At 61.9% G+C, this 57671-nt stretch carries 53 protein-coding genes (2 of these 53 cut by a window edge); 38 read left to right on the plus strand and 15 right to left on the minus strand.

The features are described 5' to 3' along the window. The 3 genes from pbpC to C6558_RS10565 all read right to left on the minus strand — a co-directional run. On the minus strand, nt 1–1025 hold the 5' portion of the coding sequence (gene pbpC, locus C6558_RS10555; RefSeq protein WP_057218119.1) for a penicillin-binding protein 1C. It extends 1057 nt beyond the left edge of the window; only the first 1025 of its 2082 coding nucleotides appear in the window; its start codon is at nt 1023–1025; its stop codon lies off the left edge, out of view. An 8-nt stretch (nt 1026–1033) separates the two neighbouring features. Further along, the gene (locus tag C6558_RS10560; protein WP_107027264.1) at nt 1034–6484 is read right to left on the minus strand and encodes an alpha-2-macroglobulin family protein; all 5451 of its coding nucleotides are present in this window, start codon (nt 6482–6484) and stop codon (nt 1034–1036) included. Nucleotides 6485–6640: 156 nt separating this feature from the next. Further along, a complete protein-coding gene (locus C6558_RS10565; protein ID WP_025428611.1) occupies nt 6641–7306 on the minus strand; it encodes a GntR family transcriptional regulator in 666 nt (221 codons plus the stop codon). 282 nt (nt 7307–7588) lie between these two features. Between C6558_RS10565 and C6558_RS10570 the strand changes: the two genes are divergently transcribed. Continuing rightward, entirely contained in the window at nt 7589–8620 is a 1032-nt protein-coding gene (locus C6558_RS10570) for a proline racemase family protein (protein WP_057218117.1), read from the plus strand. A 13-nt stretch (nt 8621–8633) separates the two neighbouring features. On the opposite strand, the gene C6558_RS10575 is transcribed toward C6558_RS10570, so the two are convergent. Beyond that, nucleotides 8634–9254: a helix-turn-helix domain-containing protein gene (locus C6558_RS10575; RefSeq protein ID WP_082555520.1), complete on the minus strand. Its 621-nt coding sequence runs from the start codon at nt 9252–9254 to the stop codon at nt 8634–8636. A gap of 230 nt (nt 9255–9484) precedes the next feature. Here C6558_RS10575 and C6558_RS10580 point away from each other — a divergent pair, with 230 nt between their 5' ends. The 15 genes from C6558_RS10580 to C6558_RS10650 all read left to right on the plus strand — a co-directional run bounded on the left by C6558_RS10580 (nt 9485) and on the right by C6558_RS10650 (nt 27722). Further along, nucleotides 9485–11062 carry an ABC transporter substrate-binding protein gene (locus C6558_RS10580; protein WP_025428614.1) on the plus strand — a complete coding sequence of 526 codons (1578 nt, stop codon included), beginning with the start codon at nt 9485–9487 and terminating at the stop codon, nt 11060–11062. Nucleotides 11063–11127: 65 nt separating this feature from the next. Further along, the gene (locus C6558_RS10585) at nt 11128–12069 is read left to right on the plus strand and encodes an ABC transporter permease (RefSeq protein WP_025428615.1); all 942 of its coding nucleotides are present in this window, start codon (nt 11128–11130) and stop codon (nt 12067–12069) included. Beyond that, nucleotides 12066–12935, plus strand: a complete 870-nt coding sequence (locus C6558_RS10590) for an ABC transporter permease (RefSeq protein ID WP_107027220.1) — start codon at nt 12066–12068, stop codon at nt 12933–12935. Before C6558_RS10585 ends, C6558_RS10590 begins: the two co-directional genes overlap by 4 nt. A 1-nt stretch (nt 12936) precedes the next feature. Further along, entirely contained in the window at nt 12937–13950 is a 1014-nt protein-coding gene (locus tag C6558_RS10595; protein ID WP_025428617.1) for an ABC transporter ATP-binding protein, read from the plus strand. Further along, entirely contained in the window at nt 13947–14960 is a 1014-nt protein-coding gene (locus C6558_RS10600) for an ABC transporter ATP-binding protein (RefSeq protein WP_082523801.1), read from the plus strand. The genes C6558_RS10595 and C6558_RS10600 overlap by 4 nt, the downstream gene beginning before the upstream one ends. 28 nt (nt 14961–14988) lie before the next feature. Next, on the plus strand, nt 14989–16791 hold the full coding sequence (locus C6558_RS10605) for an aminopeptidase P family protein (protein WP_025428619.1): 1803 nt from the start codon (nt 14989–14991) through the stop codon (nt 16789–16791). Between the two features lie 226 nt (nt 16792–17017). After that, nucleotides 17018–17749: a DeoR family transcriptional regulator gene (locus C6558_RS10610; RefSeq protein ID WP_038577837.1), complete on the plus strand. Its 732-nt coding sequence runs from the start codon at nt 17018–17020 to the stop codon at nt 17747–17749. A 178-nt stretch (nt 17750–17927) separates the two neighbouring features. Beyond that, nucleotides 17928–18941, plus strand: coding sequence for a deoxyribose-phosphate aldolase (deoC, locus tag C6558_RS10615; RefSeq protein ID WP_025428620.1), 1014 nt, complete (start codon nt 17928–17930; stop codon nt 18939–18941). Nucleotides 18942–18946: 5 nt separating this feature from the next. Continuing rightward, entirely contained in the window at nt 18947–21331 is a 2385-nt protein-coding gene (locus tag C6558_RS10620; RefSeq protein ID WP_107027221.1) for an aldehyde dehydrogenase family protein, read from the plus strand. A gap of 154 nt (nt 21332–21485) precedes the next feature. Then, complete coding sequence (locus tag C6558_RS10625; RefSeq protein WP_025428622.1) at nt 21486–21941, plus strand: RbsD/FucU family protein; 456 nt, start codon at nt 21486–21488, stop codon at nt 21939–21941. A gap of 121 nt (nt 21942–22062) precedes the next feature. Next, a complete protein-coding gene (rbsK, locus tag C6558_RS10630; RefSeq protein WP_025428623.1) occupies nt 22063–22995 on the plus strand; it encodes a ribokinase in 933 nt (310 codons plus the stop codon). Beyond that, nucleotides 22992–23870 carry a carbohydrate ABC transporter permease gene (locus C6558_RS10635; RefSeq protein ID WP_057218111.1) on the plus strand — a complete coding sequence of 293 codons (879 nt, stop codon included), beginning with the start codon at nt 22992–22994 and terminating at the stop codon, nt 23868–23870. Before rbsK ends, C6558_RS10635 begins: the two co-directional genes overlap by 4 nt. After that, on the plus strand, nt 23867–24895 hold the full coding sequence (locus tag C6558_RS10640) for a carbohydrate ABC transporter permease (RefSeq protein ID WP_025428625.1): 1029 nt from the start codon (nt 23867–23869) through the stop codon (nt 24893–24895). Before C6558_RS10635 ends, C6558_RS10640 begins: the two co-directional genes overlap by 4 nt. Before the next feature lie 41 nt (nt 24896–24936). Then, a complete protein-coding gene (locus C6558_RS10645; protein WP_025428626.1) occupies nt 24937–26391 on the plus strand; it encodes an ABC transporter substrate-binding protein in 1455 nt (484 codons plus the stop codon). 239 nt (nt 26392–26630) lie between these two features. After that, nucleotides 26631–27722 (plus strand): ABC transporter ATP-binding protein, encoded by a 1092-nt coding sequence (locus C6558_RS10650; RefSeq protein WP_025428627.1) that lies wholly within the window; start codon nt 26631–26633, stop codon nt 27720–27722. A gap of 46 nt (nt 27723–27768) precedes the next feature. Here C6558_RS10650 and C6558_RS10655 read toward each other — a convergent pair whose 3' ends face one another. Genes C6558_RS10655 through C6558_RS10675 form a run of 5 tightly spaced genes read right to left on the minus strand, consistent with a single transcriptional unit; the run spans nt 27769 to nt 31861 of the window. Further along, nucleotides 27769–28275 carry a GAF domain-containing protein gene (locus C6558_RS10655; protein WP_025428628.1) on the minus strand — a complete coding sequence of 169 codons (507 nt, stop codon included), beginning with the start codon at nt 28273–28275 and terminating at the stop codon, nt 27769–27771. Between the two features lie 21 nt (nt 28276–28296). After that, nucleotides 28297–29037, minus strand: a complete 741-nt coding sequence (locus C6558_RS10660; protein ID WP_025428629.1) for an ABC transporter ATP-binding protein — start codon at nt 29035–29037, stop codon at nt 28297–28299. Then, entirely contained in the window at nt 29034–29867 is an 834-nt protein-coding gene (locus C6558_RS10665) for an ABC transporter ATP-binding protein (RefSeq protein ID WP_025428630.1), read from the minus strand. Before C6558_RS10665 ends, C6558_RS10660 begins: the two co-directional genes overlap by 4 nt. Next, nucleotides 29867–30772 (minus strand): ABC transporter permease, encoded by a 906-nt coding sequence (locus C6558_RS10670; protein WP_025428631.1) that lies wholly within the window; start codon nt 30770–30772, stop codon nt 29867–29869. Before C6558_RS10670 ends, C6558_RS10665 begins: the two co-directional genes overlap by 1 nt. Nucleotides 30773–30784: 12 nt before the next feature. Then, entirely contained in the window at nt 30785–31861 is a 1077-nt protein-coding gene (locus C6558_RS10675; protein ID WP_025428632.1) for an ABC transporter permease, read from the minus strand. A gap of 120 nt (nt 31862–31981) precedes the next feature. Between C6558_RS10675 and C6558_RS10680 the strand changes: the two genes are divergently transcribed. The 3 genes from C6558_RS10680 (at nt 31982) to C6558_RS10690 (ending at nt 34843) form a co-directional block, all read left to right on the plus strand. Next, on the plus strand, nt 31982–32668 hold the full coding sequence (locus tag C6558_RS10680; RefSeq protein ID WP_245449149.1) for a helix-turn-helix domain-containing protein: 687 nt from the start codon (nt 31982–31984) through the stop codon (nt 32666–32668). A gap of 10 nt (nt 32669–32678) precedes the next feature. Next, the gene (locus tag C6558_RS10685; RefSeq protein WP_107027222.1) at nt 32679–34268 is read left to right on the plus strand and encodes an ABC transporter substrate-binding protein; all 1590 of its coding nucleotides are present in this window, start codon (nt 32679–32681) and stop codon (nt 34266–34268) included. Nucleotides 34269–34414: 146 nt separating this feature from the next. Next, nucleotides 34415–34843 (plus strand): OsmC family protein, encoded by a 429-nt coding sequence (locus C6558_RS10690; RefSeq protein ID WP_025428635.1) that lies wholly within the window; start codon nt 34415–34417, stop codon nt 34841–34843. 44 nt (nt 34844–34887) lie between these two features. On the opposite strand, the gene C6558_RS10695 is transcribed toward C6558_RS10690, so the two are convergent. Next, entirely contained in the window at nt 34888–35409 is a 522-nt protein-coding gene (locus C6558_RS10695) for a hypothetical protein (protein WP_038578194.1), read from the minus strand. A gap of 41 nt (nt 35410–35450) precedes the next feature. Continuing rightward, the gene (locus C6558_RS10700; RefSeq protein WP_025428636.1) at nt 35451–35876 is read right to left on the minus strand and encodes an Lrp/AsnC family transcriptional regulator; all 426 of its coding nucleotides are present in this window, start codon (nt 35874–35876) and stop codon (nt 35451–35453) included. Between the two features lie 124 nt (nt 35877–36000). On the opposite strand from C6558_RS10700, the gene C6558_RS10705 reads away from it, so the two are divergent. From C6558_RS10705 to C6558_RS10740, 8 genes are all read left to right on the plus strand, one after another. After that, the gene (locus tag C6558_RS10705) at nt 36001–37053 is read left to right on the plus strand and encodes an ornithine cyclodeaminase (protein ID WP_277996393.1); all 1053 of its coding nucleotides are present in this window, start codon (nt 36001–36003) and stop codon (nt 37051–37053) included. A gap of 1 nt (nt 37054) precedes the next feature. Then, nucleotides 37055–38026, plus strand: a complete 972-nt coding sequence (gene ctlX, locus C6558_RS10710; protein ID WP_025428638.1) for a citrulline utilization hydrolase CtlX — start codon at nt 37055–37057, stop codon at nt 38024–38026. A gap of 31 nt (nt 38027–38057) precedes the next feature. Next, nucleotides 38058–38861, plus strand: coding sequence for a dimethylarginine dimethylaminohydrolase family protein (locus tag C6558_RS10715; protein WP_025428639.1), 804 nt, complete (start codon nt 38058–38060; stop codon nt 38859–38861). 30 nt (nt 38862–38891) lie between these two features. Next, nucleotides 38892–39692, plus strand: a complete 801-nt coding sequence (locus C6558_RS10720) for a transporter substrate-binding domain-containing protein (RefSeq protein ID WP_025428640.1) — start codon at nt 38892–38894, stop codon at nt 39690–39692. 124 nt (nt 39693–39816) lie between these two features. Then, the gene (locus tag C6558_RS10725; RefSeq protein WP_025428641.1) at nt 39817–40530 is read left to right on the plus strand and encodes an ABC transporter permease; all 714 of its coding nucleotides are present in this window, start codon (nt 39817–39819) and stop codon (nt 40528–40530) included. After that, entirely contained in the window at nt 40530–41231 is a 702-nt protein-coding gene (locus C6558_RS10730; protein WP_025428642.1) for an ABC transporter permease, read from the plus strand. Before C6558_RS10725 ends, C6558_RS10730 begins: the two co-directional genes overlap by 1 nt. A 37-nt stretch (nt 41232–41268) precedes the next feature. After that, on the plus strand, nt 41269–42033 hold the full coding sequence (locus C6558_RS10735; protein ID WP_025428643.1) for an ABC transporter ATP-binding protein: 765 nt from the start codon (nt 41269–41271) through the stop codon (nt 42031–42033). Nucleotides 42034–42043: 10 nt separating this feature from the next. Then, nucleotides 42044–43195 carry a M20 aminoacylase family protein gene (locus tag C6558_RS10740; RefSeq protein WP_107027223.1) on the plus strand — a complete coding sequence of 384 codons (1152 nt, stop codon included), beginning with the start codon at nt 42044–42046 and terminating at the stop codon, nt 43193–43195. Nucleotides 43196–43225: 30 nt separating this feature from the next. Here C6558_RS10740 and C6558_RS10745 read toward each other — a convergent pair whose 3' ends face one another. Both C6558_RS10745 and C6558_RS10750 read right to left on the minus strand, forming a co-directional pair. Then, nucleotides 43226–44602: an FAD-containing oxidoreductase gene (locus C6558_RS10745; RefSeq protein ID WP_107027224.1), complete on the minus strand. Its 1377-nt coding sequence runs from the start codon at nt 44600–44602 to the stop codon at nt 43226–43228. Then, the gene (locus C6558_RS10750; RefSeq protein ID WP_025428646.1) at nt 44599–45066 is read right to left on the minus strand and encodes a membrane protein; all 468 of its coding nucleotides are present in this window, start codon (nt 45064–45066) and stop codon (nt 44599–44601) included. The genes C6558_RS10745 and C6558_RS10750 overlap by 4 nt, the downstream gene beginning before the upstream one ends. Before the next feature lie 335 nt (nt 45067–45401). Between C6558_RS10750 and C6558_RS10755 the strand changes: the two genes are divergently transcribed. The 9 genes from C6558_RS10755 (at nt 45402) to C6558_RS10795 (ending at nt 54929) form a co-directional block, all read left to right on the plus strand. Further along, nucleotides 45402–46313, plus strand: a complete 912-nt coding sequence (locus C6558_RS10755; RefSeq protein ID WP_025428647.1) for an ABC transporter substrate-binding protein — start codon at nt 45402–45404, stop codon at nt 46311–46313. A gap of 115 nt (nt 46314–46428) precedes the next feature. Further along, nucleotides 46429–47595: an ABC transporter permease gene (locus C6558_RS10760; RefSeq protein ID WP_025428648.1), complete on the plus strand. Its 1167-nt coding sequence runs from the start codon at nt 46429–46431 to the stop codon at nt 47593–47595. Continuing rightward, complete coding sequence (locus C6558_RS10765) at nt 47592–48530, plus strand: ABC transporter ATP-binding protein (RefSeq protein WP_025428649.1); 939 nt, start codon at nt 47592–47594, stop codon at nt 48528–48530. Before C6558_RS10760 ends, C6558_RS10765 begins: the two co-directional genes overlap by 4 nt. Further along, complete coding sequence (locus C6558_RS10770; RefSeq protein WP_025428650.1) at nt 48530–49267, plus strand: ABC transporter permease; 738 nt, start codon at nt 48530–48532, stop codon at nt 49265–49267. Before C6558_RS10765 ends, C6558_RS10770 begins: the two co-directional genes overlap by 1 nt. Nucleotides 49268–49532: 265 nt before the next feature. Continuing rightward, nucleotides 49533–50690: a Gfo/Idh/MocA family protein gene (locus C6558_RS10775; RefSeq protein ID WP_025428651.1), complete on the plus strand. Its 1158-nt coding sequence runs from the start codon at nt 49533–49535 to the stop codon at nt 50688–50690. A gap of 13 nt (nt 50691–50703) precedes the next feature. After that, nucleotides 50704–51588, plus strand: a complete 885-nt coding sequence (locus C6558_RS10780) for a carbohydrate ABC transporter permease (RefSeq protein ID WP_025428652.1) — start codon at nt 50704–50706, stop codon at nt 51586–51588. Next, nucleotides 51585–52442 (plus strand): carbohydrate ABC transporter permease, encoded by an 858-nt coding sequence (locus tag C6558_RS10785; protein WP_025428653.1) that lies wholly within the window; start codon nt 51585–51587, stop codon nt 52440–52442. The genes C6558_RS10780 and C6558_RS10785 overlap by 4 nt, the downstream gene beginning before the upstream one ends. Before the next feature lie 35 nt (nt 52443–52477). Further along, nucleotides 52478–53707: an ABC transporter substrate-binding protein gene (locus C6558_RS10790; RefSeq protein WP_025428654.1), complete on the plus strand. Its 1230-nt coding sequence runs from the start codon at nt 52478–52480 to the stop codon at nt 53705–53707. A gap of 88 nt (nt 53708–53795) precedes the next feature. Continuing rightward, nucleotides 53796–54929: an ABC transporter ATP-binding protein gene (locus C6558_RS10795; protein ID WP_107027225.1), complete on the plus strand. Its 1134-nt coding sequence runs from the start codon at nt 53796–53798 to the stop codon at nt 54927–54929. A 151-nt stretch (nt 54930–55080) separates the two neighbouring features. Here the strand turns inward: C6558_RS10795 and C6558_RS10800 are convergent, their stop codons facing one another. Next, entirely contained in the window at nt 55081–56556 is a 1476-nt protein-coding gene (locus C6558_RS10800; protein WP_057220673.1) for a M81 family metallopeptidase, read from the minus strand. A gap of 20 nt (nt 56557–56576) precedes the next feature. Then, the gene (locus C6558_RS10805) at nt 56577–57068 is read right to left on the minus strand and encodes a hypothetical protein (protein WP_107027226.1); all 492 of its coding nucleotides are present in this window, start codon (nt 57066–57068) and stop codon (nt 56577–56579) included. A 113-nt stretch (nt 57069–57181) separates the two neighbouring features. On the opposite strand from C6558_RS10805, the gene C6558_RS10810 reads away from it, so the two are divergent. Continuing rightward, the gene (locus tag C6558_RS10810) at nt 57182–57571 is read left to right on the plus strand and encodes a RidA family protein (protein WP_025428658.1); all 390 of its coding nucleotides are present in this window, start codon (nt 57182–57184) and stop codon (nt 57569–57571) included. Between the two features lie 25 nt (nt 57572–57596). Further along, nucleotides 57597–57671: the 5' end (the start) of a MurR/RpiR family transcriptional regulator gene (locus C6558_RS10815; RefSeq protein ID WP_025428659.1), read on the plus strand. Its footprint extends 789 nt past the window's final position; the window shows 75 of its 864 coding nt (coding positions 1–75); its start codon is at nt 57597–57599; its stop codon lies beyond the right edge, outside the window.

Below are 57671 nucleotides of genomic sequence, written 5' to 3' on the forward strand. Positions count from 1 at the left end.
GAGCGGGTGATCCGCGTCATATCGATCCAGCCCGAGCGGCTCGCGTCGAAATAATCGGCCGAGCCGACTTCGCCGATGATCTCGCCCGTGCGTGCGTCGGCCATGATCATGGCGACGGACACTCTCGGTCCCAGTTTGGCCGCACCCTCGCGCGCAACCGCTTCGAGGCCGCGCTGGACATTGCGGCGCAGCGTCGTGTGATGCTGCACGGCCGTCGGTTGCTTGCGAAGCGCCGTCTCGGCCAGATGGGCGGCATAGGCCGGCAACTGAAGGCGGCGGTTCGGAATGGCCGTCATCGCGGCCCGTTCAGCTTCGCCTTCGCCGATCACGTCGGCAACCGCCATCCGGGTCAGGACGCGCTTGCGGGCAGCTTCGGCTGCGGCGTGGTTGCGGTCCGGCCGACGCTTTTCCGGCAATTGCGGCAGCGCCACCAGCAGCGCGGCTTCGCCTACAGATAGTCGCTTCGGTTCCTTGCCGAACCAGGCCAGGCTTGCGGCGCGCACCCCCTCAAGATTGCCGCCATAGGGCGCATGGCTGAGATAAAGGTCGAGAATCTGGTCCTTGGACAGCCGACGCTCGATCTGGATCGCGCGCGCAATCTGAAGCAGCTTGGCCGCAATGCTTCGTTGTTCGCGCGGTTCGATCAGCCGCGCCACCTGCATCGAAAGGGTGGAGGCGCCGGAAACGATGCGGCCGTTGGTGACGAACTGCAGCGCGGCGCGGCCGAGCGCCAGGAAGTCGATGCCGGCGTGCTCGCGAAACCGCTGGTCCTCATAGGCAACCAGCATCCGCAGAAACTGCGGGTCGACGTCACCGACAGTCGTGTTCAGCCGCCAGAGACCGTCAGGTGTTGCAAAGGCCCTGAGCAATTGGCCGTCGACGTCGAGAACCTCGCGAGACACGATGCCAGCCGCTCCCAGTGGCGGCGGAAATGCCTGGTCAGCCTTGTCGAGCGCAAAGGCAGACAGCCCCGTCAGCAACAGGCCGACGGGGATCGCGATCAGCAATTTTTGCCTTATCGACATTATCGGGCCTATTGGGCTGCCAGAACCTCCATACGCCCTGTCGCGGTGCGCGCCGAGAACTGCGGCCGGTACATGTCTTCGACGCTTGCGGCAGGATGATCGTAGACACCGGGGTTCACCGCGCGGACGACATAGGCGAGCGTCAGCTCGCGGCTATCGCCGGTAGCGCGGTCGAAGGCGGCGACGAAGCGATCGTTGCGGAACTCGGTATGCGTCGCGGTAATCTCGCCGAGCCATTCGAAGTTCGTCAGCTGGGCGCTGTCGACCAGGCTCGGGTTATCGATCTGGAAACCGGCCGGCAAAAGGTCCGAAACAAGCACGCGGGACGGCCAATCGTTGGTTTCGGTGACCTTCAGCACCACGACATAGCGCTCGTTCTGCCTGGCCTGGCTGACATTAGCTTCGGCACCATCGAGTGTGTAATAAGTGCGCTCGATGGCAAAGCCGTCACCGCCGGCCGACAGTGGCTGAGCCGGGGCGGCAACCGTGGTGACCACGGCGGAGACGGCGTCCGCCCCCTCGTTCTTGATCACCACCGGATGAGACAGAAGCGCATCGCCGGGCATCCGCGCGGCGTAGCCGCCGGTCTTCGACGCGCCATTGACGTCAAGCAGCATGTCCTCGTCGCCGCCCTGAACGGCACGGGCGGCAAGCAGCATCCAGGCCTGTTCCTGCGTGCTGGTATATTTCTTCTGCTCCCATTGCCGTGCCACGATCTTCGACAGTTCCGGAATGATCGGCGGAACCGGACGGCTTTCGGCGGCCAGAGCCAGGACGGCCGCGTCGTCGCGCAGCGAAGAACCGTAGTCGGAACGCGACAGGCCGACATTGACGAGGCCGGTCGACATGTTGGCCGAGGACGCAAAGATTTCCTTTGACCGCTGGGCATCGCCGTAGAGCGCCAGCGCCGCTGCGACCTGAGCCTTGGCCAATGGCGTCGGGAAATCATTGATCAGCGTGTTGGCGTAATAGCGGATGTCGTTGACGGCGGCCTTGCGGTTGCGTGCGAGCACATAGAGCGCATAGGCGATCTCGTTGCCGCGATCCTTGGCATTGGTGTCATAGCCGAGGCCGTTCTGCAGGTTTTCCAGTGCCTGCACCATCGCTGCCTCAGGCACGTCGTACTTCTGTTCACGTGCGCGTGTCAGGAAGTCGGTGACATAGGCGTCGAGCCAGAGGTCCCCATAGCCCGGCCCCCACAGGCCGAAGCTGCCGGACGACGACTGGTTGGAGAGCACGCGGTAGATCGCTTCCTGCACCCGCTTGGTCACTTCGCCGTCATCGGGAAGGCCGGACTGCTTCGCCAATTCACTCATATAGAGAAGCGGCAGCGCCCGGCTCGTCGTCTGCTCGGTGCAGCCATAGGGGTAGCGGTCGAGCGCCATCAGGATGGCGGGAATGTCGAAGGCCGCAGACCGGGTGACGCTCAGCGAAACCGACGCGCCCTGGAGCACGCTGTCTGCCAGCAACTGGCCGTCGATCGTCAGGCTGCTGCCCGCCGCAAGGTTGACCACCTGTCGCTGCGTGACCGGCAGTGTGGCCGGGCGCACCGGAATGTTGAGCGCCTGCTCGAGCGAAAGTCCGGAGGCGCCGGTGAGCTGGACAGTAACGAGCCCGTCGCCTGTGTGTTGGCCGACCAGCGGCAGCGTCAGAACCGATTTGCCGCCCTGTTCGAGGCGTACCGTTTCGCTGGCGCCGGTCTGTTCCACCGTCACCGGTCCGTTGGTGGTCAGTTGTACTTGGTAGTCACCGGCCGGAGCGTCGGTGTTGGCGATGTCGAGCCGCAGTTCGGCGCGGTCTCCCGGCGCAAGGAAGCGCGGCAGGCTCGCCGTCACGACGATCGGGTCGCGGATGACGACGTCGCGGACAGCATGGCCGACGCCGGACTTCGTCCAGGCGACGCTCATGATCCGCGCCGTGCCGTTGAACTGCGGAATATCGAAGCTGACGGTCGCCTTGCCATCGGCGTCGAGCTTCACCGGACCTTCGAAGAACGCCACCAGCTTTTCGGTGGGCGGGCTTCCCTGCAGCGCGACCTGGCCGCCGTCGCCGCCGGTGCGCAATTTGCCGGTCGCCCCAAGCGAGCCATCGATCAAGCGACCGTAGAGATCGCGCATTTCAAGACCAAGCTGGCGCTGGCCGAAATACCAGGCGGCAGGATCCGGAGCTTCATAGCGGGTCAGGTTCAGGATGCCGACGTCGACCGCGGCAATCGTGACATAGGCTTCTTCGTTGGCGCCGGCCCCTGCCACCTGCAGGCTGATATCGAGCGGCTTGCGCGGTTCGGTCTTTTCGGGCGCTTCGATGGCCACGGCAAGCTTGCGCTCAGCCGGATCAACGGTCAGCCATTTGATGCCAATCGCGCGCATAGGCATGCGGCTTTCCTGTGCATCACCAGGCCGATAGAGTGTCGCGGTGACATAGGCGCCGGCCCCCCAATCGGCGGTGACGGGCAAATCGATCTCGCCACCCTCGGCGACAATCGTCGCGCTCTTTGTCGTGATCAGGCCTTCCGTGCCGACGGTTACCAGCAGTTCACCGGCAAAACGCGGTGAAACCTTGAGCTTGGCGGTTTCGCCGACGGCGTAGTTTTCCTTGTCGAGCGCGATTTCGAGGCCATCGGGCGTTTCGGTCGATGTCGATGCGACATACCAGCCGGCATCGAATTCGACGCTCGATGTCGGTCCGTCGAGGGCCGCCGTCTCGACTTCGAGACGGTAGCGGCCCCAGCCGACGGGCACGGCGATCTCGCCTCCATCGGCGGTCACGTCGAGCGTGCCGTTCGCAACCTGCTTGGTGGTGACCACCGGCTCGTATTTCCAGGCGGTTCCGTCTCGGTACCATTGATAGTTGCGCTCGACGCTGATCAACTTCCAGAGCGCACCCGGCATGGCGGCCCTGGCACCGTCGGGGTCGATGGCGATCACGCGGAACTTGCCGACGGAGTTTTCCTGAAGGTCGCCCGAAAACTCGGGTTTGATGCCGATCATCGCGCCTTCCGGCTTTACCGGCAGCGTCAAGGATCCTTCGACGGCGCGACCGCCGGCCTCGCGCATCCGCACGGTGACATTGGCGTTGAGCAGTTGCGTCGTCGACGGCACTTCGCTCAAAGCCACGTCGAAGGTCGACTTGCCGTCGTCATCGAGAGCCGTCAGGTCCTCAAGCGGCAGACGCGTGTCCTCGCTCGCCTCTTCGTCGGCAAGGCCGAAGAAATATCCCTTGAAGGCAGCACTTTCGCGCGTCGGCTTCAGAACCACTTCGCCCTCAAGCTCGAGGCCGGCGGCCGGTGCGCCATAGAGATAGCGTCCATCGACCACGACTTGTACCGGTTCGCCGACAGCGATCTCCTTTGCTTCGCTCGTCAGATCGAACTCCGTGCGGTCCGGCACGAAATCGTCGACTAGAAACTGCTTCTCGCCGATCGGCGAGGCCTTGGGATCAGTGAAGATCTGCATCGTCCAGGTGCCACGCATGGCGTTTTCCTGAACATCGAGATCGAGCGTGTGGCCGCCGAGCTTGCCGCCGTCGCTGATCATCCTGCGGTATTCGACGCCGTCAGGGCGCAGGAACACGAAGGTGAGCGGCAGATTCTCGATGGCCTCGCCATTAACGTCTCGGGCAAGTGCTGACGCGTGCACCGTTTCGCCGACGCGGTAGATGCCGCGCTCCGTCCAGGCGAGGACGTCGATGGCGCCGGGCGCCGCACGGCCGGTGACCCCACGATCCGACAGGTCGAATCCCGCCCTCGTCATGTCGAGGAAAACGAAGTCGTCTTCGCCGCTCTTGGCTGTGATTACGGCCGGGGTCAGGGCGGAGGTGCCGCGGATGAGACCAGCGGTGAAGGTGGCGCGGCCGTCGCCATCCGTCGTTGCCGTGCCGAGGATTTCGTTGTTCTTGGCGACAAGCTGCAGCTCGACACCTTCGATCGGCTTTGCGGTTGCGAGCGATCGGGCAAAGACGTTCAGGCCGTCGGTGCCGGCATAGGTCGACACGCCGATGTCGGAGACGACGAACCATTGGGTAGCGCGGGCGTCCCAATCCTGGCTGAGGCCGGTTTCGGATGCTGCGGTCAGCACGTAGACGCCGGCTTTGCGCTTCGGCAATGCTTCATCGACCGGGAAGCTGGTGACCACTTCCTTGTTGAGGACGCTGTCGATGGCGATCGAACCTTCCCAGACCAGTTCTCCGCTTTCGTCTTGAATGCGCTGGGCGCTGTAGCCGTCGATTTGCGTCAGGAACTGCGAGTTCTGCAGCACCTGCGCCAGGCTGCGATCGCCGATGCGGTAGAGCTTGAGCTTGGCGCTGTCGGTGTTGACGGAAACCAGCGGAATGCCGCGGCGCGCGGTCGAGGGCAGCACGAAGCTGTCGCCGGTAAAGCGCACGACCTGGCCGCGATCCTTGACGTAGACCTCAAGAGTGACCGGCGCCTCAAGCACTTCATCGACCGACGAGGGCAGGCCGGTGCGCAGCGTCAGCTTGTAACGCTGGCCATGCGACAGACCCTCAACGCAGATCTGGTCGCCCTTGGCTTCCACTGCTTTCGGGGCAGCGCCGTCTAGTGTGACGAAGGAGGCATAGTCGGCGCCGCTCTTTAGTAGCTGCTCCGAAAACTGCACGCAGGCGCGCGGCGAGGCGCTATCGGCATCAACGGTGTTTTCGATGACGCGGAAGCGCTTGCGTTCCTTCAGGTCGAGGTAGGCGGTCTCGACCGTTTTTGATTGCACCAGTTCGAGGCTGGCCTTGTAGGCATTGAGGGCGCCGCGGAAATTCTCGGCATTTTCCAGCGCCTTGGCGAGAACGGCCAGCGCATGGGCGCGGCTTTCTGCGGTCCGCGTCAGCTGATAGCCGTTGATCGCCGCAAGGGCGGCTTGCGTCGCGACATCGGTATTGCCGGTGACGCGATTTGCCGTGCGCGCCGTTTCAAGCCACAGCTCGCTGTCATCAGGGGTGATCGCAAGCGCGCCCTGGAACGCCTTCAATGCACCGTCGATAATGCCCGATTCCGCCTGCGCGCGCGCCGTTTCGATCAGGTTGTTGACACCGAAGCCCTGCTGATCGTCGGCAAGTGAAAGGTTCGCCTTGGCGTCGCGCGCGTCCTGAAGGATCTGGTCGGAGAGAAACGAGAGTCGCGGCGGCGCGCCGAGGTCCGGCTGCACGGCCTGCGCCTGGACGATCTTGCCGGCGATGGCGCCGGGGAAGTCGTTCAACTGATTGAAGTCGGACTTCAGGAAGCACCATTTCACCTTGGGATTGTAGGTGAATGCGCGGCAGGATTGGTCCGCGATGCAGGCGGTCTCGCACTGATCCAGCGAGACATTCTGTTCGGTTCGCAGATCGAAGCCGAAATAGTCACCATCCTGGGTGATCTCGACCTGGCGGCCGGTCTCAGCCGAAAAAGCCGGACATCCGGCGGCCAAAACAGAAACAAGAAGAGCGGAAAGGCCGAAAAACGCGCGCACAGACATAAGTCCTCCCAACGCAGCCGGTCTCGATAGGGCTTCACTTTTTCAAGGTTCCTGATGCCTTGTCAACCACGGACGTTCAAGAGTTGGACGACAATTTACGCGAGAGCGAGCAACATGTCCTAGTGAGGCGGCGCCACTGCGAATGGGCGCCTATCTTCTCTGCTCCTTCAGGAAAACGACGAGCGAACGGCCGGCGTCGAGGATGTGATCCCGGGTGAGCGACGATGCCAGATCGGCGTCACCTTTGGCGCAGGCATTGAGGATCGCCTCATGCTCGCGCGCTGCGCGCTTCATGCCATCCGTCAGCGTCAGCTGCGCGCGCAGATAACGATCGATGCGGTCGAGCGAGGCGCGCACGATCTGCAGGTAGTAAGGCCGCCGCGCGGCCTCATAGAGGCTGTAGTGGAAGTTCCGGTTGGTTTCGCCCCACTTCGCCGAATCGGATTCCTTGCCGAACTCGTCGCAATGCCTGCGGGCGAGTTCGAGCGTCCTTCGATCCATATTGGGCACGGCAAGCCGGATCACCTCCGCCTCCAGCAGAGCGCGAAATTCGAAGATCTCTTCGATCTCTTCGATCGAAAGGCCGGCAACGACAGCGCCTTTGTAGCGTTGCGTTGTGATCAACCCGTGCTGTTCAAGGCGCGAAAGCGCTTCGCGCACGGGGATGCGGCTGGTGTTGAACATCTGGGCGATCTGGTCCTGCCGCAGGTTCTCCCCCTCGGCAAGCGCACCCTCGATGATCGCCTTGCGCAATGCCTCGTAGACGATATCGGCTGCGGAAGCGGCTTGCCTGACATCAACGGCATCGAGTTTCATCGCGTCTAAACCCCGGCGGCTTTGTGTCCCTGACAGTGCGGAAACTGCTGTGGTTCTGGTCATAGGTCCATTCTCTTGGTCGGGCAACAGAGGTCGCGGCTTTGCGCAAAAAATCGTATATTTCAGATTGTATATTGGATCCAATCTTTCTATGACTGGTCCCACGTCGGCTGCGGCGGCCGTTTGGTCACCGAAAAGAGAGCCAGTCTCCCGAGTGTCGGCGTACAGATATCAAGGCATGGCATGTGGATGCGGTCCGCATGCATCGCGTGGAGGCGAAAGATGCGCAGCAGCAAGGTCATTCATATTGTTTCCTGCCACGCCGAGGGTGAAGTCGGCGATGTCATCGTCGGCGGCGTTGCGCCACCGCCGGGCAAGACGCTGTGGGAGCAGCGACGCTTCATCGCCGAGGATCAGACCTTGCGCAATTTTGTGCTCAACGAACCGCGTGGCGGTGTTTTCCGCCACATCAACCTGCTGGTGCCGCCAAAGGATCCACGCGCGACTATGGGCTTCATCATCATGGAGCCTGAAGACACGCCGCCGATGTCCGGGTCCAACTCGATCTGCGTTTCGACCGTCCTGCTCGACAGCGGCATCGTGCCGATGCAGGAGCCGGAGACGAGAATGGTGCTGGAGGCGCCCGGCGGGCTCGTCGATGTCGTTGCCACCTGCCGCAACGGCAAGGCCGAGCGCATCACCGTCACCAACGTCCCGTCCTTTGCCGGCAAACTCGATGCCAAGATCGAGGTGGAAGGGCTCGGCACACTCACCGTCGACACCGCCTATGGCGGCGACAGCTTCGTCATCACCGATGCTCGTACATTCGGCTTCTCCGTGACGCCGGATGAAGCGCGCGAGCTTGCCGAGACCGGCATCAAGATCACGCGCGCAGCCAATGAGCAGCTCGGCTTCGCGCATCCGGAAAACCCGGAATGGGCACATATCTCGTTCTGCCAGCTGACGCTGCCGGTGGAAGAGCGCGATGGCGTCCTGCACGGACGCAACACAGTGGTGATCCAGCCGGCAAAGCTCGACCGGTCGCCGACCGGCACCGGCTGCTCCGCGCGGATGGCGGTGCTTCACGCGCGCGGGCAGATCAAGGTTGGCCAGCGTTTTGTCGGCCACTCGATCATCGATTCGACGTTCGATTGCCGCATCGTCGGCGAAACGACGGTTGGCGGGCGCCCAGCGATCGTTCCGGAAATTTCCGGTCGCGCCTGGGTCACCGGCACACATCAGGTGATGCTCGATCCGGCCGACCCGTGGCCATCAGGCTATCGGCTCGCGGATACCTGGCCGCGCAAACAATAGGCCCCCGAGCGGGTTATTCCTCGGCAATGATGCGCGTGGTGCCGACCCAGAGTTCACGAGCCGGCCCTGCGCCGATGTTGCGGGCGCGGTGCGGTAGCGACGAGGGGAAGTGCAGGGTGTCGCCCGCTTTCAGGACATATTCCTTGCCGTCGATCTCGTAGAGCATTTCGCCTTCAATCAGATAGAGGAAATCCTCGCCCTCGTGGCTGGTCAGCTCGGAAGCGTAGCCGGCCGGCATGTGGGTGATGCAGCCGTTGAGTTGGGCGCCGGGAAAGCCGCGCTCGAGCAGTTCATAGACACGCTCCTTCGTCTCGACATTGTAACCGCGGCGTTCGCCGGCGTGAGACACAATGGAATGGGCGTGCTGCGGCGGCTGCGACAGGAACGTATCGACGCTGGTGCCGAGCGCATTGGCGACATTGTAGAGCGAGATCAGCGAGGGGGTTGAAATACCTCTTTCGATCTGGCTGATGAAGCCCTCCGTGAGGCCGGCTTCACGCGCGACCTGCTTCATCGTCTTGCCGATTTCCTTGCGGCGGGCGCGCAGCATCTGGCCGATCGTTGCGGCCACAGGCATGTCGGTGAGGGGGGCGCCGGCGTCTGCCGCTGGCGCCTCATCGGTATCGAGAGGCATGATTTTCTTTCCGCTTGACTCGCGTCTATTGTTGTACTTTAGTCCAGCTAAAGTCGGTTATGCAAGCTGATCAACTCGGCTTAGTACCGCTTTAAAAAGGGGAACAACAAGAATGCCTTCGCTGCAATCCGGACGCAAAGGAAAACGTTCGGAAAAATTGGATCCAATATCCAATTGGTGTGAGGCGTCGTGCAGGCGCTAGCCGGTCGATCAAACAGGAGGAGTGAGAGATGAAACGTTTGTTGCCGATCTTACTGGGTGCCGCCCTTGGGCTGGCCGCGGCCACGTCTGCGCTCGCCATCGAACGTGGCGGTGCGATGACCTTTGCGCGTTATGACGATTCCACGGTCATCGATCCTGTTTATGCCGATCGCAACCCGGACCTCTGGATGGTCACCGGCCTATACGAAACGCTGCTGCGCAACGGCCCGGACGGTTCGATCGTTCCAGGGTTGGCCGAGGGCTATGACGTTGCTGCCGACGGGCTTTCGATCAAGCTCAAGCTGCGCGACGGACTGAAATTCTCCGACGGGTCGGCCCTGACCGGCGCCGACGTGGTGTTTTCCCTTGACCGGGCCCGCAATCCCGAGCTTGGCCCTTGGGCGGGTCTGCTTGGCGCCGTCGACAAAGTCTCCGCCGATGGCAATCAGGTAACGCTGGCGCTCAAGAACCCGGACCCGACCATCGTCTCTATCCTCGCAACCTTCAACACCGGCATCATGCCGCAAGCGGCCTTCGAGAAGGCGGCCGGCGCCAACGATCAGGAAAAGGCGCGTGCCTTCTTCGAGGCCGGCCCGGTCACATCGGGCCCATTCACGATGAAGAGCCGCGTGCAGGGCTCAAGCATGACCTTCGCACGCAATCCCAACTACTGGCGGCCCGGCACGGATGGGCAGCCGCTGCCCTATCTCGATCAGGTCGATTTCGTCATCATCCCAGACGATGCCACCCGCATCCTTAAGCTTCAGGCCGGTGAAGTTGATGCCGCGGAGTTCATTCCTTTCGCTCGCGTTGGCGAACTCAGCGCTGATCCGGCTCTGAAGATGGAGCTCTTTCCCTCGACCCGCATCGTCTACGCACCGATCAATACGCGCGAGACACGCAAGGACGGCTCCAAGAACCCGCTTGCTGATGTAAAAGTGCGGCAGGCGCTGAACTACGCCACCGACAAGAACGTGCTGATCAAGCTCGTCACTTTCGATACCGGCAAACCGATGACGTCGTTGATGTCGGCCGCCACCCAGCTCCATTATGGGCCTGAGCCGCTCTACCCCTACAATCCAGACAAGGCCAAGCAACTGCTTGACGAAGCCGGTCTCGGCGGCGGCTTCGAGGTGAAGTTTACGACGCTTGCCGGCAGCGCCGACGACGCGACCTTGTTCACCGCGCTGCAGCAGATGTGGTCGCCGCTCGGCGTTAATCTCAAGGTCGAACAGGTCGACAATCCGACCCGCGGTGAGAAGAACCGCTCCGGCGACTTCGACATCCACACCTATGGCTGGGCAAACGACGTCAACGACCCGGCGCAGGTGACCGGCTGGCTCGGCTACTACAAGCAGCGCCAGGCCGTGGGCACGGGCTGGAACAATCAGGAGTTCAACACGCTGTTCGAAGCGTCCAACATCGAGGTCGATCCGGCCAAGCGCAAGGACGAGTACAAGCAGATGCAGGAAGTCTATGCAGAGGGCGCGCCGCTGCTCTTCCTGTTCGAGACCCCTTTTGCCGTTGCCGTCTCGAAGTCGATCGAGGGCTACGTGCAGACGCCGCTCGGTGCGAACGACTTCTCCGAGGCCTGGCGGGCCAAGTGACGACAGCCTGAATTCATGATGTTGGGCGGCGAGAGCTGCCCGGCATCGCTTACAAGGTTCAATCCATGCCCTCGTTATCCTATCTTCTGGCGCGGTTGCTGCAGATCATCCCGACCTTTCTTCTGGTGATGATCTTCATCTTCCTGCTCGTCCGGCTGCTGCCGGGCGACCCGGCCATCGCCATGGCCGAAGCCAAGGCAACGGACGCGCAACTTGAGCAGATCCGCCACAATCTCGGCCTCGATCAGCCGCTGCCGATCCAGTTTCTCGTCTTCGTCAAGAACACGCTGACCGGCGATCTCGGGCGTTCGATCATGCTGAAGGCGCCCGTGACCGAGATCATCCTCGCGCGCCTGCCGACCACGGTCTTCCTGGCGCTCTATTCCGTTCTGCTGGCGATCTGTCTCGCAGGGCCGCTGGCGTTCCTTGCCGCGTCGCGGGTCAACGGTCCCGTCGATGTTGCAATCCGCAGCGTCTTCCAGGTCGGGCTGTCCATGCCGGTCTTCTACATCGGCCTCGTGCTGTTGACGGTCCTCGCAGCCCAGCTGCGCTGGTTTCCGGTCGGCGGCTACGGAACGGGCTTTCTCGACAATCTTCATCACCTGATCCTGCCGGCGCTCAGCGTCGCGCTTTACACCTCGGCCATCATTCTTCGCAATCTCAGGGCCTCGCTGATCGAGGTGCTCGATGCCGACTACGTGCAGTTCGCCCGCGCCAAGGGGCTTTCGCGGCGCATCGTCATGACCCGGCATGTGCTGCGCAACGCACTGGTCTCCACCGTGACGCTGCTCGGCCTTTCCATCGGCAACCTGATGAGCGGAACGCTGGTCACCGAGACCGTCTTTGCCGTTCCGGGCGTCGGCCGGCTGATGCTGGAGGCGATCTTCGCGCGTGACTATCCGCTGATCCAGGGGCTCACACTCACCTTCGCCGTGCTGGTTTCCGTCGTCTTCTTGCTGACGGACATCGTGCAATCCTGGCTCGATCCGAGGCTTCGTCAGTCATGAGTATCGTCGTGCAATCTCCCATCCGTAAGGCGGGTCGCGTGCGCGCCTTCCTCGGCCGGGCCTTCTTACGACCGTCCTTCGTCATCGGCTTTGCGATCCTCGCGCTGTCGATCGCGCTGGCGCTGTTCCCTGGGATGTTCGCGCCCTACGATCCGCTTGCCTTCGACCTGAGTGCAATCCAGCAGGGGCCGAGCCTCGCCCATCCCTTCGGCACCGACAATTTCGGGCGCGACGTGCTCTCGCGCGTCATCTGGGCCTATCGCGTCGACATGCAGATGGCCTTCTTCGCCACGATCTTCGCACTTCTGATCGGCATGACGATCGGAGCTTTCGTCGGCTATTACGGTGGCATCGCCGACACCATCTTCGGCCGCTGCGTCGATGCGATCATCACCTTTCCCTTCCTCGTTCTGGTCATCGCCATCGTCGCGGTGCTCGGGCCTGGCCTCGTCAACATGTATGTGGCGATCACCGCGGTGAACTGGGTGTACTACGCCCGTCTCACGCGGGCCGAGATCATGGCGCAAAAGGCCAATGATTATGCCGCGGCCGGCCGCGTGCTCGGTTATTCCGACCGACGCATCATCTTCCGGCATCTGCTTCCCAACGCGATCTCGCCGATCATCGTCTACTGGATGACCGATATGGCGCTCGCCATCCTGCTCGGCTCTTCGCTCGGCTATCTCGGCCTGGGCGCACAGCCACCGGCGGCCGAATGGGGCGTGTTGATCGCCGAAGGCCGCAACTTCCTGCTGACAGCCTGGTGGATGAGCCTGATGCCGGGCATCGCCATCGTGCTCACCGGCCTCGGCTTCAGCCTCGTCGGCGACGCGCTGGCCGATCTGCTTCGACCGAAAGGGCGCTGACATGAACCAACTCGAGAAAGAAACGGTTCTGGACGTCCGGCATCTGCGCACGGAATTCGGCCTGCCAGAGCGCCCTCTTGTTGCCGTCGACGATGTTTCGTTTCAGGTGCGGGCGGGGGAGATCCTTGGGCTTGTCGGCGAATCCGGCTCGGGCAAGAGCATCACCTTGCGCTCGATCCTCGGCATCGTGCGGCCACGCGGCCGCGTCGGCGGCGAAATCCTCTGGAAGGGCCGGGATCTGGTGCCGCTCGACGAGGGCGCGCTCAGACGGGTGCGTGGACGCGAGATCGCGATGATCTTTCAGGAGCCGATGTCGTCACTGAACCCGTTGTTGACCGTCGGTTTGCAGATATCGGAAAACCTTGCCGCCCATACCGATCTGGATGGGAAAGCCAGAAAGGCGCGCGCGATCGAACTGCTCGACATGGTCGGCATTCCCGCGGCGCGCAACAGGCTCGGCGATTACCCGCACGAGTTTTCCGGCGGTATGCGGCAACGGGTGATGATCGCCATCGCCCTTGCGTCCAACCCGAAGCTGCTGCTGGCCGATGAGCCGACGACGGCGCTGGACGTGACCATCCAGGATCAGATCCTACGGCTCATTCAGGCGCTCAGCCGCGACCTCGGCATGGCCGTGATCCTCGTCACCCACGACATGGGCGTGGTGGCGGAGACCTGCGATCGTGTAGCGGTGATGTATGGCGGCCGTCTTTGCGAGACAGGACCGACGGCTGATGTCATCGGCGACGCCCGGCATCCCTATTCCCTGGGACTTCTGCGCTCTATCCCGCGCGATGTCGCACCACGCACGCCGCTCTATTCCATCCCCGGAGCACCGCCGTCACTCAACGCCTTGCCGGCCGGTTGCGCGTTTACGGCACGCTGTCCCGTGGCCGGGCCGGAATGCCGGGATGTTCGCCCGAGCCTCGAAGCGATCGGACGGCTGCGCCAGGTCGCCTGCCACCACCGCGAGGAAGCCCTCGTTCATTTCAGCGCACGGGAGGCGGCGCAATGAGCCAATCGATGCAAGAAGCGGCCACGCCGCTACTTTCCATCCGCGACCTTTTCATGCGGTTCGAGAAGCGTCGCTCGCTGTCGGATACGCTTGCCGGTCGGCCGCGGCAGGTCGTCTCAGCGCTCAACGGCGTCGATCTCGACGTGATGCCGGCCGAAACGCTGGGGATCGTCGGCGAGTCCGGTTGCGGCAAGTCGACGCTTGCGCGCTGTATCGCCGGTCTTCACCGGCCGACATCGGGCGATATCCGTTTCGAAGGCGAGAGTGTCATCGACCTCAAGGGCGCCAGGCGACGCGGCTACAACAAGCGCGTCCAGATGATGTTCCAGGATCCCTATACCTCGCTCAATCCGCGCATGACCGTGCGCGATACTCTGCGCGAGGCGATCACTGTCCATCGCATGCGCGAGGGCGCCGGCGTCGACCGCCGTGTCGACGAACTGCTCGACCTTGTGCGGCTGCCTGATGGCGCAGCCGACAAGTATCCGCACGAGTTTTCCGGCGGCCAGCGCCAACGCATCGGCATCGCGCGGGCACTCTCGCTGGAGCCGACCTGCCTTGTTGCCGATGAGCTCGTCTCCGCGCTCGACGTGTCCGTTCAGGCGCAGGTCGTCAATCTGCTGCTGGAACTGCAGGACAATCTGGGGCTGACGGTGCTCTTTGTTGCCCATGACCTCAGGCTGGTGCGCCATGTCTCCCATCGCGTGGCGGTGATCTATCTCGGCGCCATCGTCGAGATCGGGCCGTCGGAGGCGCTGTTTTCCAAGCCGATGCACCCGTACTCGCAAGCCCTGCTGGCCGCGGCCCCGTCGCTCGACCCGACGGAGCGGCGCAGGGCGCCAGCCCTGTCGGGTGAGTTGCCGAGCCCGCTCGACATTCCGCCCGGCTGCCCCTTCCACGTCCGCTGCCCGCACGCAACCGAGCTTTGCCGCCGGGAAAAGCCGGCACTGCGGCCGGTCGGCAACGGCATGACCGCCTGTCACTTCGCCGAAACGATCGGCGGCGCGTGAAGACAAATATTCAATAGGGAAAGACCACATGACATCGAAAGACAGGCTGGAGGCTTCCGGCCGGATCGAGGCCCTGCGCCGCAAACTCGACGAGCAGGGGCTGGACGGCTACGTCGTCCCGCGGTTCGACGAACATCAGGGCGAGTATTGTGCGCCCCATGACAACAGGCTCGCTTTTGTCACCGGCTTCACCGGTTCTGCCGGCGTTGCGATCGTCATGCGCGACCGCGCGGCAATCTTCGTCGACGGTCGCTATCAGGTGCAGGTTCGCCAAGAGATTGATGCCGACAGCTTCGCCATCGAGCATTTCTACGACGCACCGCTCAAGGACTGGCTGCGGAAGAACCTGCGCAAGGGCGAACGCGTCGGCTTCAATTCGATGCTGCTGCCGTCGACCTGGGACATGGATTGCGGCCAATCGGTTGTCGCCGCTGGCGCCGAGTGGGTCGCCGTAACCGATGATCTCGTCGATGCGATCTGGTCGGACCAGCCCGAACGCCCGCTTGGCAACGTGATGGCCCTGTCGCGCGACTATGCCGGCGAAAGCGTCGCCGACAAGAAGCGCCGCATTGGCCAGATGCTGGCGGAGCAAGGCGCCGACGTGCTGATCGAGGCGCAGCCCGACAACATCGCCTGGTTCCTGAATGTTCGCGGCCGTGACATAGCGTTCAACCCAATGCCGCAATCCTTCATGATCGCCGACAGGGACGGCCGGGTCGAATGGCTCGTCGACCACCGCAAGCTGCCCAATGACCTCTCGGACTTCGAACTCGACGGCGTGACGATGTCCGAGCCGGAGGTGTTGCTCGACCGCGTCCGGACCGCTGCCGCCGGGCGGGTGGCGCTCGTCGATGCCGGCTTTGCCCCATCGGCGGTCGCCCATGCGACGCGCGAGGCTGGCGGCAGCGTGCGCCTTTTGCGCAGCCCGATCACGCTTGCCAAGATGCTGAAGAATCCCGTTGAACTCCAGGGCTTTCGCGATTGCCATCGCCATGATGGTGCTGCGTGGATCAGGTTCTTCGCATGGCTGGAGGCCAATGCGGCCAAGCGCGAGAAGGACGGGCGCCCGGTAACCGAACTGGAGGCGGAGGATCGTATTCTCGCCCTTCGGCAGATGGAGGAGACCTTCGTCGAGCCGAGCTTCCGCTCGATCTCGGCGGCCGCCGGCCATGCCGCCATGTGCCACTATGCGGCCAGCGCCAAGAGCGATGCGCCGATCACCTCGCAAGGCATCTATCTGCTCGATTCAGGTGGGCAGTATTTTACCGGCACGACGGACGCGACGCGCACGACCGCGATCGGAGCTGTCAGCGATGAAGTGCGCCGCACCTATACGGCGGTCCTCAAGGGGCTGATCTCCATGGTCTCGCTCAAATTCCCGAAGGGGACCTACGGCCATCACCTCGACGCCTTCGCGCGCCGGCCGCTTTGGGACCTCGGGCTCGACTATGATCATGGCACCGGTCACGGTGTCGGCCACTTCCTGTCGGTGCACGAGCAGCCGCAGCGTTTCGACCGGCGCGTCAACGAGATCGAATTGCGGCCGGGCATGGTGACGACCATCGAGCCTGGCTATTACAAGGCTGGGGAATACGGCATCCGCATCGAGAACCAGGTGGAAGTGATCGACGACGGCGATGGTTTCATGAGCTTCCGCAGCCTGACGTTGGTGCCGATCGATCTGCGGCTCGCGGATATCAGCCTGCTGAGCGAAACTGAGCGGCAGTGGATCGACACCTACCATTGGCGTGTAGCCAAGACCATGGAAGGGGTGTTCGATCCGGAGACCGCAGCGTGGCTGGCAGCGCGTACCGCGCCGATCGCCAGCTAGCCGAGCGAAAAGCGGCGGCGGGTTTCTTTGATCTACCGCCGTCGGCATTCTCAAAGCGACAATTTTCGACGACGGAGGCTTGCATTGCGGTCTCCGTCGTCTGCTTTTGCCGGGTCGTGTGAAGTTACTTGCCGAATAACGACACTTTGTGATAATTGTCACAAATTGTGTTCGGCCATCTCTGCTGTGATGTTTTGGCTCGAACGACCGGACAGACGGAACGATTATGGCCAGCCGCAAGACAGCCCGCATCATTCAACTCGCCGACGCGCTCTCCGGCCGTCGCGTTCTTCATCTGCGCGATGCCGCTGCCTTGCTCGGGGTTTCCGAGATGACCATCCGGCGGGATGTCGCCGATAATCCCGGGCAATTCACCTTCCTCGGCGGCCACATCGTGCCTGCGGGCGAGATCGATGGCGATATGCCCTATGAGCTGGCGCGCGAGGCCGACAGTCATGCAGCGGCAAAACGCGAGGCCTGTGTCCATGCGGCGCAGCACATTCGTCCGGACGAAACCATCTTTATCGATTGCGGTACGACGCTCGAGTATCTGGTCGATCTCATTCCGGACAATTATTCAATTACTGCAGTCTGTTACTCGTTAAATGTTGCTGACAGGCTGACGCGAAAACCCAATGTCCGCATCGTCATGCTCGGCGGTGTCTATCATCCGGCCTCGGCGTCGTTCTCGGGGAATTCTGGGCTGGAAACGCTCGATTTGCTTGGGATCAATGTCGCCTTTCTCTCGGCCGCAGGCGTGGACCCGGGACGTGGTGCAACCTGCGTGCATTTTCATGAGGTGGCGGTGAAGCAGAAGGTGATCTCGCTCGCGCGCGAAAGCCACCTCGTTGTCGACCTGAGCAAGATCGGCAAGCTGAAGCCCGCATTCTTTGCACCGATGAACGTCTTTCGTTCGGTGATCACCGAGGACGGCGACACGCGCATTCCGGTGATCTGAGACCTCGCCAAAAAATGGCAGCATTTCACCGAAACGCGATAGGTCGCTTGACACGTCGCGTTTCTGGTGGAATGCTAACAAAAATACGATAGAAAAATAACAAAATGAGAATCGCCGCCGACACGGGTAACAGCCGTGCTATCGTGCCGCGATGTCAGGGAGTTCGAGGAGCAATCGCTTGGAAGACCTTGCTGTGAAGAATGTGGCCGCGAAAGCCGTGGCACCTGTGGCCGCTGGCCATAACTGGCCGCGCAACGATGGCATGGAGCTTGATCTCGGCTGGGTTGTCGACCAGCGTGTCAACCTTTCGGCTGCCGAACGACGCGTCTCGACGCTGCCTGGTCGCCGGACGGTGAAGAAGGACGCGCAGGCCGCCTGGCTGCTGAAGGCCGTGACCTGCATCGACCTGACGACGCTCAACGGCGACGACACGACCGAACGCGTCAAGCGGCTCTGTGCCAAGGCGCGCCAGCCGGTTCGCCAGGACATTCTCGATGCGCTTGGCATGGGCAGTCGCGGTATCACCACCGGCGCCGTCTGCGTCTATCATCGTTTCGTTTCGACCGCCGTCGACGCGCTTGAAGGTTCGGGCATTCCGGTTGCCGCCGTCTCCACCGGTTTTCCTGCCGGCCTCATTCCGCATGACGTCAAGCTGCGCGAGATCGAGGCTTCGGTTGCCGATGGCGCCAAGGAAATCGACATCGTCATTACCCGCGAGCATGTGCTGACCGGCAATTGGCAGGCTCTCTATGACGAGATGCGCGACTTCCGCGCCGCCTGCGGCGATGCGCATGTCAAGGCGATCCTGGCGACCGGCGACCTGAAGACGCTGCGCAATGTGGCCCGCGCTTCGCTCGTCTGCATGATGGCGGGCGCCGATTTCATCAAGACCTCCACCGGCAAGGAAGGCGTCAACGCCACCCTTCTGGTGACGCTGGTGATGCTGCGCATGATCCGCGCCTATCAGGAACGCACCGGCATCAAGGTGGGCTACAAGCCGGCCGGCGGCATCTCGGCCGCCAAGGATATCCTCAACTACCAGTTCCTGATGAAGGACGAACTCGGTCGTGAGTGGCTGGAGCCGGACCTTTTCCGCGTCGGCGCATCGAGCCTCCTCGGCGATATCGAACGCCAGCTGGAGCATCACGTGACCGGCGCCTACTCGGCCCTCAACCGACACCCGATTGGATGATCCCGATGACAGTCGCAAGGTATTTTGACGAAATGTCCTATGGTCCCGCACCGGAAGCCGACACCGAAGCTCGCCAGTGGCTGGCGCGCCACAAAGGCGAGTTCGGCCACTTCATCAACGGTGCTTTTGTCGCGTCTTCCTCCGGCAAGGCCTTCGAAACCTTTGAACCCGCAACCGGCGCTCTTCTGGCAAAGGTCGCCCTGGGTAGCGCCAAGGACGTGGACGACGCGGTCGCGGCGGCACGAAAGGCGCAAGGGTCCTGGGCCAAGCTGCCGGGCCATGCACGTGCCCGCCACCTCTATGCCCTTGCCCGCATGATCCAGCGCCATGCGCGGTTGATCGCGGTGGTCGAGGCGATCGACAACGGCAAGCCGATCCGTGAAACGCGCGACATCGACATTCCGCTGGCCGCCCGCCACTTCTACCACCACGCCGGCTGGGCGCAGCTGCAGGAAACCGAGTTTGCCGATCAGGTGCCGGTTGGCGTCGTCGGTCAGGTCATCCCGTGGAATTTTCCGTTCCTGATGCTCGCCTGGAAGGTCGCGCCGGCCCTGGCGCTGGGCAACACGGTCATCCTCAAGCCGGCCGAGTTCACGCCGCTGACGGCCTTGCTTTTCGCGGAACTTGCCGCTGCAGCCGGACTGCCTGCCGGCGTGCTGAACGTCGTGACCGGCGAAGGCGAAACAGGCGCGCTGATCGTCGAGCATGCGGATATCGACAAGATCGCCTTCACCGGCTCGACGGAGGTCGGCCGCCTGATCCGCGAAAAGACGGCTGGTACCGGCAAATCGCTGACGCTTGAGCTCGGCGGCAAGTCGCCTTTCATTGTTTTTGACGACGCTGATATCGATGGCGCCGTTGAAGGTGTGGTAGACGCGATCTGGTTCAACCAGGGCCAGGTCTGCTGTGCCGGTTCCCGACTTCTGGTGCAGGAAGGCGTCGCTCCGTTCTTTTACGAGCGCCTGACGCGGCGCATGCAGACCCTGCGCGTCGGCCATCCGCTCGACAAGGCGATCGATATGGCGGCGATTGTTGCGCCGGTGCAGTTGCAGCGCATCGAGAGCCTGGTCGCCAAGGGCGTCGCCGAAGGCGCGAAGCTTCACCAGCCGAAGATCGAGCTGCCGAAGGGCGGCAGCTTCTATCCGCCGACCTTGCTCACCAACGTGCAGCCGACTTCGATCGTCGCGACCGAGGAAATCTTCGGACCCGTCGCCGTGTCGATGACCTTCCGCACGCCGGAGGAGGCAATCCAGCTCGCCAACCATTCGCGCTACGGCCTGGCCGCAAGCGTTTGGAGCGAAACGATCGGCCTGGCGCTGAACGTCGCAGCCAAGCTTGCGGCCGGCGTCGTCTGGGTCAATGCCACCAATCTCTTTGACGCTGCGGCCGGTTTTGGCGGCAAGCGTGAATCCGGCTTCGGCCGCGAGGGCGGCCGCGAAGGCTGCTACGAATATCTGAAGCCCAAGGCCTGGGTCGGTCGCAAGCTGCGTGCAGCACCGGCAGAACCGGTGTTGAAGCAGGCGTCCGGCGATTTCTCGCTGCCGTCGCTCGATCGCACGGCCAAGCTTTTCATCGGCGGCAAGCAGGCGCGCCCGGATGGCAACTATTCGCGCCCTGTCCTTTCGCCGAAGGGCAAAGTGCTCGGCGAGGTCGGTGAGGGCAACCGCAAGGATATCCGCAACGCCGTCGTTGCGGCGCATGCGGCCTCCGGCTGGGCGTCGGCGACGTCGCATAATCGTGCACAGATCCTCTATTACGTCGCCGAAAACCTGAGCGGCCGGGCGGATGAATTTGCAGACCGTATCGTCGCGATGACCGGCGCCTCGGCAGCCAACGCGAAGGCAGAGGTCGAGGCTTCGATCTCTCGGCTCTTCAGCTACGGCGCCTGGGCCGACAAATACGAGGGCGTGGTCCATCAGCCGCCGCTGCGCGGCGTCGCGCTTGCCATGCCCGAAGCGATCGGTGTCGTCGGTGTCGTCTGCCCGACGGAAGCGCCGCTGCTCGGCTTCATCAGTCTGGTGGCACCGTTGATCGCTACCGGCAACCGCGTCGTTGCGGTTCCAAGCGAACAGCACCCGTTGGCAGCGACGGACTTCTACTCGATCCTCGAGACGTCCGATGTTCCGGCGGGGGTCATCAACATCGTCACGGGCTCGGCGATGGAGCTGGCAAAAACGCTGGCAAGCCACAACGACGTCGACGCGCTCTGGGCCTTCGGCACGCAGGAGCTTTCGACAATGGTCGAAAAGCTCTCGGCAGGGAACCTGAAGCGGACCTTTGTCGACAATGGCAAGGCGACCGACTGGTTCGATCGCTCGGCTGCAGAAGGACAAGCCTATCTGCGCCGCGCCACCGACGTCAAAAACATCTGGATCCCTTACGGCGAGTAAGGGATCCCCATCTCGGGGCGGGGGGAGCCGGCTCGAGAATGCAGCGACTGCAACGTTGCATGGTTAGATTTGGGAGAGCGTGGCGCCGACATGGCGGCACGCAGTTTCACGCCACTCGGGAGCATGCGAGCGGGCGTCTGGAGGAGGGTTGTCTATGCTGAAAAATCTGGACCCGGCGCTCAATGCCGATGTTCTGCACGCGCTTCGTTCCATGGGGCACGGTGATACACTGGTCATCTCCGACACCAATTTCCCATCCGATGCGATCGCCAGGCAGACCACGCTCGGCAAGCTTTTGCGGATCGACAACGTATCTGCTGCACGCGCCGTGAAGGCGGTCCTGTCGGTATTGCCGCTCGACACGCCGTTGCAGCCTTCGGCCGGGCGCATGGAGATCATGGGGGCGCCGACGGAAATTCCCGGCGTGCAACAGGAGGTCCAGGCCGAAATCGACCGCGCCGAGGGCAAGCCTGCGCCGATGTACGGCATCGAACGCTTTGCGTTTTATGAGGAAGCCAAGAAGGCCTATTGCGTCATAACCACCGGCGAGACGCGCTTCTATGGCTGCTTCCTTTTCACCAAGGGCGTCATTCCACCGGAAACGGCCTAGCTGACCATACGTTAGCCTAAGCATCAGCCGCCTGAGCTGATCGTCGTAAGATCTTGAAGTTGTGAAATTTAGCTGGATCTCCGCTTCGTCCTTCGTCGCGGCCTGACCAGGGGAGGCAGGAATGAAGGTTGGTGTTTCGATCCTGGGGATCTTCGTGGCCGATACGGCCTATCTGGCGCGGCGCATGCCCGTTGTCGGCGAAACGATTACCGGCAGCGGCTTTTCGGTCGGGCCGGGTGGCAAGGGGTCGAACCAGGCCGTCGCCGCAGCGCGGGCGGGCAGTCAGGTTTCCTTCATCTCGAAAATCGGGCGCGATACCTTCGGCGAGATGGCGCTTCGTACCTATGCCGAGGCAGGCGTGACACCCAAGATCGTCCAGATGGACGACCTTCCGACCGGTGCGGCCTTCATCTACGTCAACGACCAGAATGGCGAGAACGCGATCATCGTCTATCCCGGTGCGGCCGGGTCGATCGGTATCGACGATGTCGAGGCGGCGCGAGAAACGATCGAAGGATCGCGCATCTTCGTCACGCAGCTGGAGCAGCCTGCGGCTGCCGCCCAGCGAGCGCTCGAAATCGCACATGCGGCAGGTGTCGTCACCGTCTTCAATCCGGCGCCGGCGGAACCCTTCCCGGATGCGATCTACCCGCTTTGCGATTACATCGTGCCGAACGAGACCGAAGCGGCAGCGCTGGTCGGATTTGCTCTTGCCACGGCCGACGATGCGCGGCGGGCAGGTGACGCCCTTCTGAAGAAGGGCGCAAAGTCCGCGTTGATCACTCTCGGCGAACGGGGCGTCCTTCTCCACAGTGAGAGCCAGTCCGTTTTCGTCCCGGCGATGGCAAGCGGCGCGGTTATCGACACGACCGGTGCGGGCGATGCCTTCGTCGGCGGGTTCTCGGCGGCACTGGCGCGGGGATTGGCCCCGGTTGAGGCAGCACGCTTCGGCTGCGCGACGGCCGGAATCTCGGTTACCCGCCGCGGCACAGCACCTGCCATGCCGACCCTTGCGGAGATAGAGGCTCTACTTGGGCGAGGGGCGGCCGCATGACCACGCGCAACGACCCGATCAAGCACTTTTTCATCTGGCCGGCTCTCATCATCGTCCTGGTGATTTCCATCTTTCCGTTGATCTATTCGCTGACCACCAGTTTCATGAGCATGCGTCTGGTGCCGCCGATGCCGGCGCGTTTCGTCGGTTTTGGCAACTATGCGGATCTCTTACAGAACCCACGCTTCTGGCATGTTGCGGGCACGACCACGCTGATCGCGTTCATCTCCGTCGGCCTGCAATATGTGATCGGCCTTTCCGTCGCGCTTGCGCTTAATTCCCGTGTGCCGGGCGAGGGCATCTTTCGCGTCAGCTTTCTATTGCCGATGCTGGTGGCCCCGGTTGCTGTGGCGCTGATCGCCCGTCAGGTTCTCAATCCGACGATGGGTCCGCTCAACGAGTTGATGAGTGCTCTCGGTTTTCCCAATTTGCCGTTCCTGACGCAGACGAGTTGGGCGCTCGGGTCGATTATCGCCGTCGAGGTCTGGCAATGGACGCCTTTTGTCATTCTGATGCTGCTGGCCGGGCTGCAGACGCTGCCCGATGACGTCTACGAGGCCGCGGCGCTGGAGAACGCGACACCCTGGCAACAGTTCCGCGACATCACCTTTCCGATGCTGCTGCCGATCTCTGTTGCTGTCGTCTTCATCCGGCTGATCGAAAGCTACAAGATTATCGACACGGTCTTCGTGATGACGGGCGGCGGGCCTGGAATCTCGACCGAAACGCTGACGCTCTTTGCCTATCAGGAGGGCTTCAAGAAATTCAATCTCGGCTACACCTCGGCGCTGTCGTTTCTGTTCCTGATCGTCATCACGGTGATCGGCCTCGTCTATCTCGCCATCCTCAAGCCGTATCTGGAGAAGCACAAATGAGCGTGCGCACCCTCAAGGGGAAACGGCGTTGGGCCGCGCTCGGCGGTTGCCTCATCTGGCTCGCCATTACTTTCTTCCCGCTCTATTGGGTCCTGATCACGTCGTTCAAGACGCCGATCGCCGTCGTCGGCGGGCCGACCTATCTGCCCTTCGTCGATTTCGAGCCGAGCCTCACGGCCTGGCGCGAACTTCTGTCCGGCCAGCGCGGCCAGTTCTACAACACCTTCCTGGCCTCGACGATCATCGGCCTTTCAGCGTCTATCCTCGCGACAGGCATCGGCGCGATGGCAGCTTATGCGCTGGTGCGCTTTACCTTCCGCTTCCGGCTGGCCTCCGCCCTAATCTTCGTCGTCATCGCCTTCGGCGGCTTCCTGCTCGGTCGCAATGTGCTCGGCTTCGGGCAGGGGATCTCGCTGATCTACGCCTTCATCGCCGCCTTGGCGCTGGCGGTGTTCTCAAGTCGCTTCCGGTTGCCGGGGCCTGAACTCGGCAACAACGACATCGTCTTCTGGTTCGTCAGCCAGCGCATGTTCCCGCCAATCGTTGCCGCCTTCGCGCTCTATCTGATGTACACCGAAATGGGCAAGCTCGGCTTCAAGCTGGTCGATAGCTATATCGGCCTGACCTTCGCCTATGTCGCCTTCTCGCTGCCGATCGTCATCTGGCTGATGCGCGATTTCTTCGAAGCGCTGCCAGTCGAAGTCGAAGAGGCGGCCATGGTCGACAACGTTCCGTCCTGGCGGATTTTCTTCGGCATCGTTCTGCCGATGTCGAAGCCGGGGTTGATCGCGACATTCATGATCACGCTAGCCTTCGTCTGGAACGAGTTCCTGTTCGCGCTGTTCCTGACCAATTCGAGATGGCAGACGCTGCCGATCCTCGTGGCTGGTCAGAACAGCCAGCGCGGCGACGAGTGGTGGGCAATCTCCGCCGCCGCGCTGGTGGCGATCATTCCGATGATGGTCATGGCCGGGCTGTTGAGCCGGCTCATGCGCTCCGGTCTGCTGCTGGGGGCGATCAAATAACGACCTGTTTTTCGGCAAGAATTCATTCAAGGGAGGAAAGAATGAGGAAACTGCTACTGACATCAGCGTCGCTGGGTGTCCTTGCCATGGCAAGCACCGGCACGGCACTCGCCTGCGACCCCGATTATTCCGGCGTCGAACTGACGGCGACCACGCAGACCGGGCCTTATATCGCGTCCGCGCTGCAACTTGCGGCCAAGGGTTGGGAGGAAAAGACCTGCGGCAAGGTAAAGGTGGTCGAGTTTCCGTGGTCGGAACTCTATCCGAAAATCGTTACGTCGTTGACATCGGGCGAAGATGCCTTTGACGTCATCGCCTTTGCGCCGGCTTGGGCGCCGGACTTTACCGATTTCCTGTCGGAAATGCCCGCCGACATGCAGAAAGGCGCCGACTGGGAGGATATCGCACCGGTCTATCGCGAACAGTTGATGGTCTGGAACGGCAAGATCCTGTCACAGACGATGGATGGTGACGCCCATACTTACAGCTATCGTATCGACCTGTTCGAGAATGCCGACAACCAGAAGGCCTTCAAGGCGAAATACGGCTACGATCTGGCGCCGCCGAAGACCTGGAAGCAGTATCTCGACATCGCCGAATATTTCAACCAGCCCTCCAACAACCTGTGGGGAACGGCCGAAGCCTTCCGCCGCGGCGGCCAGCAGTTCTGGTTCCTCTTCAGCCACGTTGCCGGCTACACCAGCCATCCCGACAATCCAGGCGGCATGTTCTTCGATCCGGACACGATGGATGCGCAGGTCAACAATCCCGGCTGGGTCCGCGGCCTCGAGGAATATATCCGCGCCTCGAAGCTCGCTCCGCCGAATGCCCTGAACTTCTCTTTCGGCGAAGTGAACGCGGCGTTTGCCGGCGGCCAGGTTGCCGAGTCGATCGGCTGGGGCGATACCGGCGTTATCGGCGCCGACCCGAAGCAGTCGAAGGTGGCAGGCAATGTCGGCTCGGCGTCCTTGCCGGGTTCGGACGAGGTCTGGAACTACAAGACCAAGAAGTGGGACAAGTTCGACCACGTCGTGCAGACCTCCTTCATGGCGTTCGGCGGCTGGCAGGCGGCGGTACCCGCATCGTCGACCAAGCAGGAAGCGGCCTGGAACTACATTCAGTATCTGTCGAGCCCTGCCGTCTCCGGCCAGGCGGCGATCACCGGCGGTACCGGCGTCAATCCCTATCGCATCTCCCACACGACCAATGTCGATCTCTGGTCGAAGATCTTCTCCGAGCGTGAAGCCAAGGAGTACCTGGGCGCGCAGAAGGAGGCGGTGACCGCGAAGAACATCGCGCTCGACATGCGTTTGCCGGGCTATTTCTCCTACACCGAAGTGCTTGAAATCGAACTTTCCAAGGCACTTGCCGGCGAAGTCACACCGCAACAGGCGCTTGATAGCGTCGCTGAGCAGTGGAACAAGCTGACGGACGAATTCGGTCGTGACAAGCAGCTTGCTGCCTATCGCGCATCGATGGGCCTGCCACAGAAATAGGATGAGCCAGCGCCCGCTCCGAAGTGACCGGGGCGGGTTTCTCGATATCTGCGGCCGGGGCGCACCGTCCCGGTTGCAGCTACGCTACAGCGCCGCGCGTCAGATATGGCGCACTAAAGACGCTGTGGCGCTTGAAACCTGCTGCATAAAGTTCTCCTCAGATCGATGTCGATTTGAGGGATTATGCAGTATCCCGGTCGCTTTTCGCGCCGGCTATCGTCAGCAGAAAAGGCGTCAGCATGTCCCAGGTCCGGTTGGAGCAGATCACCAAGTCCTTCGGTAACATCACCGTCATCCCGCCGCTCGATCTTGAAATCGCCGACCGGGAGTTCGTCGTTCTCGTCGGGCCGTCCGGTTGCGGCAAGACGACCACCCTGCGCATGATTGCCGGCCTTGAGACGGCATCTTCGGGCACGGTGCGGATCGGCGAGCGTGACGTCACCGATTTACGCCCGGGCCTGCGCAATTGCTCGATGGTGTTCCAGAATTACGCGCTCTACCCGCATATGACGGTGGCCGAGAACATCGGCTACGGCATGAAGGTGCGGGGCACTTCGAAGGCCGACATCGAAAAATCCGTCGCCGAGGCGGCCCGTATTCTCAATCTCGGCGCCTACCTCAATCGCAAGCCGAGCGCCCTTTCCGGTGGCCAGCGCCAGCGCGTCGCCATCGGTCGCGCGATCGTCCGCCAGCCCGATGTTTTCCTGTTCGATGAGCCGCTGTCGAACCTCGACGCCAAGCTGCGCATTGAAATGCGCACGGAAATCAAGCTGTTGCATCGACGTCTTCAGACGACTGCCGTCTACGTGACCCACGATCAGGTCGAGGCCATGACCATGGCCGACCGCGTCGTCGTCATGAATCAGGGACGCATCGAACAGGCCGCCGATCCGATCACCCTCTACGAGGCGCCGAGCAATCTGTTCGTCGCGGCATTCATCGGCGCGCCGAGCATGAATTTCGTCGAGGGAACGCTCGAGCGCGGCGACGGCGGGCTATGGTTCAAGGCGGATGGTGGCATCGCAGCCAGGATACCAGACACACGAGCCGAGAAACTCGGCGCTTTCATCGGTCAGGCCGTCGTGCTTGGCATTCGCCCGGAGCACACGATGGCGTCGGACGTCGATGCGCCGAAGCTCTCCGTGCAGGTACGCGATATCGAGCCCCTGGGGCCGCACACACTGGCGCTCGGCAAGGTCGGTCAGGCAGCGTTCACCGCACAGATCCACGCGGCATCGCGGGTCAGGCCGGACGACACGATCGAGGTCCCGATCGAGACGCAGAAGATGCACTTCTTCCTGAAGCAGACCGGCATGGCGATCGGTCGCTGAGGCAAAGGCGTGGCCGAGGGCAATCGATGCCCCCGGCCACGACATGTCAGTTCTTGGCCGAGCGAGCGGCGGCGAGGAAAGCCAGCTTGGCCGGCAGTTCCAGATGCTTCGACAGGGCAACGCGCTCGGGCGTGTAATGATGTTCGACGTCGAGGCAGTTGACGGTTCCGAGCAGTTCGCCACCGACAACGACGGGGATGTTGGCGACCGATCCGCAGCCGAGTGCCCAGATCGTTTCGTGGTCGCCGAATACCTTGGAGATGTCGACAATCGTATTGGCGACGAAGGTCTGATGCGCCTTGTGCACGATGTCGAACCAGCTGTCGTAGCGGATCGGCTTGGTGCCGGAGGTCGGGTATTCCTCCGGATGCGAGGTATAGGCGCGACGGGCGACTTCGTTGACCATGTCGACGGTCATGATCGTGAAGAGCTTGGCGCCGATCACCTGGCGGCAAAGCGTCTGAAGCGCGCCCCATACGGCGTCCGCGTCGATGTCCTTGGCAATCGCCGCGTCGAATTCAGCCAACGCGGCAGCGATCTGTTCACTGTTCATCATAAGTCCTTGGAATGTTGATTAGTTCGCGTGCGCTGCGCTGATGTGCATCAGTTCGCGCGAATAGGGGTCCTTGAGGTCGCCACGCTTGAGGTCGGCGACATCGGCCACTTCGACGATGCGGCCCTGCCGCATCACTGCCAGCCGGTCGCAAAGGAAGGAAACGACTGGAAGGTTGTGGGTGACCATGAGGAAAGTCAGGTTCTGTTCCTGCCGCAAACGCTTGAGCAGGTTCAGGATTTCCGCCTGTACCGACACGTCGAGTGCCGAGGTAGGCTCGTCGAGCAACAGCACCTTCGGCTTCAGCATCAGTGCACGCGCAATGGCGACGCGCTGGCGCTGGCCGCCGGAGAGCTGGTGCGGAAAGCGGAAGCGGAATTTCCGGTCGAGGCCGACGGAGGACATCACTTCTTCAATACGCGCGCTGCGATTTCCGATGCCGTGAATGGTCAACGCTTCGCCGAGCGTGGCATCGACGGTCTTGCGCGGATGCAGCGAACCGTAGGGATCCTGAAACACCATCTGGCACTGACGGGAGAAGGCCCGGTCGATACCGTGGCTGCGCGGCTTGCCGAAGACGTTGATCTCTCCGGTCCACTCGGGAGCAAGGCCGGCGATTGCCTTCAGCACCGTCGACTTGCCCGAGCCGCTCTCGCCGACGAGCGCAAAGCTTTCGCCATCGGCAATCTCGAGATTGACGTCGTGCGTGATGTGCGCGTCGCCGTAGAAGATGTCGAGGTTCTTGAGGGAAAGCGCCGTCATTTCTTTGCCCATGCGCTGCGGTCGAGCACGGGAAGCTCGGTCCGGGTTTCGTCGAGACGCGGGATCGAAGCGATCAGACCACGGGTATAGGGGTGTTTGGCATTCATCAATTCGCCCGCCTTGCACTCTTCCACGACCTCGCCGGTGTTCATCACCAGGATCCGGTCGCAGTAGCTCGAAACAAGGTTGAGGTCGTGGCTGATGAAGATCAGGCCCATGCCCTTGCGCTTGACCAGTTCGTCGATGATGTCGAGGACCTGTGCCTGCACCGAGACGTCGAGCGCCGAAGTCGGTTCGTCGGCGATCAGGAGGTCGGGTTCCGGGATCAGCATCATTGCGATCATGACGCGCTGGCCCATGCCGCCGGAAACTTCGTGCGGGTAAAGTTTCGCAACGCGCTCCGGGTCGGCGATCCGGACCGATTCCAGCATGGTCAGAACGCGGTTGTTCACTTCGCGGCGCGGCATACGCTGATGCGTCAGCAAGGCCTCGGCGATCTGTTCGCCGATCGTCATCACCGGGTTCAGCGAGAACTTCGGGTCCTGCATCACCATCGAGATGCGGGCGCCGCGGATCGGGCGCATCTGCCGTTCGGAGCGTGTCAGCAGGTCGATGCCGTCGAAGGTCAGCTTGTCTGCCGTTACCCGGCCCGGTGCGCGCACCAGTTTCAGGATCGAGCGGCCGGTCATCGACTTTCCCGAACCGCTCTCGCCGACGATCCCAAGGCGTTCGCGGCCGAGCGTGAAGGAGAGGCCACGGACGACCTCAAGGTCGCCGCGCGGCGTCGGGAAGGTGACGCGCAGGTTTTCGATTTCGAGAAGCGGGTTCATCAGCGTTGCTCCCCGCTCTTCGGATCGAGCACATCGCGCAGACCGTCTCCAAGGAAGCAGAAGCCGAGGCTGACGAGGATGATGGCAAAGCCTGGCATGGTTGCCACCCACCACTGGTCGAGAATGAAGGAACGGCCGCGCGAGATCATCGCACCCCATTCGGGAAGCGGCGGCTGGGCGCCCAGCCCGATAAAGCCGAGGCCGGCTGCCGTCAGGATGATGCCGGCCATGTCCAGCGTGACGCGCACGATCATCGAAGAGGTGCAGAGCGGCAGGACGTGACCGAGATTGACCCGGAGGCTCGACGCACCGAGCAGCCGCACGGCCGAGATGAATTCCGAGTTCTTGAAGGTCATCGTCTCGGCACGGGCGACACGGGCGTAACCCGGCCAGGAGGTGATGGCGATGGCGATGATCGCATTTTCGATGCCGGGACCAAGCGCCGCGACAAAGGCAAGCGCCAGGATCAGCTTGGGCAGCGACAGGAAAATGTCGGTGATGCCCATGAGGATGCGATCGACCCAGCCGCCGAAATAGCCGGCGGCAACACCGATCACCAGGCCGGCGGGCGCTGCGAGCACCGCCACCAGCGTCACAATCGCCAGCGTGATGCGTGCACCGTAGACGACGCGCGACCAGATATCGCGGCCGAGTTCGTCGGTTCCCATCCAATGCTCGGCACTTGGCGGCAGCAGGCGCTCGCCGAGTGCCTGGCGAAGCGGATCATGCGTCGCGATCCAGGGTGCGAACAGTGCGGTCAACACGAGCACCAGGATGATGATCGCGCCGACCACGGCGAGCGGATTGTGCATCAGCGCGCCGAAAATCCGGTAGAACCTGCCAAGGCGCGCTTGCATCGGCGAGGCGGGGCTGTCGTCGATCAGCCAGTCGCGAAGTGTTGTCATGTCCGCTTCTCCCTAGCGCGCACGCGGATCGAGCACGCGATAGAGCACGTCCGATATCTTGTTGATGCCGATGAAGACCGCGCCGATCACCAGGGTCGAGCCGAGGACGGCCGCCATGTCGGCGTTGAGCAGGGCGACGGTCAGGTAGTTGCCGATGCCGGGCCACGAAAAGATCGTCTCGATCATCACGGAGCCTTCGAGCAGGCCGGCATAGGAAAGCCCTATGACGGTGATCAGCGGCACGCGGATCGGGCGGAAGGCATGGCGCCAGATCACGAGCCGTTCCGGAACGCCCTTGACCCGCGCCGTCGTCACATATTCCTGGCTCAACTGATCGAGCATGAAGGACCGTGTCATGCGGGCGATATAGGCAAGCGAGAAGAAGCCGAGGCAGGACGCCGGCAGGATGAGATGCCAGACCGCGTTGCGGAAGATCTCCCAGTCGCCGGCGATGATGCTGTCGACGAGGATAAGGCCGGTGATCGGGGTGACGACGCCGTCGTAGAAGATATCGACCCGACCAGGGCCGCCGACCCATTTCAGCTTCGCGTAGAAGACGGCGAGCCCGACGAGGCCGAGCCAGAAGGCCGGCACCGAATAACCGAGCAGGCCGACGACGCGGATGCCCTGATCGAGCCAGGAGCCGCGGCGGCTTGCGGCGACGACGCCGAGCGGCACGCCGATCAGTACGCCGAGGATGATGCCGAGCGTCGCCATCTCCAGCGTCGCCGGGAAGACCCGGGCGAGATCCTCGATCACCGGCTTGCCGGTTGATACTGCCGTGCCGAAGTTGCCGGTGACCACATCGCCGACATAGCTGACGAACTGGGCGGCCAGCGGTCGATCGAGACCCATTTCCTCGCGGACGCGCTCATAGACGGCGACGGGGGCACGGTCGCCGACGACGGCGAGCACTGGGTCGATCGGCACGATGCGGCCGATGAAGAAGGTGATTGCGAGCAGCCCGATGAAGGTCACGCCAAGCGTGACGAGAAAGCCAAGCAGCGAAAAAAGGCGCCGTCTGCCCGGGCTTTGTGCCCCGGCGCGGCGCGTCGGCGCGGGCGCTGTAGTCGTGTTGTTGTTTGCCACGTGGCGATTCCATCCCTCGTTCGCTTGCGGTCGCGGCTGTCGATAGCGCAAGAATTCGCTTGGAGTATATAAATAAGTTTGCTTAAATCAAAAAAATTTTACTGGTGAGGAGAATCCATTGTGACCGTGCCATCTGAGGATGCAGAGACCGCATCCGCCAGGGCCGCGACTGCGGGCCAGCCGCGGATCGGCGCGCTGTTGCGTGCGCGCCGGCGGCAGATGCATATGACGCTGCAGGCGCTGAGCGATGCTGCGGGGGTATCGGTTGGCTATCTCAGCCAGATCGAGCGCGATCTCGCCATGCCTTCCCTCGGCACGCTTGCGCAGATCGCCCAGGGGCTGAACGCCGAGCTCAACCACTTCATCCTGGCACCGGCGATCGATACCGGTCTGTCACGCGCCAGCGAGCGCATGGTCTTTTCCGTCGGCGGCTCGCCGGTGTCCTATGAGCGGATCGGTGCGGACTTTGCCGGGAACCAGCTATCCAGCTTCGTCATCACCATCCCCGCCGGACACCGCTCGGAGGAGTTCAGCCATGAGGGCGAGGAACTGGTGTACGTCCTGCAGGGCGAAATCCTGTTCGGTCTCGATGACGACGAGACCACACTTACCCCCGGCGACGGCCTGCATTTTCGGGGTATCCAGCCACACTACTGGTGGAACAAGACGGATCGGCCCGTCCGGCTGATCTGGACCGGCACCCTGCCTCTGTTCCGATCCCGTACACCCTTGCCCAACGAGACCGGTATGCCTCAGGCAACCCCCAAGCCGGCGACGACAACAAAAACCAAACCTCATCGAAAATAGGAGAGCGATGATGAGAATGTTCAAGGCCGCGGTTTTCGCGGCATCCCTTATGCTGAGCGTGGCTCCGGCAGCTTTGGCGGAGACCCCGGCCGAAGTGCTGGTGGTTGCCCAGAACATCGACGATATCGTCAGCATCGATCCGGCCGAAGCCTACGAGTTTTCGTCCGGCGAATATGTGACGCAGACCTATGACCGTTTGGTGCAATATGATGCGCCCGACGTCCTGAAGCTTTCGCCTGGTCTTGCCAGCGAATGGACCGCCGACGATGCGGCAAAGACGATCACCTTCACCCTGCGAGATGGCGTCACCTTCTCCTCCGGCAACCCGCTGCGTGGCGAAGATGTTGTCTACTCCTTCAAGCGCGTCGTCGCGCTCAACAAGGCGCCTGCCTTCATCCTGACGCAGCTCGGCTGGACACCTGAAAATATCGACAAGATGGTGACTGCCGACGGCAACAAGGTCACGATCAAGTATGAAGGCGACTTCTCGTCGGCGTTCGTACTCAACGTTCTGGCGGCACGTCCGGCCTCGGTCGTCGACGCGGAAGCCGTCAAGGCGAACGAAGCCGACGGCGACTACGGCAATGCCTGGCTCAAGGCGAACTCGGCCGGTTCCGGCCCGTTCGTGCTCAAGGCTTTCCGCGCCGGGGAACTTCTGAACCTGCAGAGCAACCCGAACTATTTCGGCGGCGCTCCGGCCATCAAGGGCGTGATCATCCGTCACGTTGCGGAAGCCGCAACCCAGCAGCTGATGCTTGAAACCGGCGACGTCGACATGGCGAAGAACCTGACGCCCGACCAGGTCGCAAGCCTTGGGGCCAAGAGCGGCATGAAGGTCGAATCCTACCCACAGGCGGCCGTCCACTTCCTGTCGTTCAACCAGAAGGCCGCAGCCCTGCAGCCGCCAGCCGTCTGGGAAGCAGCCCGTTATCTCGTCGACTACAAGGGCATGACTGACAGCTTCCTGAAGGGCCAGATGGAGGTCCACCAGGCCTTCTGGCCGAAGGGCTTCCCGGGCTCGCTCGACGAAACGCCTTATACCTACGATGTCGAAAAGGCGAAGAAGATCCTTGCCGATGCCGGCATCCAGACGCCGATCAAGGTGACGCTCGATGTTATCAACTCGACGCCGTTCACCGACATGGCACAGTCGCTGCAGGCTTCCTTCGCCGAAGCCGGCATCAACTTCGACATCATCCCGGGAACCGGCAGCCAGGTCATCACCAAATACCGTGCCCGTACGCATGAGGCCATGCTGCTCTATTGGGGCCCTGATTTCATGGACCCGCACTCGAACGCAAAGGCCTTCGCCTATAACGAAGACAATGCGGACGACAAGTATCAGTCGACGACCACATGGCGTAACGGCTGGGCAGTCCCGGCAGAGCTCAACGAAGCGACGAAAGCTGCGTTGAAGGAAGCCGATCCGGCCAAGCGTTCGGCGCTCTATGTCGACCTGCAGCGCAAGGTGCAGGAAACGTCACCGATCGTGGTCATGTTCCAGGCCGCAACTCAGGTTGCGATGAAGGACAAGGTCGAAGGTTACGTCAACGGCGCTACCTCCGACTTCGTCTTCTACCGCCTCGTCAAAAAGAACTGATTCCTGTGCGCGCTCACTTGCACCTGCAACTGAGCGCGGACATATCAGAGCCGCGGGCCACTTGTGACCCGCGGCACCACGGCCGAATCGGGACTTCTGCGTAGTGGCTGAACCCGATTCTGCGAACATTGGAGAAGGCGAGTAAAATGGCAGACGTGAAGGTAAGGACGCGAGAAACAGGCGCCACGGCAGTGGTGGGCAGGACCGGCTTTCCGCACGTGACTTCGGTTACCGGCGGCGAACTGGATATCGTGACGGGCCCGTCGCAGCCGGGCTACGGACCGCTTGACCTGCTCTATGCTTCGCTCGCCAGCTGCCTGGTATTGAGCGCCCGCATTGCCGCCAGCCGTTTTGGCGTCCTCGACCGGTTGACCGAAGTCAGCGCCAGGGTGACGGGCGAGAAGGCCCATGACGAACCGTCACGGATCGGGAAATTCGAGATCGTCTTCGACATCAAAGGCGATTTTGACGACGCGACCCGGCATGCCATTGCCGAGGCTGCCGAAAATGAAATCTGCACCGTCAGCAACACCTTGCGCGGCAACCCGGAATTTGTGACCCGATACGCAGATTGACCCTCTTTGTATGAGTGGCCCGACCGTCTCGGGCCACGGCCCGCTCAATCCATGAACGGCGCCAATTCCCTATCGAATTCGACTTCGACCACGTTGTTGAACAGCGCGGTTGCGACCATGATCCCCGCAAATGCCACGAGGTTGACGAGCGCCGCATTGTCATAGCGCGCTTTCAACCCGTCCCAGATCTCTGCCGGCACCGCATTCGAATTGGCGACGATCGCCCGGCCGAAATCGATCAGCCGCTGTTCGTCCTCGGTCGGCACGAGGGAATGGAAGTCGGCGCCGGAATTGGCGAAGGCGCGGCGGAAAAAGCCCATCGCGATCGGCGATTTCATCGCCTCGGAGATTGCATGCGAGAGCAGCCAGATCGCCCGGTCGTCGAGAACAGGCCGCAACTCCTCCCGCAGCGTGAACCACTCGGCATAGATCCGGTGCGCCGTCGGCGAATGCAAGAGGGTACGCTTCATATTGGTCATGCGGCCACGGACTTGGACCTCCTCGTCGTGGGCGGCACGGATAGCGTCGGAAGCGGTGTCGTAATCGATCTGGGGAATGTGGCTCACGGTCATGCCTGTATTGGTGATGGCGGGGGGACGCGCAGATGTCAGATGGTGCTGAGAAGTATGCTCGTCTCGCTGTTGAGCACGCCTTCGACGTCGCGGACCTCGCGCAGGATGCGGTCGAAGTCGCTGAGGCTGTTGGCGCGAATTTCGGCCACCATGTCCCAGGCGCCATTGGTGGTGTGGAGAGCATAGAGTTCGGGCAGGCCGCGAAGGAATTTGATCACCTTTGTGGTCGTGCGCCCGCTGACCTCGATCATCATGATTGCCCGAATGGCGCGCTGGTCATAGTCCTGGCGGACGCGCAATGTGAAGCCCAGCACCGCCCCGGTTTCCAGCAGCCGGTCGATGCGCGTCTGTACGGTTGCACGCGATATGCCGAGAACCGAGGCGACCTTGGAGTAGGGCGCGCGGCCGTCTTCTCGCAGAAGCGAGATAAGCTGGTGATCGAGGTCATCGAAGATATGCATAAAAATCTTATAGATGAGTTGTACAATTTGCGCAATCTTTTGCAAGATTTTGCGCAAGTTTAAAATTTCAACTCGCTTCTTGCGTGCCTACGCTGACCTCATCGAATTTCCCGATGGAGATGAAATCGTGGTTCAGTATGTCGGTGTCGGCAACGTAATCGAGCTGGTCAAATCGATCGGCATTGAAACGTTCCTGTTGGGTCTTGCGGAATATATCGAAGACGATTTCCGCAGGTGGAACGCTTTTGAGAAAACCCCGCGGCTGGCGAGCCATTCGAAGACGGGGGTCATCGAATTGATGCCGACGTCCGACGGCGAGCATTACGGCTTCAAATACGTCAACGGCCACCCGAAGAATCCGAATGTTGGCTTGCAGACTGTGACGGCCTTCGGTGTTCTCTCGGACGTCAGCACTGGTTATCCCTGCCTCGTCTCCGAGATGACGATCATGACGGGTCTGCGCACGGCGGCGACCTCTGCATTGGCCGCAAAGTACCTGGCTCGCCCCGATGCCCGCTCGATGGCGATCATCGGGCTTGGCGCGCAGTCGGAATTCCAGGCGCTCGCCTTCCGGGCCCTGCTCGGGATCAAGCGCCTGCAGGTGTTCGATATCGACATCGAAGCGGCGGACAAGTTCCTGAAGAACCTCGCCGACATGGATTTCGATATCGTTGTCGCCAAGACCGCAGAAGAGGCCGTTGCTGGCGCCGACATCATCACGACGGTGACGGCCGACAAGCGCAACGCGACGATCCTCTCCGACAATATGGTCGGCGCCGGCGTGCACATCAACGCCGTAGGGGGCGACTGCCCCGGCAAGACCGAACTGCAGGGCGATATCCTGCGCCGTGCCGATGTCTTCGTCGAATATCCGGAGCAGACGCGGATCGAAGGAGAAATCCAGCAGATGGCGCCGGACTTCCCGGTGATCGAACTCTGGCGCGTGATTGCCGGCGAGGCTGAAGGCCGCCGGTCGGGCTCGCAGATCACCATCTTTGATTCCGTCGGCTTTGCCACGGAAGACTTTTCGGCGCTGCGCTTCCTTCGTGACAGGATCCAGGGCACGGCCTTCTACACCGAGCTCGACCTGACGACGCAGCCGGAGCATCCGCGTGATCTCTACGGACTGTTCAAGCAGCCGGCGGCCGCTGTCATTGCCGAGCGGAGCGTTGCCTGAGATGAAGAGACTGTCCGTACAGGCGCCGAAGGGTGTCGTGATGATCCGTCCGCACCATTTCGGCCCGAACCCGATGACGGCCAAGGACAATGCCTTCCAGTCGACTGACGAGGCGCGCAAGCCCTCGGCGATCGCAACTGCCGCTTTTGATGAAGTGACGCGCATGGCTGATGGCCTGTCGGCCGCCGGCGTCGCCGTCCACCTGTTCGAAGACGAGACGATGACCCGTCCGGACTCGGTGTTCCCGAACAACTGGTTCTCCACCCATTCGGGCGGACATGTGGCCATCTATCCGATGTATTCGGAAAGCCGTCAGAGCGAACGCCGCGCCGACATCATCGAGATGCTCAAGAACGAGTATCGCGTCCAGGACGTGATCGACTACTCAGGCCTCGAAAAGGACGGCGTCTATCTTGAAGGCACCGGCGCCATGGTGCTCGACCATATCGGTCGCGTGGCCTATGCGGCCCGGTCGAACCGCACCAACGAGGTGGCGCTGGAGCGCTTCTGCACCCACTTCAACTTCGAGCCGATGGTGTTTGGTGCGGTCGACCGCAACGGCAACTCGATCTACCATACCAATGTGCTGATGTGCATCGGTACGGATTTCGCGCTGATCGGCACCAGCATGATCCCCGACGCGGCAAGGCGACAGGAAATTTGCGCGCGGCTGGAGGAAACGGGCCGGCAGGTCATCGATCTCACGATCGATCAGATCGAGAATTTTGCCGGCAACGCGATCGAACTCGACGGCGCCGATGGCCGTGTCGTCGTGATGTCGGCGCGTGCGCTTGCGTCGCTTCGGCCGGACCAGGTCAAGGCGATCGAGGTTTCGGCGCGCGTGCTCGCCTTCGACGTGCCGACCATCGAGCTTGCCGGCGGCTCCGTGCGCTGCATGCTTGCCGGCGTGCATTTGTCACGCAGAGAACCCGCCGGTACGCAAAAGCTTTACGCCGCCACATCCGATCGATAGAAGCACCTCATCCAAGCCAAAGGTACTACAAATGTCGCAAGCACGCCCCGTCTACAATTTCAACAACATCATCGTCCGCACGCCCTCGACCACCGTCGTCAACGGCCTGCGTGCCGATGACCGTGGCAATCCGACCTATGAGGGCGTGAAGGCCGAGCACGATACCTACATCGCTGCGATGAAGGATGCGGGCGTCAAGGTCACCGTGCTTCCGGCGCTCGAAGCCTTCCCGGATTCGATCTTCGTCGAAGATCCGGCGCTGGTGTTCACCGAAGGCGCGATCCTCCTGCGTCCGGGTGCTGCCACCCGCGTCAAGGAAACCATCGAGATCGAGCCGACGCTTCGCGCGATGTTCGAGACGGTTCTCGATCTGCCGGGCACCGGCCTTGCCGATGGCGGCGACGTGCTGACGACCCGCGAAAGCGTGATGATCGGTCTTTCCGCCCGCACCGACAAGGTCGGCGCCGAAGCGCTGCAGGCGTGCCTCGACAAGCTCGGCCGCAAGAGCGAGATCGTCACCACACCGGAAGGCGTATTGCACTTCAAGACCGATTGCTCGCTGCTCGATGAGGAAACCGTGCTCTCGACCGCTCGTCTTGCCAAGTCCGGCGTGTTCGACCGCTTCAAGCAGGTCATTATTCCCGAAGGCGAAGAGCCGGCGGCCAATGCGCTGCGCGTCAACGACGTCGTCATGGTTGGCTCCGACTTCCCGCGCACGATCGAGATGCTCGACAAGCTCGGCTACAAGGTCGTGCCGATGAAGACGACTGAAATCGGCAAGATCGACGCCGGCCTGTCCTGCATGTCGCTGCGCTGGTTCAGCAACACGCTCTGATCCAGACATAATATTCGCGGAGGAAACATCATGAGAACTTTCAAGTCGGCCCTGTTCGCGGGGATCGCCCTCACCATGGCGGCAAGCGCTGCTTTCGCTGAGGACACGCTGCGTCTGGGCATGACGCCCGAGCCCTACATGCCGTTCACGCAGGTCAACGCCGGCGGCGAATGGGAAGGCCTTGAAGCCGACCTGTCGCGTGCCCTCTGCGAAAAGATGGCCGTGAAGTGCGACATCAACCAGATGGCGTGGGATGGCCTCATCCCGTCGCTGAAGGAAAACAAGGTCGATTTCATCATCGGTGCGTTCTCGATCACCGATGAGCGCCGCAAGGTCGTCGACTTCTCGACGCCTTACTACACCGAAGGCACGTCCTTCGTCGGCGCCAAGTCCGACACCAGCGAGATCAAGACGACCGACGCCGCCGACGGCGGTGGCCAGATCATCGATCCGGCCAGCGTCGAGGGCAAGATCATCGGCGTTCAGACGTCGAGCGTGCAATCGGCCTACGTCGCCAAGTATCTGCCGGGCGCCGAGGCCAAGAGCTACGATACCGCCGACAACTCCGTCGCCGATCTCGTCGCCGGCCGCGTCGACTACGTTCTGATCCCGGACCTCTACATCCAGACGTTCCTGAAGTCGCCTGACGGCGCCGACTACGAAGTCAAGGTCGAGGTTCCCAAGAACGCCGTACTCGGCGAAGGTGTTGCCTATGCGGTGCGCAAGGGCGACGCTGCGAACCTCGAGAAGGTCAATGCCGGCCTCGCCGCTCTCGAAAAGGATGGGCAGATCAAGACGCTCGTCGACAAGTGGATCTTCGGCAAGAAGTGATAACGGACGTTTTCGAGGGCGACGGGCCGAGGCCCTTCGCCCTCGATCGCCAAACGGACCGCAGCGTCCGGGGCATCATCGCAGCCTTTGGCTGACGACACCAATCGGGAACAGGTAGCGACGGATGGAGTATTACTGGCAATTGCTTGCCTGGGGCGGCGAGGGCTGGGGCGATGATTTCGCCTGGGGCCTGGTGATGACGCTGCAGGTATCCGTGGTCGCCTATGCAGTCGCGGTCGTCTTCGGGCTGCTGGGCGCTGCCGGCAAGCTGTCGAAGCACCGCTTGCCACGTCTTCTGGCCGATATCTACACGACCGTCGTGCGTTCGCTTCCCGAACTCCTGGTTATCCTGCTTCTGTATTTCTCGGTGGCAAGCGGCGCTGAGCGGCTGCTGAAGCATTTTGGTCTCGTCGCCGAGACGTTTCAGTTCAGCTCGTTCTGGGCGGCAATCATCGCGCTTGCCTTCGTCTCCGGCGCGTTCATGACAGAAGTGCTGCGTTCGGCCTTCCTCGCCGTTCCGCCCGGGCAGATCGAGGCTGCGGTTTCGATCGGCATGCGGCCACGCAAGGTCTTCACCCGTATCGTGCTGCCGCAGATGATGCGCCACGCCGTGCCCGGCATGGGCAATCTCTGGCTTTCCATCACCAAGGAAAGCGCCATCATCAGCGTGCTCGGCTCGTTCAGCGAGTTGCTCTATACCGGCTACCGCGCTGCCGCGGGCACCAAGCAATACATTTTCTTCTACGGGCTGACGGCCGTCCTGTTCCTGCTGATTACGCTTGTCTCAGCCTTGGTGATCGCGCAGATCGAACGCCGCCTTAACCGGGGGCACAATTGATGGAAACGATCTCCAACGTTGTCGGCTTCTTGCCGGCGCTCATCAAGGCGACCCCGCTGACGCTGCTGTTGACCGCCGTTGCCGGCGTCTTCGGTCTGGTCATAGGCACGTTTGTCGCGCTCGCCCGGCTTTCGACCCGACGCATCCTATCGATGCCGGCCTATGTCTTCACCTTCGCGTTTCGCGGTACGCCGCTACTCGTGCAGATTTATCTCATCTATTACGGCCTCGGGCAGGTCCTGCCGGGAACCTGGGTTCGCCACAGCTTCCTGTGGCCGTATCTTCGCGACGGCCTGTGGTACGCGATCTTCGCGCTCAGCCTCAACCAGGCGGCCTACAATGCCGAAGTCATCCGCGGCGCGATCAAGGCGATCCCGCGTGGGCAGATCGAGGCCGCAAAATCGATCGGCATGCGATCGTCGATGATACTCAGGCGGATCACGCTGCCGCAGGCGCTGCGATCCTGCTTGCCGGTTCTGACGGGCGATCTGATCATCCTTTTGAAGACGACCTCGCTCGCCTCGACGATCACCATTCTCGAGGTGATGGGCACCGCGCGCATGCTGCAGCGTCAGTCGCTGTTGATCTTCGAGCCGTTGATCGCGGCCGGCATCATCTATTTCACCGTCGTCTTCATTCTGACGCGAGTGATGAACGTCGTCGAAAAGCGGCTGACCCGCTACCGCACGGCGAAGGCATAGGTACACGGCGCGCAGAGGCGCCACGGGAGGAACGATGATGGTCGCAACCGCACTGTCAGTGAAGAACATCCACAAGAGCTTCGGCTCGGTCGAGGTACTCAAGGGTGTTTCGTTCGAAGCGAAATCCGGCGACGTCATTTCGCTGATCGGCAGCAGCGGCTCTGGCAAAAGCACGCTGCTGCGCTGCATCAACTATCTCGAGACGCCCGACGAGGGCGAAATCTCGGTATCGGGCGAAGTGATCAGGACGTTGAAGGGCAAGGACGGCAAGCTCGTTGCCGCCGACAAGCGTCAGCTCGAGCATATCCGCACCCGCCTCGGCATGGTGTTCCAGAGCTTCAATCTCTGGTCCCACAAGACCATCCTCGAAAACATCATCGAGGGGCCGATGCATGTGCTTGGCATGACGCGCAAGGACGCCGTCGGCGAGGCCGAGGTGCTGATGGAGAAGGTCGGCATCACGCCGAAGCGCGACCACTATCCCAACCAGCTTTCGGGCGGCCAGCAGCAACGCGCAGCGATCGCGCGGGCTTTGGCGATGAAACCCGATGTGATGCTCTTCGACGAGCCGACATCGGCGCTGGACCCGGAACTCGTCAACGAGGTGCTGCTGGTCATCAAGAAACTGGCGGAGGAGGGGCGCACCATGGTGATGGTGACGCATGAAATGTCGCTGGCGCGCGACATCTCCAGCGAAGTCATCTTCCTTCACAAGGGGCTCGTTGAAGAACGCGGCGCCCCGTCGCAGGTCATGCGTGACCCGAAGTCGGCGCGCCTGCGCCAGTTCCTGCAGATGGCTTGAGGAGAACACCATGCGCGACGTGATCCTGTCGAAATTCCTGCCTGAACTCGTCAATATCCGCCACAAGCTGCACGAGATGCCGGAGATCGGCCTGTCTGAAGTGAAGACCTCGGAATTCGTCGCCGGCCTGCTGCAGTCCTGGGGCTTCGAGGTGACGCGCGGGCTTGCAACGACCGGCATCGTCGCGACACTGAAGCGCGGCAACAGCAACCGGTCGATCGGCTTTCGTGCCGACATGGATGCGCTGCCGATGCAGGAAGAAACAGGACTCGCCTATCAGAGCCAGCATCCCGGCGCGATGCATGCCTGCGGCCATGACGGTCACACGAGCATGCTGCTGGGCGCCGCCTGGGCGCTGTCGCAGGATGCGAGTTTCAACGGAACCGTGCATCTGATCTTCCAGCCCGCCGAGGAGAATTTCGGCGGCGGCAAGCTGATGATCGAGGACGGCCTGTTCAAGCGCTTTCCCTGCGAGCGCGTCTTTGCGCTTCACAACTGGCCAGGTCTGCCGGCCGGTACCTTCTCGACGCGCGCCGGTGCCATGGCCGCCTCGATCGATGTGCTGACGCTGACGATCAGGGGCAAAGGCGGCCATGGGGCGCAGCCGGAACTGACGGTCGATCCGGTGGTCGTCGGCTCAAGCGTCGTCATGGCGCTGCAGACGCTCGTGTCGCGCAACGTCTCGCCGCATCAGCCCTCGGTCGTGACCGTCGGTTCGTTCCAATCGGGCTCGGCGTCCAACATCATTCCCGACACCGCAGTGCTGGAGATCAGCATGCGGGCAACCGATCCTGCCGTGCGAAAGCAGTTGCAGGAGCGCGTCGAGCAGATTGCGCGTTTCCAGGCGCAGAGCTTCAATGCCGATGTTACTTTCGGCTGGCAGGTCGGTTATCCCGCGACCATCAACGACGCGGAGGCGGTCGCAGAGGCGCGCGCCGTGATCAGCGAGAAATTCGGTGAAGGCGCGTTCGTCGAACTCGCCCAGCCGTTGATGGGCAGCGAGGACTTTTCCTTCCTGCTCGAAGAGGTTCCCGGCGCCTACGTGCTGATTGGCAATGGTGAGAGCAGCGGGCTCCACACCACGCGCTACGACTTCAACGACGAAATCCTCGAACGTGGCGCGATGTATTTCTACCATCTCGCACGCTCTGCGCTGGTCTGAACCAACACCTGACGGTCGGCTTGCCGACCGTCAGTTTGCCGGCGCGAGATCCCCGAAGACCGTCGGGATAAGCTCCGAAACCGTCGGGTGAATGTGCACCGCATGGGTGATCGTGGTGTAGGGCTTCTTGGCGTACATGACGTCGAGAATGCTCTGAACCGCTTCGTCGCCGCCGGTGCCCAGGATCGATGCGCCGAGGATCTCCTTGCTGTCGGCGTCGACGACAACCTTCATGAATCCCTCGGTCTCGCCTTTTTCGACCGCCCGGCCGACCCGGGTCATCGGCCTCCTACCGACGGCAATCTTGCGGCCGGTCTTGCGCGCCTCGGTCTCGCTCATGCCGGCGCGCCCGAGCGGCGGGTCGATATAGAGCGCATAGGTGGAGATGCGGTCGCTGACGCGCCGCTGCTCGCCGTCGAGCAGGTTGGCGGCGACGATCTCGAAGTCGTTATAGGCAGTGTGGGTGAAGGCGCCGCGGCCGTTGCAATCTCCCATGGCGAAGATGTGCGGCACGTTGGTCCGCAAGGCGTCATCGACCTCAATATAGCCGTGCGCGTCGGTCTTTACGGCCGCCCTGTCGAGCCCGAGATCGTCGGTGTTCGGCCGGCGGCCCGTCGCAAGCAGCAGATGTGAGCCGGTGACCTCCGGCGCGCCCGAGGTGCAATCGACGCCGGCGACGACATCGTCGCCTCGCCTGGCGAAACGAATGCATTCGGCGTTGAGCCGAAACCGGATGCCCTCCTTCTCCAGGATCGCAAGGACCGCATCTGAGACATCTGGGTCTTCGCGGGCAATCAGCTTCGGGCCCTTCTCGATCACCGTTACCTCGGAGCCAAAGCGGCGGAACATCTGGGCGAATTCAAGGCCGATATAACTGCCGCCGACGATGATCAGATGCCTTGGAAGAACATCCTGGTCCATCATCGACACATTGGTGAGAAAAGGCACGTCGTCGACACCGGGAAAATCCGGTACTGCCGCCCGACCGCCGGTGTTCAGGAAAATCTGGTCGGCAGTGAGGATTTCTTCGCCCACCCGGATCGTGTGCGGGTCCTCAAATTGGGCATGACCTTCGATGACGGTGCAGTTTTCCATCCCCTTGAGCCAGTTTTCAACGCCCGTGCGGGCGTCGGTCCTCACCTTGTCCTTGCGCGCCATGACGCGCTTGAAATCGACCGAAACCGGGCCGGTTGTCACGCCGAAATCGGCACCGCGACGCGCCATGTGCACGGCGTAGGCGCTGGCGACCATCGCCTTGGTCGGCATGCAGCCGGTGTTGACGCAGGTGCCGCCGAAGAGCTTGCGCTCGATAAGCGCCACGGCCTTGCCGGCCGCGGCCAGACGACCGGCCAATGATGGTCCCGCCTGGCCTGCGCCGATGATGATGGCGTCGAAATGTTTTGTCATAGGACCGAGGACACCACCCAGAGCGCGAGCAGCACTGCAACGACGTCTTCCAGCAGGGCAATCGGCAGGTCCTTACCGCCGGTGGCTGCGACCAGGCGTTTGCGCGCCTCATAGCCACCAAGCGTGCCGATCACGGCGCCGATGACGCCGGCAATCAGGCCGCCGACCAACGAACCGCCGGCAGTGCCCAGCACCGCACCGCAGAATCCGCCGCTGACGATGCGTGCGCCGAACTGTTGCGGCACCTTGCGGCTCGGTGTGCTCGGCAACTGGTCGGTGACGAATTCAACGAGCGCGAGGAGCCCGAAAATGTAAGGCGTAAAGCGGAAGCCCATGAAGGCTGCCCAGGTGCCGGAAAGCGGCAACCAGCCGGCGGCCGCACCAATGCTGACGGCGGCAGGTGCAGTCATGACGCGAAGGCCGGCGACCACGCCGATGAGAAGCGCGAGAAGATAGATTGACATCAATTCCCCGAACGTTCGCCGGGCGAACCCGCGCCGCCAGCCCCCAAGCGGTTCGGATCGAGCGGCATCGCAACCAAGAGTGAAAGCGGATGTTTCCGGCGGGCCTCAATCAGAGTGACCGACAACGCTGTTGATTGCAACGTCCAATCCTACGCTGCCCCATGCGGTAGTTGATGCTTTCGATCGCGTTACTTGATGTTGGAATTTTTCGCGCGCCGCACTTCCTGCGTGCAGCTCTATTTTTCGTCGAAGACTGACATATATGGAATGGCTTGCCCGGACGACGCGAATATTCCGTGATCAAACTGCGGGACTGAATTTCGAGGGAGATCTCCATGCGCCTGACCAAACTGCTTATCGGGACAGCCTTTGCCTTGACACTCACTGCAGCCGCCGCCAACGCCGACGTCGTGGTGTCCTCCAAGATCGATACAGAAGGCGGTGTGCTCGGCAACATCATCCTTGCTGTGTTGAATGCCAATAATATCAAAACTGTAGACCGCGTACAGCTCGGTGCTACACCGGTGGTGCGCAAGGCGATCACCGCCGGCGAGATCGACATCTACCCGGAGTACACCGGCAATGCCGCCTTCTTCTTCGAGAAGGCCGATGACCCGGTCTGGAAGGACGCGGCGAAGGCCTACGAGTCCGCCAAGAAGCTCGACTACGACGCCAACAAGATTGTCTGGCTGACGCCATCGCCGGCCAACAACACCTGGGCAATCGGGCTGCGCAAGGACGTCGCTGAAGCCAACAAGCTGGCGACGTTGTCCGATTTCGGCAAGTATGTTGCCGGCGGCGGAAACATCGTGCTCGCCGCATCGTCCGAATTCGTCAACTCGGCAGCAGCGCTTCCCGCATTCCAGACGACCTACGCCTTCACGTTGAAGCCGGAGCAGCTGATCACGCTTTCGGGTGGCGATACGGCAGCGACAATCGCTGCGGCTGCTAACCAGACGAATGGTGCCAATGCCGCGATGGTCTACGGCACCGATGGCGGCATCGCCCCCTCCGGCCTCGTGGTGTTGGAAGACGACAAGGCAGTCCAGCCGATCTACCAGCCGGCTCCGATCATTCGCGAGGCAGTGCTGAAGGAAAATCCTCAGATCGAGTCCCTGCTGAAGCCGGTCTTCGAGAAACTCGATCTGGTGACACTGCAGGAGTTGAATGGCCGCGTCCAAGTCGGTGGTGAACCGGCCAAGACGGTTGCCGAAGACTTCCTGAAGAAGAACGGCTTTCTGAAATAGGTTGACGCAAATGCGCGACGCTGGTCGGATGCACGCATCCGACCAGCGTTTTGTTTTCTAGGCGTAGAACGACCAAGGTCCGTCGAGCGGAAGCCGGGCGAGAAAAAGGGATCTGATGCAGCTCCGCGTGGACAAGCTTGGCGTGATCATTGCCGTGCTTACCGCCTACGGCGCCTTGCTGGCGCCCTTTGCGACTTTTCGTGCCAACCGCATCGTCGCCGGCGAGGCGAGATCGCTCGGCGAGGCGTTGCCTCCGGCGTGGGCTGCCATCATCCTTATCCTCGTGATCGCCACGGCGGTTGTCGCCCTCCTGAAAACGCCAAGCCCGCTACGCCTTGCCATCGCCTTTTCGACGATCGCGGCATTGGCGCTCGGTATCGGTGCTGCAGCCGGCCACCTGACGCCGCCTGAAAATACCTACGCCCGCGTTTCGCCAGCATCAGGGTTCTGGATTCTTTTGTTTGCGCTCGGTCTTCTAGCGGCCGACGCATTGACCCGGATGCGTCCATCCCCGCTGGTGCGAGTGCTGTTCCTTGCCGCCGTCCTTGGTTTTATTGCCGCGCTCCTGTGGTCCGGCACCTGGGACGGTCTGTCGCTTCTGAAAGAATATGCCAGCCGCGCCGACACCTTCTGGGCCGAGGCAGGCAAGCATGTGATGCTCGCCTTGGGTTCGCTTGCCGCCGCCACCATTGTCGGCATTCCGCTCGGCGTTCTCTGCCATCGTGTCACGCGCCTGCGCGATGGCCTTTTGGGTGTCCTGAATGCGATCCAGACGATCCCGTCGATTGCACTTTTCGGCATTCTGATAGCGCCGCTTGGCTGGATTGCGATCCATGTTCCGGGTGCTGCCGCCATCGGCATCCGTGGGATCGGGGCGGCACCGGCATTCGTTGCCCTTTTCCTCTATTCGCTGCTGCCTGTCGTCGCCAATACAGTGGTGGGGCTTGCCGGCGTGCCGCGAGAAGCCAACGACGCGGCACGCGGCATCGGCATGACCGACTTCCAACGCCTTGCCGGTATCGAGTTTCCGCTGGCTTTTCCGGTCGTTCTCACCGGCATTCGCATCGTGCTCGTTCAGAACATCGGGTTGGCGACGATCGCGGCGCTGATCGGCGGCGGCGGTTTCGGCGTCTTCGTCTTCCAGGGGGTGGGGCAGACGGCGATGGATCTGGTGCTGCTCGGGGCAGTGCCGACCGTTATCCTTGCCTTCACGGCCGCAATCGTCCTCGACGCCGTGATCGAGGCGGCTACTCCGAACCGCAACCAGGTGCAAAGCGCATGATCGAGATCGAAGGCATTACCAAGCGCTATGGCGAAACCACTGTCGTCAGGGATGTCCGCCTGACGATCGCGCCGCGCACGGTTACCGTTATCGTCGGCACGTCCGGTTCCGGCAAGACGACGCTGCTTAGGATGATCAATCGTCTGGTCGAACCGACATCGGGCACGATCAGGCTCGATGGCGAGGATAACCGCTCGTTGCCGGGCTACGAGCTGCGTCGCCGGATCGGCTATGCGATCCAGGGGCACGGGTTGTTTCCACATCGCACGGTCGCTCAGAACATCGCCACCGTGCCGACGCTGCTCGGCTGGGATCGCGCCCGCATAGACGCGAAGGTCGCCGAGCTGCTGACGCTTTTTCAGCTCGACCCCGCGGCGTTCGGCCCGCGCTATCCGCACGAACTCTCCGGCGGCCAGCAGCAGCGCGTCGGCGTTGCCCGCGCGCTTGCGGCAGAGCCGAAGGTGCTGCTGATGGACGAGCCCTTCGGCGCGCTCGACCCGATCATTCGCGCCAAGGCCCAGGACGACCTGCTGGCGATCCAGAAACATTTCGAAACGACTGTTGTCCTCGTCACGCACGACATGGAGGAGGCTTTCCATCTGGCCGACCGGATTGCGGTCATGGACAAGGGCGAGGTGGTGCAATACGCAACGCCGGCCGAAATGCTCGTCAAACCGGCGACCGCTTTCGTCGAGAGCCTGATCGGGGCCGGTGAGCGCCCGTTTCGCCTGCTGGCGATCGAGCCGGTGTCATCAGCCGTTGAACCGGGTACCGCTGAGGGAGAGGCGATCTCAAGCGCTGCCAGTCAACGCGAGGCCCTGTCGACGCTTCTCTGGTCCGGCCGCAAGGCTCTTCCCGTCGTCGGCCCCGATGGTGTCCTCATCGGCAAGGTCAGTCTTGAAAGCTTGGCGCAGCGTGCCGCGGGGCCATCGTGATGCTGCGTCTTCCCAACCTGTTCCGGCTGCTTGCTCTAGCCCTTCTGATCGCGTTTCTGGTCCAGCCGCAGTGGTTCGAGCCGCTGTTGCGACCGCTTGTGCAGGAGAATGCGCCGGCCATCTATAACCAGGGCAGCCTGCTGCAACTGACGTTTCTGCATCTGCGCACTGTCGCGATTGCAACGGCTGGCGCGACGGTGGTCGCGCTGGCTCTGGCGATCCTGGTGACACGCACTTCCGGAGCAGAATTCCTGCCGCTTTCGCGCAGCCTTGTGAACATCGGCCAGACGTTTCCGCCGGTTGCGGTGCTGGCGCTCGCCGTGCCGATCTTCGGCTTCGGCGAGAAGCCGACGCTGATTGCGCTCTTCCTCTACGGCCTGCTGCCGATCTTCGAGAATGCTCTGACTGGGCTTACGACCTTGCCGCCTTCGATCATGGAGGCGGCGCGGGGCACCGGCATGACCGGGCGCCAGCGGCTGATGAAAATCGAACTGCCGCTGGCGATGCCGGTCATCCTCGCCGGCATCCGGCTCTCCGTGGTGATCAGTCTGGCGACGGCGACGATCGGCTCGACGGTCGCGGCAAGGACGCTCGGCGAGGTGATCATCGCCGGCCTCCAGTCGAACAATCTCGCCTTCGTCGTACAAGGCGGCCTCATCGTCGCGGTGCTCGCGGTGTTGATCCACGACGCCTTGCAGGCAGCCGAACGAAGCATCAGTTCTCGAATGGGACGGTAGTTTCGTCAACAATTCGTTCTGGCGCGATGGAGATGCACTGCGCGGCGAGCCCCATTGGTCTGGACCGCTTTCCCTCTGTTGTGGCGTGAAGGGGTTGCCTCTCTTATTGGTTGTAGAGGCTATTCCCGCATTTCCGGTATTTTCCGGGTTTATGAAAATGAATTTCACAATTTTACAAAATACGCGGATTTAGGTTGACGACCTGAAAAAACTGTCCCAGTCTGCGAAAATAAATTACGCCATAAGGCAAGGGAACAGTGCGCGCATGAAAGTCGGGATAATCGGACTCGGATTCCGTCTGGGATATCTGGGCTACGTTTTCAAAGCCATGGATGAGAACTTCGAGATCGCGGGATACGTCGATCCGAATCCGGCCGGACTGCCGGGCCTGACCGAAAAAGGCATCTCCGCCGGCACGGCCTATGCGACGCCTGAAGAGCTGATCGCCAATGAAAAGCTCGACCTGCTGATGATCGGTTCGCCCAACCACATGCATCTCGATCATATCCGGATCGGGCTCGAGGCCGGCCTCAAAGTCTTCAGCGAAAAGCCGATCGTGACGACGGTCCAGGAAAGCCTGGAGCTTGCGCAGTTGATGGCGAAATTCGGTCACGAGCGGCTGATGGTCGGCCTCGTGCTGCGCTACGCGCCGATGTATCGCGACCTGCGTGCGGCCCTTGCCGAAGGAAAGCTCGGCCAGGTCGTCTCGATCGAGGCATCCGAACATATCGAACCCTATCACGGCGCCTTCTTCATGCGCGACTGGCGCCGCTACGAGCGCTATTCCGGCAGCTTCATGCTGGAAAAATGCTGCCACGACCTCGACCTTTACAACGGCGTCGTCGGTGCGCGTCCGGAACGTGTCGCCAGCTTCGGCGGCCGCAAGAGCTTCATTCCCGCAAACGACCCCGCACGCGAGGGCATCAACGATCTCGAGCTTTTCCATCGCAAGCCGAGCGGCTGGATGGGATCCGACAAGGTGTTCGACAGCGACGGCGACATCATCGACTATCAGGTCGCCATCGTCGAATATGCCAATGGCGTCGGCATGAACTTCCACACCAATCTCAATGTGCCGGACCAGTTCCGACGCTTCTGCATCATGGGATCGCGGGGCATGGCCGAGGGGGATTTTATCCGCGGCTATTTTGACGTGCACGAGATGCTGAGCGGCAAGAAGGTGGTCGAGAACAAGTACGCGGCCACCGAGCTGTCGCAGCACTACGGCGCCGATGAGCAGATGGCGACCGACATCATCGGCCATGTGCGTGACGGCCGGCCGCTGCCGGTCTCGACGATCGATGCGCTCGAAGCCGGTATCCTCGCCTTGTCGATGGACGAGGCCCGGCGCAAGCGGACCGTGATCGATCTCAGGCCGATCTGGGATCGGTTCGACGAAGCCTTGCACTCGCGCGCGGCTTGAGGGGAGAAGCGGGATGAGTGTTCAACGCAGCACGATCATCTTCGCCTGGATCCTGCTCCTACCAGCCGTGCTCTACGTCACGGTCATCGTCGCCTATCCCCTTGTCGACACCTTCATCCTGTCGTTCACCGACGCGTCGCTGAAGAAGACGACGAAATGGGTCGGCTGGGCCAACTATGACAAGATCTTCAACGAGACCTTCGCCGAGGTCATCTTCCGCACCTTCATTTGGACCTTCTTCTCGGTCTCGATCAAAATGATCATCGGTGTCTTCGGCGCGACCATGCTGAACGCAGCCGTGCCCGGCCGCGCGCTTTTCCGGCTGCTCACCATGCCGCCGTGGATCGTCCCGATGGCCATCGGCATCTTCATGTGGGGCTGGATGTACAACGGCCAGTTCGGCATGATTTCCGGCGTGCTGCAGAACTGGGGTCTCATCGACGGACCGATCGCTTTCCTCGCACGCGGCGAGACGGCCTTCTGGGCGACAATCGTTACCGACGTGTGGATCGGCGTGCCGCTGGTCACGCTCTACATGCTGGCTGCGATGCAGGCGATCCCGCAGGATCTGTATGAGGCGGCCTGGACGGATGGAGCAGGGCGCTTCTATCGATTCCGGCGCATCACGCTGCCGCTGCTGGTGCCGTCGCTGATCACGATGTCGATGTTGTCGCTGATCGCGACCTTTAACTCCTTCGATATCATCTGGATCCTCACGCAGGGTGGTCCGAACGGCGAAACTACCACGATGATCATCGATACCTACCGCACCGCCATAGGGTCGAAGAAATACGGCGAGGGTGCTGCACGCGCGGTGCTGATCTGCATCTTCCTGTCGATCTTCTGCTTTGCCTATTTCCGGGTCACCAGCCGCCTGTCCTCGGGAGAACAGAAATGAGCCAGCCTGCCTTGATCAACCGATATCGCTGGTACGAACTCGTCGCCATCTATGCCGGGATCTTTGTTTTCCTGGCCTTCATTCTGGCGCCATTCGTCGAGGGGTTCCTCGTTTCGCTGAAGCCGCTGGGTCTGCTCTTTTCCTCCCCCTACAAGTTCTGGCCGGAAAACGGATCATTCGCCGCCTATCGGACCATGTGGGACAGCGTGCCCGGTTTCGCTCGGTACATCTTCAATTCCTTCTTCATCTCCACCATCGTCACAGCCATCGTGCTGATACTGGTCATTCCGGCGGCCTATGCCTTTGCCCGCTTCAAATTCCGCGGCAGCGGCGCGCTGCTCGGCGCCTTTCTCGCAGTCAACATGTTCTCCGGCGCCGTGCTGCTCATTCCGCTTTTCCGGCTGATGCGCAGCTTCGGCGTGCTCAACACCTATCTCGCCATGATCATGCCGGGTGTCGCCTTCCTTATCCCGTCGGCGATCTGGCTGTTGCGCACTTACATGATGCGCATTCCGCGTGAGCTCGACGAGGCCGCTTTCGTCGATGGCGCGAGCCATTTCTATACGCTGCGCCGCGTGATCCTGCCGATCGCCATGCCGGGCATCACCGTGGTGGCGATCACCACCTTCATCGGCGCCTATGCCCAGCAGTTCATTTATGCCCTGACCTTCAACTCCAAGAGCGAATACATGCCGCTACCGGTCGGGCTCTTCGCCTATTTCGGTCGCCAAGAGGTGATCTGGAACGAGCTCATGGCGGCGAGTTTCGTCGGCATCGCGCCGGCGGTCGTCGTGATCTTCCTCCTACAACGGTATCTCGTCAGCGGGCTGACCGCAGGCGCGGTGAAACAATAAGACCAACCAACCACCAGAGAACGGGAGCTTGCAACGTGTCAATTCAATTCAAGACAGGGGTACTCGCGCTCGCCCTGCTCGGTTCGACCGCGCTTGGCGCAGTCACCGCCCAGGCGGCCGACCAGGAGATCAGCTGGATCTACTGCGGCGACACCATGGATGCGGTTCACGCCAAATACATCAAGCAGTGGGAAGAAAAGAATCCAGGCTGGAAAGTCACGCCGGAAGTTGTCGGCTGGGCCCAGTGCCAGGATAAGGCAACGACGCTTGCCGCTGCCGGCACGCCGGTCGCCATGGCCTATGTCGGCTCGCGCACGCTGAAGGAGTTCGCCCAGAATGATCTCATCGTTCCCGTGCCGATGACGGACGAGGAAAAGAAGAGCTATTACCCCAACATCGTCGACACGGTGACCTTCGACGACAACCAGTGGGGCGTTCCGATCGCGTTCTCGACCAAGGCGCTCTATTGGAACAAGGACCTGTTCAAGCAGGCCGGCCTTGATCCTGAGAAGCCGCCGAAGACCTGGGCCGAAGAGATCGAGTTCGCCAAGGCGATCAAGGAAAAGACGGGTATCGCCGGTTACGGCCTTCCGGCCAAGACCTTCGACAACACGATGCACCAGTTCATGCACTGGGTGTACACCAACAACGGCAAGGTGATCGATGGCGACAAGATCGTCATCGACAGCCCGGAGGTTCTCGCCGCGCTCCAGGCCTACAAGGACATCACTCCCTATTCCGTCGAAGGGGCGACCGCCTACGAACAGAACGAGGTTCGCGCGATCTTCCTCGACGGCAAGGTCGGCATGATCCAGGGCGGGTCTGGTGCCGCCGTGCGCCTGAAGGACACCAAGGTCAACTGGGGCGTTGCGCCGCTGCCGCTCGGCCCATCGGCCAAGGGCGAGGGGACGCTGCTGATTACCGACAGCCTGGCGATCTTCAAGGGCTCCGGTGTCGAAGAGAAGGCGACCGAATTCGCCAAATTCATCACCTCGCCCGGTCCGCAAGGTGAGTATGAGTTGCAAGGCGCGGCCGGCCTGACGCCGTTGCGTCCGTCGCCGATGGTTGACGAATTCGTCAAGAAGGACCCCTATTGGCAGCCGTTCATCGACGGCATCGCGTTCGGTGGTCCGGAGCCGCTCTTTACCGACTACAAGGGCTTCCAGAACGTCATCATCGCAATGGTCCAGTCGGTGGTGACCGGCAAGGCCGAACCGGCCGACGCCTTGAAGAAGGCGGCCGCCGACCTCGAAGAGTACAAGTAAAATCACCGGGCCGCGGATCTTTGGTCCGCGGCCCAGGCCAATCCGCTTACGAACGTGCCGCTTCTCGCCGGTGGCCGGAGACAGTTTCTTGGGACAGCTCAATCTCAATACGGTTCAGAAATTCTACGGGACATTCGAGGTGCTGAAAGGTATCCAGCTCGAAGTCAGGAACGGTGAGTTCGTCGTTTTCGTCGGACCCTCCGGCTGCGGCAAGTCGACATTGCTCAGGATGATAGCCGGTCTCGATGAGACCAGCTCGGGGGACATCGTGATCGATGGCAAACGCGTCAACGACCTGCCGCCGGTCAAGCGCGGGATCGCGATGGTGTTCCAATCCTATGCGCTCTACCCGCACATGTCTGTCTTCGAGAACATTGCCTTTCCGCTTCGCGTGGAAAACATGCCGGAAGAGAAACTGAAGGCCAAGGTGGAGCATGCAGCGCGCATTCTCCATCTGGACCAGCGGCTACAGCAAAAACCGGGAATGCTCTCCGGCGGCCAGCGCCAACGGGTGGCCATCGGCCGGGCGATCGTGCGCGAACCGAAGATCTTTCTGTTCGACGAGCCGCTCTCTAACCTCGATGCGGCGCTGCGCGCCGACATGCGCATTGAATTGGCGAAGCTGCATCGGCAATTGCGGGCCACGATGATCTACGTCACGCACGACCAGGTCGAAGCGATGACGATGGCGGACCGGATCGTCGTGCTCAATGCCGGTGAAATCGCCCAGACAGGCGCGCCGCTCGAGCTCTACCATAAGCCAGCCAACATTTTCGTCGCCGGTTTCATCGGCAACCCGAAGATGAACTTCCTGCCGGTCACCTGCAAAGGCGTCAGCGATGCCGGCGTAGAGGTCGATTACAAGGGGAAGACGGTTGTCGTCCCGGTCAGGCCGCACGATGGCCTGGTTGGGCGGACATTGACGCTGGGCGTCCGGCCCGAGCACATTTTGCTCGGCGCCGGAGACCTGTCGCTGACAGTCACGCCAACGGTGATCGAGCGCCTGGGCGCCCATACCGTTGCCTATGCCGCCATAAGCGGTGAAGGGGAGAACTATTGCGCGATGCTGCCGGGCACGGTGGCAATCCGCCCGGAGGAACAGGTGTTGACCGGCATACGTGCCGCCGACTGCCATCTGTTCGACGAGGCGGGCATCGCGCTCGAGCGGCGTGTCGAACTCACCGATATCGACATGGGCTTGCTCGACCCGGCGGGGGCCTGAGCGGAGCGTAGCTAGACTAAGACAAGAACGGCCGCTGTCCATGACCAGGACAGCGGCCGTTTTCGTTATTGGTGATGAGAATAGGCCAGATCAGAAGGCCGATCTGCTGACTATCCGCCTCGATCGCGGCCGCCGCATAAACTGCCTTGGTTCACGCCGCTCCCTTTTCGAGACCATGCGGATCGGCGACCTTCGGCCAGATATTCCTGGGTGCGCGCAGATAGGCGGTCTTGGCGGGGTTGTTCGGGTAGGGGGTGCCGGCCGAGCAATATAGGATCTGCGCGGCGATCTTGGAGAACGAGGCGTAGAAGTGGTTGGTCGATTTGATGACCAGAATGCTCTTTGACTGCGGGTCGAGGCCCATCACCGAGAAGAGGCTCGGATCGAAGCTTTGCGCCCGCGTCGAATTCAGGATGATATCGATGCCGCGATAGGAAATGAGGGCTGCATCGCCGAAGGGGGCAAAACTCTCGCCGAACCGCATCTCGGCGTCGCGGACCAGCTTGACCACCTTGACGATGCCATCGACAGGATTGCCGGTTCCCGGAGCCGACTTGGCGCCGAAGCGCAACGGGATTTCGGCGCCTTCGCCGGCGGCCATGCAGATCTGCACGGCCATCGGATCCCAGATCGTTCCGACGGCGGCATTGGTGACACCCTGTGCCAGCAGTTCCTCGAGCAGCACCGTCGCGTCGCCCGCGGTTCCGCCGCCCGGGTTGTCCCAGACATCGGCGATGACGACCGGGCCTTCGGTCGCAGCCTTCGCCTCGGCGACAGCTTGCTTCTCGTCGATCTGCGGCATGATGAAGGTTCCGCGTTTCGAAAAGAGTTCGAGCCCGAGTTCCCGTGCGAGCGCCTCGCCTTTCTCCGGTTTGCCGTTGGTCACGGCGAGCACCTTCGTGCCCATTTCCGGAACATCGCCCGCCATGAAGCCGTGCACCATCGAAAGCGACAGGACATCGGCGTCCTCCGCTTCGATACGCATCAGCTTGTCGACGAAGGAGCGCATTGGCTCGCGCGAAGTTGGGTAGACGTCGATCATGCGGCAGTCGAACACTGACATCACAGGCGTCACGCGACCTTCCAGCGTGTCGATGGCGATCCGCCAGAGATCCTCGGCACGATCGACGAAGTCGGTGTGCGGGAACTCCTTGAAGTAGACGAAGAAGTCTGACGCCGAAACGCGCTTCTGGGTCAAGTGGCTGTGCGGGTCCAACTCGGCGCAGACGAGAACATCAGGGCCAACGATCTCGCGAATGCGAGAAAGAAGATCGCCCTCGGTGTCCTCGTAGCCGGCAGCGACCATCGCGCCGTGCAGTCCCATGACGACGGCATTGACCGGAAGCGCGGCGCGCAACTGGTCGAGGATTTCATCGCGCAGGCTCTCATAGGTCTGGCGGTTGACGAGGCCGGCAGGATCCGCCCAGGTGGCGGTGCCTTCGATCAGCGTCCAGCCTTTTTCCGCCGCAATGCGGCGGCCGACCGTGATCGGCGCCGTACAGAGCGTCGGCGTCTCAGGATGCTCGCCCGGCGGCGCGTAGAGCGACGCCTCGAAGGCGCGGCGATCTATGCAGATGGGCGAGAAGGTATTGGTTTCCGTTGCGAGCGCTGCTGTGAAGATCCGCAATGCCGTTGCCTTTTTGCTTTTTAGGCCGGTCCCATCGGGTTCGGCAGGTAGCCGGTGAAACCGGAGATCTTCCAGCGTCCCTCGTGCAGGCGGCAATAATAGACCGTCTGCCATTTCATCACGTCGAAGCTGCCGTCCGATTTCTTCAACCCGCCGTCGAACTTCTTGCGCGCAAGCGCGAAGTCGCCGTTGACCTCGATGTCCTCAAGCGTCGTCGTCGTGAAGATCGCCGTGCGTGTGTCTTCCGCGAAGGAGAGGCCCGCGAAATCTTTCGCCTGGCGCAGCCACTCATCGCGATAGGCCGAAAGCGAGGGAAAGGTGAGGCGCCAATTGTCGGGATTGGTCTCGCGACGTCCATCGATGCCGATGAAGCCGTCTTGGACAAAGTCACCTGCCACCATCGACCAGTCGGCCGAAAGAAAAGCGTCGATATCGCGCGGCACAAGCATCTCCCAGATGCTATGGCGCGCGATGTCGGAAGAGGGGAACGGATTGAGGAAGGGATCCCGCATGTTTTCGCCCTGGATTGAAATTCTTTTCATGAATGGTGTTTTTCTCTGGTCAAATTCAGCTTTCTATGGTCACTTGTCAACGATCAAAGAAAATAATTTGCACGAAGGCACACATGACCATCAAACGGTATGGCACTGAACAAGTCGGTGCGGGCGGTAAGCCATTACCCTTTGCGCGCGCGGTGGAAGCGGACGGCTGGCTGCATGTTTCCGGTCAGGTCGCCATGGAAAAAGGCGAGATCATCGAGGGCGGTATCATCCCTCAGACGCACAAGGCGATCGCCAATCTTCTGGCCATTCTGGACGAGGCCGGATACGGTACCGAGCACGTGGTGCGTTGCGGCGTTTGGCTCGACGATCCGCGTGATTTCTGGACTTTCAACAAGATCTATCAGGAGTATTTCGGTGCGCATCCACCGGCGAGGGCCTGCGTCCAGTCGGCGATGATGGTTGATTGCAAGGTCGAGATCGACTGCATCGCCTACAAGCCGAAGGAAGGCTGATAGACCCCAAGGACTTCGGCAGCCGATGGATATTTTCGCGACACTTCAGGAAGAAAAGGGCCGGCTCTCGCAATCCGAGAACCGTATCGCCGATATTCTC

Origin of the sequence: Ensifer sp. NM-2 (assembly GCF_003024455.1) — a bacterium.
Classification (GTDB): domain Bacteria; phylum Pseudomonadota; class Alphaproteobacteria; order Rhizobiales; family Rhizobiaceae; genus Ensifer; species Ensifer canadensis.

Excerpts from the sequence above, each read along its gene's own strand:
- C6558_RS10805 (WP_107027226.1), bottom strand. The coding sequence starts at position 57,068 with ATGCGGGATCCCTTCCTCAATCCGTTCCCCTCTTCCGACATCGCGCGC.
- C6558_RS10775 (WP_025428651.1), top strand. The coding sequence starts at position 49,533 with ATGAAAGTCGGGATAATCGGACTCGGATTCCGTCTGGGATATCTGGGC.
- C6558_RS10700 (WP_025428636.1), bottom strand. The coding sequence starts at position 35,876 with ATGCATATCTTCGATGACCTCGATCACCAGCTTATCTCGCTTCTGCGA.
- C6558_RS10720 (WP_025428640.1), top strand. The coding sequence starts at position 38,892 with ATGAGAACTTTCAAGTCGGCCCTGTTCGCGGGGATCGCCCTCACCATG.
- C6558_RS10610 (WP_038577837.1), top strand. The coding sequence starts at position 17,018 with ATGGCCAGCCGCAAGACAGCCCGCATCATTCAACTCGCCGACGCGCTC.
- C6558_RS10625 (WP_025428622.1), top strand. The coding sequence starts at position 21,486 with ATGCTGAAAAATCTGGACCCGGCGCTCAATGCCGATGTTCTGCACGCG.
- C6558_RS10735 (WP_025428643.1), top strand. The coding sequence starts at position 41,269 with ATGGTCGCAACCGCACTGTCAGTGAAGAACATCCACAAGAGCTTCGGC.
- C6558_RS10655 (WP_025428628.1), bottom strand. The coding sequence starts at position 28,275 with ATGAACAGTGAACAGATCGCTGCCGCGTTGGCTGAATTCGACGCGGCG.
- C6558_RS10740 (WP_107027223.1), top strand. The coding sequence starts at position 42,044 with ATGCGCGACGTGATCCTGTCGAAATTCCTGCCTGAACTCGTCAATATC.
- C6558_RS10580 (WP_025428614.1), top strand. The coding sequence starts at position 9,485 with ATGAAACGTTTGTTGCCGATCTTACTGGGTGCCGCCCTTGGGCTGGCC.
- C6558_RS10605 (WP_025428619.1), top strand. The coding sequence starts at position 14,989 with ATGACATCGAAAGACAGGCTGGAGGCTTCCGGCCGGATCGAGGCCCTG.
- C6558_RS10760 (WP_025428648.1), top strand. The coding sequence starts at position 46,429 with ATGCAGCTCCGCGTGGACAAGCTTGGCGTGATCATTGCCGTGCTTACC.
- C6558_RS10575 (WP_082555520.1), bottom strand. The coding sequence starts at position 9,254 with ATGCCTCTCGATACCGATGAGGCGCCAGCGGCAGACGCCGGCGCCCCC.
- C6558_RS10600 (WP_082523801.1), top strand. The coding sequence starts at position 13,947 with ATGAGCCAATCGATGCAAGAAGCGGCCACGCCGCTACTTTCCATCCGC.
- C6558_RS10725 (WP_025428641.1), top strand. The coding sequence starts at position 39,817 with ATGGAGTATTACTGGCAATTGCTTGCCTGGGGCGGCGAGGGCTGGGGC.
- C6558_RS10750 (WP_025428646.1), bottom strand. The coding sequence starts at position 45,066 with ATGTCAATCTATCTTCTCGCGCTTCTCATCGGCGTGGTCGCCGGCCTT.
- C6558_RS10785 (WP_025428653.1), top strand. The coding sequence starts at position 51,585 with ATGAGCCAGCCTGCCTTGATCAACCGATATCGCTGGTACGAACTCGTC.
- C6558_RS10665 (WP_025428630.1), bottom strand. The coding sequence starts at position 29,867 with ATGAACCCGCTTCTCGAAATCGAAAACCTGCGCGTCACCTTCCCGACG.
- C6558_RS10670 (WP_025428631.1), bottom strand. The coding sequence starts at position 30,772 with ATGACAACACTTCGCGACTGGCTGATCGACGACAGCCCCGCCTCGCCG.
- C6558_RS10640 (WP_025428625.1), top strand. The coding sequence starts at position 23,867 with ATGAGCGTGCGCACCCTCAAGGGGAAACGGCGTTGGGCCGCGCTCGGC.
- C6558_RS10650 (WP_025428627.1), top strand. The coding sequence starts at position 26,631 with ATGTCCCAGGTCCGGTTGGAGCAGATCACCAAGTCCTTCGGTAACATC.
- rbsK (WP_025428623.1), top strand. The coding sequence starts at position 22,063 with ATGAAGGTTGGTGTTTCGATCCTGGGGATCTTCGTGGCCGATACGGCC.
- C6558_RS10595 (WP_025428617.1), top strand. The coding sequence starts at position 12,937 with ATGAACCAACTCGAGAAAGAAACGGTTCTGGACGTCCGGCATCTGCGC.
- C6558_RS10685 (WP_107027222.1), top strand. The coding sequence starts at position 32,679 with ATGAGAATGTTCAAGGCCGCGGTTTTCGCGGCATCCCTTATGCTGAGC.
- C6558_RS10715 (WP_025428639.1), top strand. The coding sequence starts at position 38,058 with ATGTCGCAAGCACGCCCCGTCTACAATTTCAACAACATCATCGTCCGC.
- C6558_RS10620 (WP_107027221.1), top strand. The coding sequence starts at position 18,947 with ATGACAGTCGCAAGGTATTTTGACGAAATGTCCTATGGTCCCGCACCG.
- C6558_RS10730 (WP_025428642.1), top strand. The coding sequence starts at position 40,530 with ATGGAAACGATCTCCAACGTTGTCGGCTTCTTGCCGGCGCTCATCAAG.
- C6558_RS10660 (WP_025428629.1), bottom strand. The coding sequence starts at position 29,037 with ATGACGGCGCTTTCCCTCAAGAACCTCGACATCTTCTACGGCGACGCG.
- C6558_RS10635 (WP_057218111.1), top strand. The coding sequence starts at position 22,992 with ATGACCACGCGCAACGACCCGATCAAGCACTTTTTCATCTGGCCGGCT.
- C6558_RS10745 (WP_107027224.1), bottom strand. The coding sequence starts at position 44,602 with ATGACAAAACATTTCGACGCCATCATCATCGGCGCAGGCCAGGCGGGA.
- C6558_RS10810 (WP_025428658.1), top strand. The coding sequence starts at position 57,182 with ATGACCATCAAACGGTATGGCACTGAACAAGTCGGTGCGGGCGGTAAG.
- C6558_RS10645 (WP_025428626.1), top strand. The coding sequence starts at position 24,937 with ATGAGGAAACTGCTACTGACATCAGCGTCGCTGGGTGTCCTTGCCATG.
- C6558_RS10765 (WP_025428649.1), top strand. The coding sequence starts at position 47,592 with ATGATCGAGATCGAAGGCATTACCAAGCGCTATGGCGAAACCACTGTC.
- C6558_RS10565 (WP_025428611.1), bottom strand. The coding sequence starts at position 7,306 with ATGAAACTCGATGCCGTTGATGTCAGGCAAGCCGCTTCCGCAGCCGAT.
- C6558_RS10755 (WP_025428647.1), top strand. The coding sequence starts at position 45,402 with ATGCGCCTGACCAAACTGCTTATCGGGACAGCCTTTGCCTTGACACTC.
- C6558_RS10570 (WP_057218117.1), top strand. The coding sequence starts at position 7,589 with ATGCGCAGCAGCAAGGTCATTCATATTGTTTCCTGCCACGCCGAGGGT.
- C6558_RS10780 (WP_025428652.1), top strand. The coding sequence starts at position 50,704 with ATGAGTGTTCAACGCAGCACGATCATCTTCGCCTGGATCCTGCTCCTA.
- C6558_RS10590 (WP_107027220.1), top strand. The coding sequence starts at position 12,066 with ATGAGTATCGTCGTGCAATCTCCCATCCGTAAGGCGGGTCGCGTGCGC.
- ctlX (WP_025428638.1), top strand. The coding sequence starts at position 37,055 with ATGAAGAGACTGTCCGTACAGGCGCCGAAGGGTGTCGTGATGATCCGT.
- C6558_RS10690 (WP_025428635.1), top strand. The coding sequence starts at position 34,415 with ATGGCAGACGTGAAGGTAAGGACGCGAGAAACAGGCGCCACGGCAGTG.
- C6558_RS10585 (WP_025428615.1), top strand. The coding sequence starts at position 11,128 with ATGCCCTCGTTATCCTATCTTCTGGCGCGGTTGCTGCAGATCATCCCG.
- C6558_RS10770 (WP_025428650.1), top strand. The coding sequence starts at position 48,530 with ATGCTGCGTCTTCCCAACCTGTTCCGGCTGCTTGCTCTAGCCCTTCTG.